General features: G+C 69.0%; 53 protein-coding genes, 1 tRNA gene and 3 pseudogenes (2 of these 57 only partly in view). 23 read left to right on the top strand and 34 right to left on the bottom strand.

The window, feature by feature from the left end; translation table 11 throughout:
* Together CES90_RS43505 and CES90_RS43500 are read left to right on the top strand one after the other, a co-directional pair.
* A pseudogene (locus CES90_RS43505) lies at positions 1–295 on the top strand (sensor histidine kinase); its annotated part reaches 445 nt to the left of the window's first position; the annotation flags it as partial.
* A gap of 426 nt (positions 296–721) precedes the next feature.
* Positions 722–1795: a lytic polysaccharide monooxygenase auxiliary activity family 9 protein gene (locus CES90_RS43500; protein WP_189780512.1), complete on the top strand. Its 1074-nt coding sequence runs from the start codon at positions 722–724 to the stop codon at positions 1793–1795.
* A gap of 263 nt (positions 1796–2058) precedes the next feature.
* Here CES90_RS43500 and CES90_RS43495 read toward each other — a convergent pair whose 3' ends face one another.
* Positions 2059–5877, bottom strand: coding sequence for a GH92 family glycosyl hydrolase (locus tag CES90_RS43495; protein WP_189780511.1), 3819 nt, complete (start codon positions 5875–5877; stop codon positions 2059–2061).
* A 439-nt stretch (positions 5878–6316) separates the two neighbouring features.
* On the opposite strand from CES90_RS43495, the gene ngcE reads away from it, so the two are divergent.
* From ngcE to CES90_RS43460, 7 genes are all read left to right on the top strand, one after another.
* Positions 6317–7783 carry an N-acetylglucosamine/diacetylchitobiose ABC transporter substrate-binding protein gene (gene ngcE / locus CES90_RS43490; protein WP_189780510.1) on the top strand — a complete coding sequence of 489 codons (1467 nt, stop codon included), beginning with the start codon at positions 6317–6319 and terminating at the stop codon, positions 7781–7783.
* 92 nt (positions 7784–7875) lie between these two features.
* Positions 7876–8805: a carbohydrate ABC transporter permease gene (locus CES90_RS43485; RefSeq protein ID WP_189780509.1), complete on the top strand. Its 930-nt coding sequence runs from the start codon at positions 7876–7878 to the stop codon at positions 8803–8805.
* A gap of 312 nt (positions 8806–9117) precedes the next feature.
* The gene (locus tag CES90_RS43480) at positions 9118–9264 is read left to right on the top strand and encodes a hypothetical protein (RefSeq protein ID WP_232791375.1); all 147 of its coding nucleotides are present in this window, start codon (positions 9118–9120) and stop codon (positions 9262–9264) included.
* Between the two features lie 136 nt (positions 9265–9400).
* The gene (locus CES90_RS43475; RefSeq protein WP_229914528.1) at positions 9401–9763 is read left to right on the top strand and encodes a hypothetical protein; all 363 of its coding nucleotides are present in this window, start codon (positions 9401–9403) and stop codon (positions 9761–9763) included.
* A gap of 166 nt (positions 9764–9929) precedes the next feature.
* Positions 9930–10178, top strand: coding sequence for a hypothetical protein (locus tag CES90_RS43470; RefSeq protein WP_189788524.1), 249 nt, complete (start codon positions 9930–9932; stop codon positions 10176–10178).
* 809 nt (positions 10179–10987) lie between these two features.
* Complete coding sequence (locus tag CES90_RS43465; protein ID WP_208921586.1) at positions 10988–12898, top strand: midas domain-containing protein; 1911 nt, start codon at positions 10988–10990, stop codon at positions 12896–12898.
* A gap of 273 nt (positions 12899–13171) precedes the next feature.
* The gene (locus CES90_RS43460; protein ID WP_189788522.1) at positions 13172–14497 is read left to right on the top strand and encodes a glycoside hydrolase family 26 protein; all 1326 of its coding nucleotides are present in this window, start codon (positions 13172–13174) and stop codon (positions 14495–14497) included.
* Between the two features lie 30 nt (positions 14498–14527).
* Here CES90_RS43460 and CES90_RS43455 read toward each other — a convergent pair whose 3' ends face one another.
* Genes CES90_RS43455 through CES90_RS43420 form a run of 8 tightly spaced genes read right to left on the bottom strand, consistent with a single transcriptional unit; the run spans position 14528 to position 24109 of the window.
* Positions 14528–15658 carry a GNAT family N-acetyltransferase gene (locus CES90_RS43455; protein WP_208921585.1) on the bottom strand — a complete coding sequence of 377 codons (1131 nt, stop codon included), beginning with the start codon at positions 15656–15658 and terminating at the stop codon, positions 14528–14530.
* On the bottom strand, positions 15655–16317 hold the full coding sequence (locus CES90_RS43450) for a YveK family protein (protein ID WP_189788520.1): 663 nt from the start codon (positions 16315–16317) through the stop codon (positions 15655–15657). Before CES90_RS43450 ends, CES90_RS43455 begins: the two co-directional genes overlap by 4 nt.
* Before the next feature lie 13 nt (positions 16318–16330).
* Positions 16331–17506 (bottom strand): glycosyltransferase, encoded by a 1176-nt coding sequence (locus tag CES90_RS43445; RefSeq protein WP_373313638.1) that lies wholly within the window; start codon positions 17504–17506, stop codon positions 16331–16333.
* An 8-nt stretch (positions 17507–17514) separates the two neighbouring features.
* Positions 17515–18282 (bottom strand): polysaccharide deacetylase family protein, encoded by a 768-nt coding sequence (locus CES90_RS43440; protein WP_189788519.1) that lies wholly within the window; start codon positions 18280–18282, stop codon positions 17515–17517.
* The gene (murJ, locus tag CES90_RS43435) at positions 18266–19999 is read right to left on the bottom strand and encodes a murein biosynthesis integral membrane protein MurJ (RefSeq protein ID WP_189788518.1); all 1734 of its coding nucleotides are present in this window, start codon (positions 19997–19999) and stop codon (positions 18266–18268) included. Before murJ ends, CES90_RS43440 begins: the two co-directional genes overlap by 17 nt.
* A complete protein-coding gene (locus CES90_RS43430; protein WP_189788517.1) occupies positions 19996–21324 on the bottom strand; it encodes an O-antigen ligase family protein in 1329 nt (442 codons plus the stop codon). Before CES90_RS43430 ends, murJ begins: the two co-directional genes overlap by 4 nt.
* Positions 21325–21329: 5 nt before the next feature.
* A complete protein-coding gene (locus CES90_RS43425; RefSeq protein ID WP_229914527.1) occupies positions 21330–22799 on the bottom strand; it encodes an exopolysaccharide biosynthesis polyprenyl glycosylphosphotransferase in 1470 nt (489 codons plus the stop codon).
* On the bottom strand, positions 22796–24109 hold the full coding sequence (locus CES90_RS43420) for a glycosyltransferase (RefSeq protein ID WP_189788528.1): 1314 nt from the start codon (positions 24107–24109) through the stop codon (positions 22796–22798). Before CES90_RS43420 ends, CES90_RS43425 begins: the two co-directional genes overlap by 4 nt.
* Positions 24110–24603: 494 nt before the next feature.
* Here CES90_RS43420 and CES90_RS43415 point away from each other — a divergent pair, with 494 nt between their 5' ends.
* The 4 genes from CES90_RS43415 to CES90_RS43400 all read left to right on the top strand — a co-directional run bounded on the left by CES90_RS43415 (position 24604) and on the right by CES90_RS43400 (position 27316).
* Positions 24604–25284, top strand: coding sequence for a hypothetical protein (locus tag CES90_RS43415; protein ID WP_189788515.1), 681 nt, complete (start codon positions 24604–24606; stop codon positions 25282–25284).
* Between the two features lie 271 nt (positions 25285–25555).
* Complete coding sequence (locus CES90_RS43410) at positions 25556–25798, top strand: hypothetical protein (RefSeq protein WP_189788514.1); 243 nt, start codon at positions 25556–25558, stop codon at positions 25796–25798.
* Positions 25799–25995: 197 nt separating this feature from the next.
* A complete protein-coding gene (locus tag CES90_RS43405; RefSeq protein ID WP_373313637.1) occupies positions 25996–26466 on the top strand; it encodes a tyrosinase family oxidase copper chaperone in 471 nt (156 codons plus the stop codon).
* On the top strand, positions 26450–27316 hold the full coding sequence (locus CES90_RS43400; RefSeq protein ID WP_189788513.1) for a tyrosinase family protein: 867 nt from the start codon (positions 26450–26452) through the stop codon (positions 27314–27316). Before CES90_RS43405 ends, CES90_RS43400 begins: the two co-directional genes overlap by 17 nt.
* Before the next feature lie 106 nt (positions 27317–27422).
* Here CES90_RS43400 and CES90_RS43395 read toward each other — a convergent pair.
* The 3 genes from CES90_RS43395 to CES90_RS43385 all read right to left on the bottom strand — a co-directional run bounded on the left by CES90_RS43395 (position 27423) and on the right by CES90_RS43385 (position 28233).
* A tRNA-Gly gene (locus CES90_RS43395) sits at positions 27423–27503 on the bottom strand.
* A gap of 166 nt (positions 27504–27669) precedes the next feature.
* Positions 27670–27840, bottom strand: a complete 171-nt coding sequence (locus tag CES90_RS43390; protein ID WP_189788512.1) for a hypothetical protein — start codon at positions 27838–27840, stop codon at positions 27670–27672.
* 36 nt (positions 27841–27876) lie between these two features.
* The gene (locus CES90_RS43385) at positions 27877–28233 is read right to left on the bottom strand and encodes a PRC-barrel domain-containing protein (protein WP_189788511.1); all 357 of its coding nucleotides are present in this window, start codon (positions 28231–28233) and stop codon (positions 27877–27879) included.
* Positions 28234–28392: 159 nt separating this feature from the next.
* On the opposite strand from CES90_RS43385, the gene CES90_RS43380 reads away from it, so the two are divergent.
* Positions 28393–29226, top strand: coding sequence for a YhjD/YihY/BrkB family envelope integrity protein (locus tag CES90_RS43380; protein ID WP_189788510.1), 834 nt, complete (start codon positions 28393–28395; stop codon positions 29224–29226).
* 362 nt (positions 29227–29588) lie between these two features.
* Positions 29589–29972 carry a DUF6262 family protein gene (locus CES90_RS43375; RefSeq protein WP_189788509.1) on the top strand — a complete coding sequence of 128 codons (384 nt, stop codon included), beginning with the start codon at positions 29589–29591 and terminating at the stop codon, positions 29970–29972.
* Between the two features lie 79 nt (positions 29973–30051).
* Here CES90_RS43375 and CES90_RS43370 read toward each other — a convergent pair whose 3' ends face one another.
* Positions 30052–30591: a DUF2087 domain-containing protein gene (locus tag CES90_RS43370; RefSeq protein WP_189788508.1), complete on the bottom strand. Its 540-nt coding sequence runs from the start codon at positions 30589–30591 to the stop codon at positions 30052–30054.
* A 179-nt stretch (positions 30592–30770) separates the two neighbouring features.
* Positions 30771–32201 carry an amidase gene (locus CES90_RS43365; RefSeq protein WP_189788507.1) on the bottom strand — a complete coding sequence of 477 codons (1431 nt, stop codon included), beginning with the start codon at positions 32199–32201 and terminating at the stop codon, positions 30771–30773.
* Between the two features lie 125 nt (positions 32202–32326).
* Between CES90_RS43365 and CES90_RS43360 the strand changes: the two genes are divergently transcribed.
* The gene (locus tag CES90_RS43360) at positions 32327–32920 is read left to right on the top strand and encodes a TetR/AcrR family transcriptional regulator (protein ID WP_189788506.1); all 594 of its coding nucleotides are present in this window, start codon (positions 32327–32329) and stop codon (positions 32918–32920) included.
* A gap of 307 nt (positions 32921–33227) precedes the next feature.
* Here the strand turns inward: CES90_RS43360 and CES90_RS43355 are convergent, their stop codons facing one another.
* The 13 genes from CES90_RS43355 to shiA all read right to left on the bottom strand — a co-directional run bounded on the left by CES90_RS43355 (position 33228) and on the right by shiA (position 45233).
* A complete protein-coding gene (locus CES90_RS43355; RefSeq protein WP_189788505.1) occupies positions 33228–33944 on the bottom strand; it encodes a GAF and ANTAR domain-containing protein in 717 nt (238 codons plus the stop codon).
* A 79-nt stretch (positions 33945–34023) separates the two neighbouring features.
* Entirely contained in the window at positions 34024–34686 is a 663-nt protein-coding gene (locus CES90_RS43350) for a GAF and ANTAR domain-containing protein (RefSeq protein ID WP_229914526.1), read from the bottom strand.
* A 91-nt stretch (positions 34687–34777) separates the two neighbouring features.
* On the bottom strand, positions 34778–35449 hold the full coding sequence (locus CES90_RS43345) for a hypothetical protein (RefSeq protein WP_229914525.1): 672 nt from the start codon (positions 35447–35449) through the stop codon (positions 34778–34780).
* Complete coding sequence (locus CES90_RS43340; RefSeq protein ID WP_189788502.1) at positions 35446–35871, bottom strand: STAS domain-containing protein; 426 nt, start codon at positions 35869–35871, stop codon at positions 35446–35448. Before CES90_RS43340 ends, CES90_RS43345 begins: the two co-directional genes overlap by 4 nt.
* A 461-nt stretch (positions 35872–36332) precedes the next feature.
* A complete protein-coding gene (locus CES90_RS43335; RefSeq protein ID WP_189788501.1) occupies positions 36333–37574 on the bottom strand; it encodes a PP2C family protein-serine/threonine phosphatase in 1242 nt (413 codons plus the stop codon).
* Between the two features lie 274 nt (positions 37575–37848).
* Complete coding sequence (locus CES90_RS43330) at positions 37849–38196, bottom strand: STAS domain-containing protein (protein WP_229914524.1); 348 nt, start codon at positions 38194–38196, stop codon at positions 37849–37851.
* Between the two features lie 53 nt (positions 38197–38249).
* A complete protein-coding gene (locus CES90_RS43325; protein ID WP_189788500.1) occupies positions 38250–38525 on the bottom strand; it encodes a hypothetical protein in 276 nt (91 codons plus the stop codon).
* 10 nt (positions 38526–38535) lie between these two features.
* Positions 38536–38979 (bottom strand): DUF5994 family protein, encoded by a 444-nt coding sequence (locus tag CES90_RS52250; RefSeq protein ID WP_373313639.1) that lies wholly within the window; start codon positions 38977–38979, stop codon positions 38536–38538.
* Positions 38980–39295: 316 nt separating this feature from the next.
* Entirely contained in the window at positions 39296–39460 is a 165-nt protein-coding gene (locus tag CES90_RS43315; RefSeq protein ID WP_189788499.1) for a hypothetical protein, read from the bottom strand.
* A 128-nt stretch (positions 39461–39588) separates the two neighbouring features.
* On the bottom strand, positions 39589–40653 hold the full coding sequence (locus CES90_RS43310) for an ATP-binding protein (protein ID WP_189788475.1): 1065 nt from the start codon (positions 40651–40653) through the stop codon (positions 39589–39591).
* 199 nt (positions 40654–40852) lie between these two features.
* Positions 40853–42649 (bottom strand): bifunctional sugar phosphate isomerase/epimerase/4-hydroxyphenylpyruvate dioxygenase family protein, encoded by a 1797-nt coding sequence (locus tag CES90_RS43305; RefSeq protein ID WP_189788476.1) that lies wholly within the window; start codon positions 42647–42649, stop codon positions 40853–40855.
* Positions 42642–43631: a zinc-dependent alcohol dehydrogenase gene (locus CES90_RS43300; protein WP_189788477.1), complete on the bottom strand. Its 990-nt coding sequence runs from the start codon at positions 43629–43631 to the stop codon at positions 42642–42644. Before CES90_RS43300 ends, CES90_RS43305 begins: the two co-directional genes overlap by 8 nt.
* A gap of 234 nt (positions 43632–43865) precedes the next feature.
* Positions 43866–45233 carry a shikimate transporter gene (shiA, locus tag CES90_RS43295; protein ID WP_189788478.1) on the bottom strand — a complete coding sequence of 456 codons (1368 nt, stop codon included), beginning with the start codon at positions 45231–45233 and terminating at the stop codon, positions 43866–43868.
* A 420-nt stretch (positions 45234–45653) separates the two neighbouring features.
* Between shiA and CES90_RS43290 the strand changes: the two genes are divergently transcribed.
* Entirely contained in the window at positions 45654–46448 is a 795-nt protein-coding gene (locus tag CES90_RS43290; RefSeq protein WP_189788479.1) for an IclR family transcriptional regulator, read from the top strand.
* A 111-nt stretch (positions 46449–46559) separates the two neighbouring features.
* Positions 46560–47027 (top strand): hypothetical protein, encoded by a 468-nt coding sequence (locus tag CES90_RS43285; RefSeq protein ID WP_189788480.1) that lies wholly within the window; start codon positions 46560–46562, stop codon positions 47025–47027.
* On the opposite strand, the gene CES90_RS43280 is transcribed toward CES90_RS43285, so the two are convergent.
* Positions 47011–48248, bottom strand: a protein-coding gene (locus CES90_RS43280; RefSeq protein ID WP_189788481.1) for an IS3 family transposase whose coding sequence is annotated in 2 segments (ribosomal slippage) — positions 47011–47922 and positions 47925–48248 — 1236 coding nt in all. Because the reading frame shifts where the segments join, the coding sequence is not laid out codon by codon here. The two genes, CES90_RS43285 and CES90_RS43280, sit on opposite strands and share 17 nt — an antisense overlap.
* A 336-nt stretch (positions 48249–48584) precedes the next feature.
* Here CES90_RS43280 and CES90_RS50730 point away from each other — a divergent pair.
* On the top strand, positions 48585–48800 hold the full coding sequence (locus tag CES90_RS50730; protein WP_229914518.1) for a hypothetical protein: 216 nt from the start codon (positions 48585–48587) through the stop codon (positions 48798–48800).
* A gap of 71 nt (positions 48801–48871) precedes the next feature.
* Here CES90_RS50730 and CES90_RS43270 read toward each other — a convergent pair whose 3' ends face one another.
* A complete protein-coding gene (locus CES90_RS43270; protein ID WP_189788482.1) occupies positions 48872–49237 on the bottom strand; it encodes a YybH family protein in 366 nt (121 codons plus the stop codon).
* A 98-nt stretch (positions 49238–49335) separates the two neighbouring features.
* Here CES90_RS43270 and CES90_RS43265 point away from each other — a divergent pair, with 98 nt between their 5' ends.
* The 3 genes and pseudogenes from CES90_RS43265 (at position 49336) to CES90_RS43255 (ending at position 52577) form a co-directional block, all read left to right on the top strand.
* Positions 49336–50277 (top strand): LysR family transcriptional regulator, encoded by a 942-nt coding sequence (locus CES90_RS43265; protein WP_189788483.1) that lies wholly within the window; start codon positions 49336–49338, stop codon positions 50275–50277.
* Positions 50278–50449: 172 nt separating this feature from the next.
* A pseudogene (locus CES90_RS43260) lies at positions 50450–51949 on the top strand (DUF4158 domain-containing protein); the annotation flags it as partial.
* A gap of 208 nt (positions 51950–52157) precedes the next feature.
* Positions 52158–52577, top strand: coding sequence for a hypothetical protein (locus tag CES90_RS43255; RefSeq protein WP_189788484.1), 420 nt, complete (start codon positions 52158–52160; stop codon positions 52575–52577).
* A gap of 1218 nt (positions 52578–53795) precedes the next feature.
* On the opposite strand, the gene CES90_RS52245 is transcribed toward CES90_RS43255, so the two are convergent.
* On the bottom strand, positions 53796–54041 hold the full coding sequence (locus CES90_RS52245) for a hypothetical protein (protein WP_208921583.1): 246 nt from the start codon (positions 54039–54041) through the stop codon (positions 53796–53798).
* Positions 54042–54212: 171 nt separating this feature from the next.
* Here CES90_RS52245 and CES90_RS43245 point away from each other — a divergent pair, with 171 nt between their 5' ends.
* Complete coding sequence (locus CES90_RS43245) at positions 54213–54461, top strand: hypothetical protein (protein WP_229914520.1); 249 nt, start codon at positions 54213–54215, stop codon at positions 54459–54461.
* A 45-nt stretch (positions 54462–54506) separates the two neighbouring features.
* On the opposite strand, the gene CES90_RS43240 is transcribed toward CES90_RS43245, so the two are convergent.
* From CES90_RS43240 to CES90_RS43225, 4 genes and pseudogenes are all read right to left on the bottom strand, one after another.
* Positions 54507–54911 carry a DesA/ISL3 alpha bundle tail domain-containing protein gene (locus CES90_RS43240; protein ID WP_189788485.1) on the bottom strand — a complete coding sequence of 135 codons (405 nt, stop codon included), beginning with the start codon at positions 54909–54911 and terminating at the stop codon, positions 54507–54509.
* A 92-nt stretch (positions 54912–55003) separates the two neighbouring features.
* A pseudogene (locus tag CES90_RS43235) lies at positions 55004–55236 on the bottom strand (helix-turn-helix domain-containing protein); the annotation flags it as partial.
* A gap of 82 nt (positions 55237–55318) precedes the next feature.
* On the bottom strand, positions 55319–55633 hold the full coding sequence (locus tag CES90_RS43230; RefSeq protein ID WP_189788486.1) for a hypothetical protein: 315 nt from the start codon (positions 55631–55633) through the stop codon (positions 55319–55321).
* A gap of 103 nt (positions 55634–55736) precedes the next feature.
* Positions 55737–56064: the end of a hypothetical protein gene (locus tag CES90_RS43225; protein ID WP_189788487.1), read on the bottom strand. The gene runs 344 nt beyond the window's last position; 328 of the gene's 672 nt are visible here — the last part of the coding sequence; its start codon lies off the right edge, out of view; it ends in the stop codon at positions 55737–55739.

The raw sequence follows: 56064 nt of genomic DNA, 5'->3' as shown, positions 1-56064 counted from the left end.
CACGACGGTCACGGCCTCGGTCGAATCCACCGCCGACCGCTGCATGATCCGCGTACACGACGACGGCACCGGCATCCCGCCCGCTCTTCTCCCTTCGGTCTTCGAACACTTCACCCGAGCCGACGCCTCCCGCTCCCGCACCGGCCCTCATCAGGGCGGCTCCGGCCTCGGCCTCGCCATCGTCGCCGCGATCGTCTCCGCCCACGGCGGCCGCCTCGATGCGAGCGCCGACTCACCGCCGTCGTCGACGTCGAACACGGCACGGAGCGCCGCTACCTCATGGGGATCCGCGTGATCGATGTCCATACGGTCATGAATAGCACCCACCGCTGACAACGCCCGCGCTGTTCAGTTTCGCCTCAGCCTCCGCCCCCGGAGTCGTCGGCAACGACTGCGGAAAGGAGCTCCTTCGACAACACCTCCTGACGTCGCCTCACCACTGGCGAGCCATCGGGGAGTTGACGACCACACCGTTCTCCGTCATCGCGAGGGCCGCATCCACCCCGGTGCGGCTCTTGTGCGTCAAGGGTTGCGCAAGACGTTTACAAGCGCGGTGCTCCGCGCTAGCTTCCGAAGCAGGTGGGGGTGGGAGCGCTCCCATAAGAGCGGTGGACCGGAACCCGCCGCCCCGGACTCGCTTCCACCCCGCACCACTCATCCACACACATACACATGCACACGCGCACGTTCCTCAAGGCCGTACACCCAAGGAGCGTTTGTCATGCACGTGACAACAATACGATTAGGGCTGCCCAAACGCCACCGTGCCCTCCTCCTCGTCCTGCTCGCCCTCGTGACGACGATCCCGGCGCTCGGCCTGGTCGTCACCGCCGGCAGTGGCAAGGCGGAGGCGCACGGCACCCCGATGAAGCCCGGCAGCCGTACATTCCTGTGCTGGCAGGACGGGCTGACCGACACCGGGGAGATCAAACCGGTCAACCCGGCCTGCAGAGCCGCACAGCAGGTGAGCGGGACGACCCCGTTCTACAACTGGTTCTCGGTGCTCCGTTCGGACGGCGCCGGTCGCACCCGGGGATTCGTCCCGGACGGCCAGCTGTGCAGCGGCGGCAACACCAACTTCACCGGGTTCAACACCCCCAGCGCCGACTGGCCGTTGACCCATCTCACCTCCGGCGCGACCGTCGACTTCTCGTACAACGCGTGGGCGGCGCACCCGGGCTGGTTCTACGTCTACATCACCAAGGACGGCTTCGACCCGACCAAGACGCTCACCTGGAACGACATGGAGGAGCAGCCGTTCCTGAGCGTCGACCACCCGCCGCTGAACGGGAGCCCGGGCACGGTCGAGGCCAACTACTCCTGGCGCGGGCAGCTGCCCGCCAACAAGTCGGGCCGCCACCTCATCTACATGGTCTGGCAGCGCTCCGACAGCCAGGAGACCTTCTACTCCTGCTCCGACGTCGTCTTCGACGGCGGCAACGGCGAGGTGACCGGCATCAAGGAACCGGGCAACCCCACCGACCCGGTACCGGGTGAGTGCTCCGCGACGCGCCGTACGACGGGCAGTTGGGCCGGCGGCTACCAGTCCGAGGCCGTCGTCACCAACACCGGTGACGTGCCGATGCTCGGCTGGATGGTCAACTGGACGCTGCCGACCGGACAGAAGGTCGACAGCCTCTGGAGCGGCAACGCCACTTACACCGGACAGGACGTGATGGTCCACAACGCCAACTGGAACGGGGCGTTGGATCCTGGCGAGACCGCCACGTTCGGATACGTCGTGCAGGGATCGGGAGGTGATCCCGCGACGACCTTGCCCTGCCGGGTGGGCTGAAAGGCTCGGTGGACCGGGTGGGCGGACGGTGCGTGCCCACCCGGTCCGTGAGCCGCTGCCGGTACGGGGGAAACCGGCAGTGGAGGGGGAGTGGTTCGAGAAGACCGGGCGACGACGAGACAACGTTGTCGAGTGATCTATACAAGACTCTACCGCCTCAACGGACGGCAAAGTCAAACCAGTTGGGGAGTTGAGGGCCGTCGGAGCCTTTGTGTTCATACTGTTCTCGGCTCCGGACGAGTGCCGGGTCGCTCGCGTCGGCCTCAGGCCAGTAGCTCCACCTCCGCCAGAGTCGCCGTCTCGTCGAGAACCAGGCGGTAGTGGCGGTACGCGCTCGGGGCCGGGATCGAGAAGGCCCGGGTCTGGCGGTCCCAGGTGAACGACTCGCCGGTACGTCGGTCGAGGGGCTTCCAGGTGGTGCCGTCGGTCGAGGCCTGGAGGGTCCAGCCGGTCGGCGCCTCGGCGCGGTCGGACGAGGTCAGCGTGTACTGAACCGCCTTGGTGGCAGCGGCAATCGGGAAACCGACCGTCTTCACCGACGCCTTCGTCGACGACGTGTTGTCGAACAGCTCCCCGTCGGGCTCCCCGCCGCCCTCGACGGCGTCCGAGCGCGGTGACGGCACTTTGTCGTTCTTCGTGATCGACACGGGGGCCGCGCTCTCGCCCGTGCCCCAGCGCGAGGGCTTCGGGCCCATGTCGAACTCCAGCACACCGCCCTTCGCGATCAGCGCGTGCGGCAGTGAAGTCGACTTCCACGCCTTGCCGTTGACCCTGAGCCCCTGCACGTACACGTTCTTCGCACTGTTCTCGGGCGCTCGGATCACGAGGTCCCTGCCGTTCTCCAGGTGGACGGTCGCTTTCGTGAACAGCGGGGAGCCGATGGCGTATTCGCCGCTGCCCATCACCAGCGGGTAGAAGCCGAGCGCGGAGAACAGATACCAGGCGGACTGCTCGCCGTTGTCCTCGTCGCCGTGGTAGCCCTGGCCGATGTCGCTGCCGACGTAGAGGCGGGAGAGGACCTCGCGGACCTTCGCCTGGGCCTTCCAGGGCTGACCGGCGGCGTCGTACATGTAGATCGCGTGATGGGCGACCTGGTTGGAGTGACCGTACATGCCCATCCGTACGTCACGCGCCTCGGTCATCTCGTGGATGACTCCGCCGTAGGAGCCGACGAACTCGGGCGAGGCCGTCTCCGGGGTGGAGAAGTAGGTGTCGAGCTTCTGCGCCAGGCCGCCGCGGCCGCCGTACAGGTTGGCCAGGCCCTTGCTGTCCTGCGGGGTGCTGAAGGCGTAACCCCAGCCGTTGGTCTCGGTGTAGTCGTGGCCCCAGACGCGGGGGTCGTACTTCGCGGAGTCGAGCCGCCAGGCGCCGTTGCCGTCCCGGCCCTGGAAGAAGCCGGCCGTGGAGTCGAACAACTGCACATAGTCCTGCGCCCGGTCGAGGAAGTAGGCGGCCTCTTCCTTGTAGCGCTTCTCACCCGTCTTCTTGTACAGGGCCTGGCCCATGCGGGCGATGCCGTAGTCGTTGAGGTAGCCCTCCAGTGCCCAGGAGAGGCCCTCGTGGGTGTCGGTGCTCGTGTAGCCGAGGAAGGGCGAGGTGGTCATGCCCTTACGGCCGACGCCGGAGGACGGCGGGACGACCGTGGCGTTCTTGACGGCCGCCTCGTACGCCGCCTTCGCGTCGAAGTCGACGCCCTTGACGTACGCGTCCGCGAACGCCACGTCCGACGACGTGCCCGTCATGAGGTCCGCGTAGCCGGGGGAGGACCAGCGGGAGGTCCAGCCGCCGTCCTTGTACTGCTGCACGAAACCGTCGACCATCTTGCCCGCCTGAGCAGGCGTCAGGAGCGAGTACGCCGGCCATGTCGTCCTGTACGTGTCCCAGAAGCCGTTGTTGACGTAGACCTTGCCGTCGACGATCTTCGCGCCCGTGCGCGTCGGGGTGTCAGGTCCCGTCATGGGCGAGAAGGGTGAGGCGTACTGGTACGTCGAACCGACCTTCTCGAAGCCCGAGTTGGGATACAGGTACAGCCGGTACAGGTTGGAGTACAACGTCGTGAGCTGGTCCGGGGTGGCGCCCTCGACCTCCACCTTCCCGAGGACGCGGTCCCACTGCGCCCGAGCCCGGTCCCGTACCGTCTCGAACCCCGTGCCCTCCGGGATCTCCTGGCGCAGGTTGTCCTTCGCCTGGTCGACGCTGATGAGAGAGGTGGCGAGGCGCAGCGTCACCGCGCGGTCCGTGCCCGCGTCGAAGCGGAGGTGGCCCTTCACCCCGGCCGAGTCGCCGCCCGTCACCGGCGCGTCGAACACCCCGTAGAGGAAGAGGCGGGTCGCCCCGGTCGAGAGGCCGGACTTCACGTCCGAGTACCCGGTCACCACCCCGGCGTCCTTGTCCAGGGTCAGCCCCCCTTCGTCCGTGACGTTGTCGAAGAGCACGCTCGCGTCGTCGCCCGGGTAGGTGAAGCGCAGCGCCGCCGCGTGGTCGGTCGGGGCCATCTCCGCTTTGACGCCGTTCTCGAAGCGCACCCCGTAGTAGTACGGCCGGGCCGTCTCGTTCTCGTGCCGGAAGGGCAGCGCCCGCGCGGTGCGGCCGGTGTCGGGGGTGCCGGACGCGGCAGACGGCATCACCTGGAAGGTCTGGCGGTCGCCCATCCAGGGGCTCGGCTCATGGCTGGCGCTGAACGCCTGGATGGTCGGCAGGTTGTCCGCGTTGTTGGCCCGCGCGTAGTCGTACAGCCAGCTGAGAGAGCCCGCGTTGGTCACCGGAGTCCAGAAGTTGAAGCCGTGCGGCACGGCCGTCGCGGGGAAGTTGTTGCCCCGGGAGAAGCCGCCGCTGGAGTTGGTGCCACGGGTGGTGACCGCGTAGTCGGAGAGGTGCGCCTTCGGCCGTTCGGGGGCCCGGACCCGCAGCGTCACATCGTCGAGCCAGCCGCGGAACCTCGCCGGACCCCTGGGGGAGTCGTACGCCACCAGAATGCGGTCCACGGTCTTCCCGGCGGCGACCGAGCCGATCCGGGAGACCACGTCGTTCCACTGGTTGACGTACAGCACCTTCGCCGCGCCCTGTCCACGCGGCGTCAGCGGGAATCCGTGCTGGTCGACGGCGCGCAGCCCGCTCAGCGAGGTGCCGTCCGTGAAGACCAGGTCCACGGCCGCGTGGGTGGCGTCGTAGTCCAGATCGCCGTCCGCCATCGACGGGAAGATCCGGTACGCCAGCTCGGTGTCCCGCTCGACGGTCACGTCCACGTCGAAGACCTTGTTGTACGAGTACGCCCGGCCGTCCGCCGTGTGCCGGCCCGCGTACCTGAGGGCCCGCTTGCCGGTGAAGCCCATGCCCGCCTTCGCGGTCGCCGAGCCGCTCGGACCCCGGTCGACGTGCGAGCGCATCTCCTTCGGCGCGGGCGCCTCGCCGCCGCCCGTGGAGAACTGCACGTCGGCGAGCTGGGTGATGGTGGCGGCGCCGTTGTTCCTGGTGATGTCGAGGCGGAAGTGGCGGTACTCGGCCGCAGCGTCGGCGGGGATGCCGTACGACCTGGTCTGGAACCGCTCCTCGAATCTCTCGCCCGATCTGGTGTCGAGGGTGCGCCAGTCCTTGCCGTCGGTGGAGCCCCGGAGGGTCCAGTCCTTCGGGTCGCGCGTCTCGAAGTCGTTCGCCGAGGTCAGCGCGTACGTGACCACCTTGGCCGGCTGGTCGAGATCGAACTCGGCCCAGCCCGTGGGCTGGAAGGTGAGCCACTTGGTGCCGGGCTCGCCGTCGACGAGGTTCTCCTTTACCTCGCCGCCGCCCGTGTTCTCGCCGCTCGCCCGGACGTCCGTGACGCGGTCGGTGATGCCGCCGGGGATGCCGGTGGTGTAGCCGCCGTCGACGCCGGACGCGCGTGGGGAGCCGTCGGGTGCCGTGTCGACGGTGTTCAGCCAGTCCGGTGCCGGATCACCTGACTCGAACGAGGAAGCGAACTGCCGGTCCGCCGCCGGGCGGTCCGGTAACGCGAGGGCCGCCCCCTGTGCGGCCACCACCAGAGCGAAAGCGGCAGCCCCCGGAGCCGCCGTGGAAATCCATCCGTCCCACCACCCGAGCCGCATGCGCGAGCACCCTCCCTGAACGACTTAGACAACGTTGTCGACCGCGTAACGCAGGGACCAGTAGTGGTTCAAGTGGCGAGTGATGTCAAGGGTGTTGTGTGAGCCATCCGGGGTGAATGGCGGAGATTTTCTGGTCAGGTGACGCAAGGGCGCTCATATTTCCGAGAGGTCTCAACTCGGAAAAGACCAATGGCCAACCTTGCATTCGATCTTGCCCCCCTGCCGGGAAGTGGACTATACCTGTCGGCGTCCGCATAGTGGGCACACAGGTGTGGGCAGGCACGACCCGGGGGGAATTACCGGTGATCGCGGACGTGTCACGCCGCGGACCGCCGTCCTGCCGCTGTTGAATCCTCACGCACGACCCAGCTTGAACCGACCGCGGTGCCGGGAGGATCCGGTTCACCGCCTGAGTCCTGGAGAAGGCGAGGACTTGAGCATGGGATCCACTACCGCTGAGAACACCGGGTACGACAACGGCTCCGCAGGTGTCGGCCGCCGCGATCTGATCAAGCGCTCCGTCGCGCTGGGCCTGATCTCCGTCCCCACGATGAGCTTCCTGTCCGCCTGTGCCAGCGGCGGTGACGGCGACAGTGGCGAGAAGGTGGAGAAGGGCGAGAAGACGGCGGAGAACCCGCTCGCCGTCAATGAGAGCGCGCCGCTGGAGATCGTCATCTTCGACGGCGGCTTCGGCACGAAGTACGCCGAGGACGCCAAGGCCGTCTACGAGAAGAAGTTTCCCGACGCGAAGGTCAAGTTCTCCTCGACCCAGAAGATCCAGTCGGTCCTCCAGCCGCGCTTCAACCAGGGCACGCCGCCGGATCTGATCGACAACTCGGGTGCCGAGCAGATGGACATGGGCGTCCTCGTGGGCCAGAAGCAACTCGCCGACCTCACCCCGCTGCTGGACGCGCCGTCCGTCGACGACCCGAACAAGAAGGTCCGGGACACCCTGCGCCCCGGCATTGTCGAGATGGGCCAGTTCGACGGCGACCCGGTCTGGATCATGTACTACGCGTACACCGTCTACGGTGTGTGGTACTCCCAGAAGGCGCTGGACTCGCTCGACGCCGCCTACCCGGAGACCTGGGACGACATGCTCGCGGTCTGTGAGAAGGCGAAGAAGAAGGGCATGGCGGGCTGGACGTACGCGGGCAAGCACCCGTACTACATCCCCTTCTCGCTCTACCCGATGATCGCCAAGGTCGGCGGCGCCGAGGTCCTGGACGCGATCGACAACCTGGAGCCCAACGCCTGGAAGCACCCTGCGGTCAAGACCTGCTTCGAGGCCTACTACGAGCTCTACAAGAAGGGCTACATCCTCGACGGCACCCCCGGCCTGGACCACATCCAGTCACAGACTGCCTGGACCGAGGGCAAGGCACTCTTCATCCCGAACGGCTCCTGGGTGGAGAACGAGGCGGCGAAGACCATGCCGGCGGACTTCGACCTCGCCGTGTCCGCGCCGTCCGGCATCGACAGCTCGGACAAGATGCCCTTCGGCACCATCTGGGCGTCCGGCGGCGAGCCCTTCGTCGTCCCCGCCAAGGCCAAGAACCCCGACGGTGGCATGGAGCAGCTGCGCATCATGCTCGGCGAGGACTCGTCGAAGAACTTCACCTCGTCGGTGAAGTCGCTGACCGCCTTCAACGGCGGCACCGACGGCATCGAGTTGACCCCCGGCCTGAAGTCCGGAGTCGCCGCCCTGGAGAAGGCCGGCGACAACGTGGTCAACCCGCGTATCCAGGACTGGTACGTGGCCCTGCAGAAGGAGAAGATCGGCGTCGGCGGCCTCGGCGAGATGATGGCGGGCCGCCTCACCCCGGCCGAGGCCATCAAGAAGATCCAGGGGTACGCCGATGAAGCGGCCAAGGACGACTCCATCAAGCACTACAAGCACCAGTGAGCGCGGCCGGGGATTTCCGACGGTGACGGGAATCCCCGGCTCTTGATGGTGACGTCGGCGGCGGTGCTCGTGGGAAGATCGGGTCGGTAGGAATGCAGCACGGCAAGTACCGTTTCATCGTGGGGTTCTTGGCGGCCCCCCTGACCATTTACGGCCTCTTCGTGGTCTGGCCGTTCATCCAGTCCATCTACTATTCGTTCACGGACTGGAGCGGCCTGAGCCCCGAGTTCAAGATGGTGGGGTTCAAGAACTTCACGAGAATGCTCGACGACGAGGTCTTCTGGAAGTCCTTTCAGCACAGCGTGCTGTTCGTGGTGCTGCTTCCGCTGGTCACGCTCACTCTCGCCCTGTTCTTCGCCTTCATGCTCAACGTCGGCGGCAGGCGCCGGAAGAGCGCCGCGATCGCGGGCGTACGCGGCTCCTCTTTCTACAAGGTCGTCTATTTCTTCCCGCAGGTGCTGTCGATCGCGATCGTCGCCCTGCTGTTCCAGTTCGCCTACAACCCCAACAGCGGCGCGCTCAACTCCGGTCTGAAGCTCATCGGTCTCGACAATGTCCAGCCCGACTGGCTCGGCGATCCTGATCTCGCCCTGTGGTGTGTCTTCGCGGTCCTCGTCTGGAGCACCGTCGGATTCTTCGTCGTGCTCTTCTCCGCCGGAATGGCCTCCATTCCCCGGGACTACTACGAGGCCGCGCTGCTGGACGGGGCGAACCGCATCACCACGTTCTTCAGGATCACCCTGCCGCTGCTCTGGGACACCGTGCAGTCGGGCTGGGCCTACATGGGCATCCTCGCGCTGGGCGCCGAGTCCTTCGCGGTCGTACAGATCATGACCGTGGGCCCCAACGGCGGCGGCCCCGACTATTCGACGACGGTCCTGCCGCTGTACGTCTACCAGAAGGCGTTCCGCGACGGCCAGGCCGCGTACGCGACGACGATCGGCGTCGCCCTGCTCGTCGTCACGCTGCTCTTCGTCGCGATCGTGATGAAGCTCGGCCGACGCGAGCGGCTGGAGTACTGATGGGGACCGAGCCGACTCGGCCGACCGGACTGACCGGGTCGCTGACCTGGCCGACCGTGCCGATGGAGCTGACCGTGCCGACCTGGCCGACCGTGCCGATGGAGCTGACCGTGCCGACCTGGCCGACCGTGCCGATGGAGCTGACCGTGCCGACCTGGCCGACAGTGCCGCTGACCGCGCTGACCGCGCTGACCGCGCTGACCGCGCTGACCGCGCTGACCGCGCTGACCGCGCTGACCGCGCTGACCGCGGGGCGGCATCGGCCTTGTCGGCGGCGGGATTGCCCACGCCGGCGACGGCCCGTACCCGGACGTGGCGATCGAGAACCTGCAGGCCGTGGACTGCGACCAGACGTTCGAGCCCGACACCTCCGCGATCACCGGTGGTGCCGCCACTGGCGGCGACGGGGAGACGAGCGCGGGTAACTTCTGCACGGTCATCGGTGAAGTCGAGGACTGATCGCAGGGCGTCATGAAGGGCTGGGTCTCGCACCGTAGGTGCGGGACCCGCTCCTTTGTCTGTGGGGACTTCGCTGACCCGAAAGCCCCCAGGGGTGCGGATATGGGGCAATGCTCTTATTCAGGGAGTGTCGGGAATGGTTGTAAATAGAGTGTATGTTAACGTCTGCTGTGAGTCGGATGCGATCCGTGAGGAGGGTCGTCTGCGTGAGATCGGAGATGCAATGCAGAGCCTGAGGAAAGCTGCGGCTGTGGTGGTCGCGGTCGGTGGTCTCGGCCTTGTTGGCAGCGGAATTGCCAGTGCCGCCGGTGGTCACAGCTACGACGACCCGTTCCCGTACGACGCGCCCATCGAGAACCTGCAGGCGGTCGAGTGTGAGCAGTCTTTCGAGGTTGGTTCTGGCATCCCCACCGAGCCTCCCGTCCCTGGCGTGGCTGGTGGTGACAACGAGACGAACGTGGGCAACTTCTGCACGGTGATCGGGTCTGTAGGGGACTGATTGCAGGATGGCATGAAGAGGGGCTGTGAATGTGTGAGACCCGCTCCTCGGTCCAGCAACTCGCACAAGAGGGGATGTCGGAGTGGTAAGAGTTCGACATCCCCTTTCCGCGTAGTTGAGGCCATGACGTTTCGTGGTGGCCGCGAGTCAACACATGGAGATATGTATGCTCAGGTTCAAGAAGGTTGTGCTGGTCACCGCCATCGTCGGCAGCGTCGGCCTGACGGGTACCGGGACCGCGCAGGCCGCCGATTCTGGTGACCAGCCGGACGTGACCGCTCGGGACGCGCAGGTTCTGGAGTGTGAGCAAGCATTCCGCTCCTCCGTGGTCACGATCGCCCCGACGGTCAATGTTCTCGGCGAGAGCATCACGAACGTCGGCAACTTCTGCACGGCGGCCGCCCCGCGCGGCTGATCGAGTCGATTCCGGGACGGATCTGCCTTCCGCGGGGACGCGGAGTCCAACCTCATAACGGCAGCGGTCATCTATCCAGGTGGCCGCTGCCTCTTTTTTGCGATCGGTGAGCTCGGCGAACCATTGTTCGGCCCGCCCGGTAGGTGGCGTAGGTTGCGAGTTCGACTCGGATATCGTCCGATGGGTGCAATTCATATCAGTCGCCAAACGGGGCCGTTCGGATGAAATTCAGTGAATGCTGGCCCGTGATGATGTCACCTGCTTGGCGGAGGATTTCCTGCCGATGCAGTATCGAATCCATCATTCTCTGCAGTTGAATGCGTGTCGAATCCTGCTTTGGGGAGAATATGAGTGATACGATCATCTTGCCGCGTTGTCCGGAGAGCGGGAAAGCATCGTTCCGCACTGAATCCGAGGCGAGGGTCTGGCTGGTCAGGCAGCCGTTGCTGGAGAAAATCCCCGACCGTATCTACCGATGCTCGGACTGTCGGTACTGGCACTTCACCGGGTCCCATCACTGGACCAGCCAGAAGATCAAGCTGAGGCGAAATTACGGGAGGCGGGAAGCCGTCTCGGGACACAGCCGCAAGAAGAGGAGGAAGCGCTGACGCGGGAGATCCAGTCCTCCCGCCATCCCGCAGGACAGGGAAACATCCTGCAGGGCTCGTTCTGACTGGCTTCGATGCCGCGTCGCGACTTGTTGCGCGCGCTCCCACTTGATTCCGGCCTGTGGCGCGGGCCGGCCCGAGGACGTTCCTTGGGCCCGGGACCGGATTTTCCCCATTTCTTCGCACAGGGAGACGACGAGATTGCGAAAGAAGCTGAGCAGGGCCATGTTCGTGGCGGCAGCCGCGACAAGCATCCTGCCGATGTACGGAATCACGGCATCCGCGGATTCGCACTCCGAGGTGTCCGCCAGCGCCCACGTCAGCGGTCAGAACGCGGATGGATCGTCCAGCGCCCCCCAGGAATCCGAGCCCGGCGAGGACCAGGAGGCCAGCGACCACGGCGACGACAGCGGTTACGGCGACGACCCCGATTACGGCGAGGAGGCTGATGCCAAGCACGACGCCGACCATGGCGAGGAGGCCCATGCCGAGGATGACGCCGACCATGGCGAGGAGGCCCATGCCGAGGATGACGCCGACCATGGCGAGGAGGCCGATGCCAAGGGCGACGACGGCCATGGTGAGCATGCCGATGCTGAGGACGAGAGTGGTTACGGCGACGACCCTGGTTACGGCGAGGAGGCGCATCCCGAGGGTGACAGCGTCCATGACGAGGATGCTGATGCCAAGCACGATGTCCACCATGGCGAGGATGCAGATCCCGAGGGTGACGACGGCCATGGCGAGGATGCAGATCCCGAGGGTGACGCCGGCCATGGCGAGGAGGGTGATGCCAAGGGCGACTCCGGCCATGGTGAGCATGCCGATGCCGCCGAGGACGAGAGTGGTTACGGCGACGACCCTGGTTACGGCGAGGAGGCGCATCCCGAGGGTGACAGCGTCCATGACGAGGATGCTGATGCCAAGCACGATGTCCACCATGGCGAGGAGGCCCATCCCGAGGGTGACAGCGTCCATGACGAGGATGCCGATGCCAAGCACGACGCCGACCATGGTGAGGAGGCCGATCCCAAGGACGGCGCCAACTATGGTGAGGAGGCCGGTGCCGAGGGCGAGAACGGTTACGGCGAGGATGCCGGTGCCGAGCACGACGCCGACCATGGTGAGGAGGCCCATCCCGAGGGTGACGCCGGCCATGGTGAGGACGCTGATGCCAAGCACGACAGCGGCCATGGCGAGGAGGCCAGTGCCGAGGGCGAGAGCGGTTACGGCGAGGATGCCGGTGCCGAGCACGACGCCGGCCATGGTGAGGAGGCCGGTGCCGAGGGCGAGAGCGGTTACGGCGAGGATGCCGGTGCCGAGCACGACGCCGACCATGGCGAGGATGCCGGTGCCAAGGACGGCAACGGCCATGGTGAGCATGCTGAGCACGACAGCGGCCATGGCGAGGAGGCCAGTGCCGAGGGCGAGAGCGGTTACGGCGAGGATGCCGGTGCCGAGCACGACGCCGACCATGGCGAGGATGCCGGTGCCGAGCACGACGCCGACCATGGCGAGGATGCCGGTGCCGAGCACGACGCCGACCATGGCGAGGATGCCGGTGCCAAGGACGATGTCGGCCGTAGTGAGCATGACGGTGCCAAGGACGACAACGGCCATGACGACGACCCCGGTTACGGCGAGGACGTCAACGGCAAGGACGATGCCGACCACGGCAAGGATGCCCATGCCGGCGACGACCCCGGTTACGGCGAGGATGCCGATGCCAAGGACGAGACCGACCATGGCGACGACCCTGGCTACGGTGATGATTCGGACTCGCCCGAGGGTCATGGCCACGACTCTGGCTACGGTGATGATTCCGACTCGCCGGGAGGCCATGACGACGACTCCGGCTACGGCCACGATGGTGGTGACGACCACGAGGACGGCCACGACGACGAGGGCGGCTACGGGGACGACTCCGACACGCCGTCGGTGAAGCCGCCCACGCATGACCGGCCGTGGGACAAGTCGCCCGACTCGCCGAAGAAGCCGTCCCTCGCCGACACGGGCGTCGGCGCGGAGGTGATCGCGGCCTCGGGCGCCGCGCTGCTGCTTGCGGGCGGCGTCATCGTGTACCGGCGAGCCCGAGCGGCGTCCCGTCGGTAGTGGTAGTGCTCTGCTCCGGGTGTCGGACGTGTCACGTCCGACACCCGAGTGCGTTTCCGGCCTCCAATTCCGTGACGGAAGGGGTGGGCGCGGCGAATTCATTTGATTTTCCTCGGCCATGGCTCACTCGTGTGGGTGGTCAGAGTGGGCAAAAGCGGAGAAGCAGGTTGGTAGGGCGGGCATACATATGACTGATCGCCGGAGTGTATTCGGATAAACGGGTGGCAGTGCGCGCGATACGGCTGCTGCCGATCAGCGGAGAAAGGGGCAGTCATGGCCACTCAGAAACGCCGCCGGAAAAGATGGCCTGTATACATCGCGGCCGGTTTTCTCGCTTCGGCCGTCTTGGTGCCGGGGCTGGGACACGCCGCGGGCGCCACCGAGACCGAAGAGATCGCCCGGCCACCTGCGCCGACGGTGCCCGTGCCGACGACGCCCGCGCCGTCGGCGTCAGCGTCAGCATCAGCGTCCGCGCCGTCAACGCCTCTGCCGCTGGCGCCCGTCCCGGCAGTTCCTTCGTCAACGCCCGCCGTCGTACCGCCGGTACCGCCGGCACCATCCGTACCGCCCGCCCTGGCCGCCCCCCGGCCCGCCTTCGGCGCCTACCTCCATTACAGCGCCCAGGGCGTGGCCCGTATGGCCCGCTTCAGCCAGTGGTTGAACGGGGCTCAAGTGCGCGTGGGGCACACCTATCTGCCGGGCGACCGCTGGAGCAACATCGAGGGAAGCCCCTCCTTCCTCGACACCTGGGCGGCCTGGCGCCGGGGCAGTCAGGAACGGATGTTCGTGCTCAACGTGCCCATGCTGGAGCGCAACGAGGAGGGCGTGTCCGACGCCGAGGTCCGTGCCCTTCTGCGCCGGGGCGCGGCCGGTGAGTTCGACGTGCACTACCGCCGGTTGGCCGAGCGGCTGGTCGAGTTGAAGGTGCCCGACACCATTCTCGTGCTCGGCTGGGAAATGAACGGTTCGACGTACACCCATCGGTGTGGGCCGGACCCGGAGGCCTGGAAGACGTACTGGAACAGGATCGTCACGGTGATGCGTTCCGTGGCCGGTCAGCAATTCCGCTTCGACTTCACGCCGAGCCGCGGGCTTGACGCCGTTCCCTGGACGAATTGCTATCCCGGGGACAGCACGGTCGACATCATCGGCATGGACACGTACGACCAGCCGCGAGGGCTGTCCTTCGACGGACAGGTGACCGAACCGTACGGACTGCAGCACCACGTGGACTTCGCGAAGGCGCACGGCAAGCCCATCTCGTACCCGGAGTGGGGACTGTTCCGCAACGGTGACAACGCGGAGTACATGCGGCGCATGCTCGCCTGGATCGACGCGCACAAGCCGCTGTACCACACGATCACGGACTACTGCCCGCACGGTACGTGGCAGTGCCGGCGGAACCCGCGGGCCGCCCAGGTGTACCGGGCCGCGCTGTCCAACCCCGCCTGGCCCACGCCGGTGTCGACGCCGCCCCTGCTCCCGACGGTGCCTCTGCCCGGCCGTGAGTGTTCGCCGTTGGCCCTGGGTGACTGGGTGGAGTACTGGCTCGGCGGAAAGGTCTGTGTCCGCTTCGACTGGTGGTCGCGCCTGTGGTGACCCTGCTCGGTCCGAGGGGCGGCGGGAGGTTCACCTCCCGCCGCCCCTCCGTTCGTTCCACCGGCGCAGGAGTTCCTTGACCCGGCTGCGTGCGGCGACCTTGCCGATGACCGCCGACATCAGGAGGGCGGTGCTCCGCCGGGCCAGCAGCAGTCGCTGGTTGACCACGGGCTCGGGGCGCCAGCGGTACTTGTACGGTTCGTCACCGCGCAGCAGGTTGAGGGTCCTTCGCCCACCGGCGGCGTACCCGGTACTGGCGTCCAGCAGCATCACGGCGATGTCCGCCTTCCGCTCGCGCAGCCGCGGATGGGCGCCGTACAGGTAGCAGCCCGCCATACGCGGCGACAGGAGTGTCAGGTCGACGGCCACGACCTCGCCGTCCAGTAGGAACTCGGTGACCACGGCGTCGCCGGAACGCACCAACGGGCCGACCGCGCGCACGAGGTGGTCGGCGAACCGCTCATGGAGGTGCTCCGGCGTCACCCCGCGGCCCTGCCACTGCAGCCGGTGCAGCGCGAGGAGCCGCCGCATCGCCGCGTCCACCTCCCCGGAGGGCGTGACCAGGCGCGTTACACCCAGTTTGGCCAGCCTGCGCCGCTTGGCCCGCACCTGCCGGACCTTCTCCGCGGGCAGCCGGGCCATGAGCTCGTCCATCGACAGGCCGGGCAGCTCCAGGCAGAGCGAGTCGGGCACCCGGCGGCGCGGTCCGCGCCAGTGCTCGTACACACGCTCGGCCGCGCTGCCCGGCCGTACCTCACGGAAGTCGATCAGCGCGGTACGGGCGGCCTCGGACAGCGCCTCGGCGAGTGTGGCCGCCGCCCGGTCGGCATGCTCGTCGTCGAGAAGCACGTCCCCGAAGTCGGAGATCGCCCCTCCCAGCGGGACGAGCCGGGGCAGCGGACCCCCCGCCCTCATCAGCGGTGCGACCGCGCGGAGTTCGCCGTGTTCGTCGGCGTCGCGCACCAGCACCAACCGCAGTCGGCCCGGCGTGCCGTACGAGGTCCACCACGAGTGCAGCCAGGCGTGGCTCTGGAACGGGGTCGCCGCACCACAGCTGCGGTACAGCCGCCCCCAGGCCGGGCCCAGCGCGGTGAACTCCCGGTCGTCGGTGCACAGTTCGACCCGCAGGGCGCCGACGTCGGCGCGCAGTACGCCGCTCACAGCTGTCCCTGTGCGTCGATGGCGGTGGCGGGGCCGGGCACGCTGGCCGTGCGGGGCCCTTGGGCCGTGGGCCGCGGGCGGGCCAGCAGCGCGAGACCGCCCAGCAGGCCGCCGGCGCTGGCGCCCACCAGGCCGGTCAGCGCCGGGGACGCCGAGGACGGCTCGGTGGGCTTCACGGCCCGGGAGAACCGCAGGAGCTGGACGTGCGTGGAGTTCTTGGTGTTGTTGGCGTGCCGGGTCAGCGAGCGGGAGACCGCGTTGGCCATGTCGGCGGCGAGGTCGGGGCGCGCGGACGTGGCCGTCACGGCGATCATCGGCGCGTCCGGCGAGGTCGCCGACTGCACGCTCTCGCGCAGCGTCCGTACCGGCACGCCCGCCCACACCTGGGCGTCCCCGAGCACCGCGAGCTGGGTGGCGACCCGGCCGTACGCCTGGGCGAAGCCGAGCGCGGCCTGCGGGTCCGACTTCGCGGTCGGTACGGCGACGACGTATGCCGTGGCCGAGTAGGCGGGCGGCATGAGGGTGCCGTACACGCCGCCGGCCAGGGCACCGGCGGCGGCGCCGATCGCGAGCAGGGACCACGGCGGCAGCGTCCGCGGACGGCGGTGCGGGGTCGCCGCAGTGGCCGAGGTGGCCGGGGATTCGGTCTTGGAGGTCATCAGGGGGTCACTCCTAGGGGTGACGGGGGTGACGGGGGTGACGGGACGAGCAGGAGACGGCTGCCGCGTACACGTCCATGAGTCGTGCGGCAGTGCGCGTGATGCAGTAGTGGCGAGCGGCGGCGGGGGGCCGGCGGTCGGTCGGGCGCGACAGTCCGGCCCCGCTCAGGGCGCGGGTCTCGGCCAGGGCGCGGGCGTAAGCGTCCGCGCCGCCCCGCACCTGGTGGGCCCCGGCGGCGAGACGCGGCGGGAGGTCCTCGACGGCCGGGCAGGAGGCGTACAGCACCGGCAGCCCCGCTGCCAGGCCCTCCACGACGGCCAGCCCGAAGGACTCCTCCGGGCTCGGCGAGGCGAGCACATCCATCGCCGAGGCCAGCGAGGGCAGATCCAGGTCGCGGGTGCCGTCGGGCTCGTAGGGCCGTTCACCCGTGAACAGCACCCGGCCGGACACCCCGGCGCGCTGGGCGGCGTGCCGCAGCGCGCTCTCCTCGGGGCCACTGCCGACGAGCAACAGCCAGTAGTCGCGGGGGAGTCGAGCCAGGGCGTCGATCAGGACGCCGAACCGCTTGCCCGCGGTCAGCCGGCCGATGCCGCCGACGACGTACGCGTCCTCCGGCAGCCCGAGCAGGTGACGGGTGCGTTCACGGACGGCCGGGTCGAAGCGGAAGCGGGCCACATCGATGCCGTTGGGCACGATCTCGATGCGCGGCTCGGGCACACCCCAGCCGCGGAGCCGGTCGGCGACCGTGGGCGAGACCGCGACCGTGGCCCGGCCGAGTTGCTCGCTGGCCAGGTACAGCGCGCGCACACCGGGGGTCAGGGCGCGGCCCTCCAACTGGGTGCCGCCGAGGGAGTGTTCGGTGGCCACCACGGCCTTCACGCCCGCCATGCGTGCGGCGATCCTGCCGTACACGCAGGCCCGGTAGAGGTGGGTGTGCACGAGGTCGTAGCCGCCGTCCCGGATCAGGCGGACCAGGCGGGGCAGGGCGGACAGGTCCCGGTTGCCGGACATGCCGAGGTGGACGACGCGGACGCCGTCCGCCGTCAGCCCCTCGGCGACCGGGCCGGGGTTGGTGAGCGTCACGACGTCGCAGTCGACGGGCAGATGGCGCAGCAGCAGCCGGAGTTGCTGCTCCGCGCCGCCGACGCCGAGGCCGGTGATGATGTGCAGGGCCTTCAACCCGGGCATCGCGGTGCTCACACCCCTTCGACGGGGCGGCGCCGCAGCCGGAGCTTGAGGCGCAGCCGCCAGGCTCTGTCCTGCTCGCCGACATGGACGCGGGGCAGGGCGAGCGAGCAGGCCAGGTCATCGGGATCGGTGGCGCAGGCGTAGCTGTAGCCCGCTTCCCGTACGGCGTCCACGACGCGGCGGTCGACCTTCCCGTACGGGTAGCAGAAGCCGTGGACGTGAGCACCGGTCAGGTCGTGGAGCAGTGCTCTGCTGTCCCTCACCTCGGCACGGAGCAGCGCGTCGTCGGCCCGGGTCAGGTCCAGGTGCGTCAGGCCGTGCGAGCCGATCTCGACGCCCTCGGCGGCGGCGTGCCGGATACCCTCCGCCGACAGCAGCGGCTTGCGCGGGCCGCTCGGGTCCCAGGCGTTGTCGCCGCCCAGCCTGCCCGGCAGCACGAACAGGGTGGCACCGCAGCCATGACGGTGCAGCAGCGGCAGGGCATGCGTGACGAAGTCGGCGTACCCGTCGTCGAAGGTCAGCCCCACCAGGTCCTGTCCCTTCCCCTGGGCGCGCGCGGCGAGGAGCTCACGCACACCGACGCCGCGCAGACCCCGGCGGCGTAGCCAGCCGAGCTGCCGGTCCAGGCGCCGGGGCGAGACGGTGACGCGGTAGGGGTCGTGGGAGCAGTCGTCCACGGAGTGGTACATCGCCACCCACGGGGGCGGACCGGGTCTGTGCCGGGGCATGTCGGGTCGGGGCGCGGCGGAAGGGCCGCGGTCAGCGGAAACGGGCATGCGGAAGCCTCCGGGTGACGGTGCGGAGTGCGGGTGTGAGGCCCTGCCCGCCCGGCGTCCCGGCGAGCAGGAGGAAGAGGACGGTCACGGCCGTGCCGCCGACCGTGAGCCCCAGGGCGGGGGAGTCGACGAGGCTCGCGGCGAACGCGCCGGCCCCGCAGGCGGCCACCGCGGCGCGCAGTGGTCTGCCCATCGCGGCCAGCAGCGACCGGGTGCGGATCGGCACACCGCGTGTTCCCATGCCGTGCAGCAGGATCAGGGCGGTGAGGGTGATGCCGGCCGCGTTGGCCGCGGCGATGCCGAGCACGCCCCACGAGCCGACCGTCCACGCGCCGAGGCAGGCCGTGGCGACGATACCGGCGGTCATGGCGGCCACCGGGTACCAGGTGGGCCGCCCCGCCGAGAAGTACGACCGGACGAGCGCGCCCACCAGTGCGTGGCCGAGCAGGCCAAGGGCGTACACGCGCATGACAGCGGCTGTGGCCGCGGTGTCCTGCGCGGTGAACGCGCCCCGCTGGAACAGGACGTGGACGAGTTGCGGAGCACAGGCGACGACGGCGGCGGTGCCGAGCAGTACGACGCACGACACCGCCCTCAGATCGCGCTCGACACGGTCGCGGGCCCGCTCGGTGTCGCCCTCGGCCAGCGCCTGCGACACGACGGGGAAGGTGACGGTGCACAGCATCAGGGCGAGCACCATCGGCATCTGGGCCACCTTCTGGGCGTAGTTGAGGTGGGAGATGGCTCCGGCGGGGAGTGTGGAGGCGAGGAAGCGCTCGATGAGGACCTGGGACTGGCGGCACAGGGCGAAGAGCAGGACCGTGAGGAGGAGGGCGAGGTTCATCGCGTGCCGGCCCGCCGCCGGGTCCCCGGCCGGATCCCCGGGATCCAGCGCCTCCGTCGTGTCCGTCGTGTCCGTCGTGGCTGCCTCGGCTGCCTCGGCTGCCTCGGGGGCTGTCGCCGCCTTTCGGCGTCGCAACTGTCGTACCACGGAGGGCAGTTGCGCCACGACCATGAGCGCCCCGCCCACCGCGACGCCGATCGCCGCCGCGCGTACGCCCCAGCGTCCGCCGAGGACGAACATCGCCGTGATGAGGGCGGTGTTGTAAGCGACGTAGATGGCCGCGGGCGCGACGAACCGGCGGTGCGCGCGAAGGACCGCGCTGCAGTAGCCGGCGAGGCCGAAGGTCAGGACGCAGGTGCCGGTCAGCCGGGTGCAGTCGATCGCCAGCCGGGGATCGGGGAGTCCCGGCGCCAGCACCTCGACCAGGTACGGCGCCCCCCAGACGAGCAGCGCCGACGCCACGGAGAACGCCAGCACCAACTGGGGCAGCGTGCCGCGGACCAGGGCGCGCACCGGATCGCCCGGGTCGCCCGTGTCGCCGTGGGCGCGGCGGGCCACGACCGCGCTGAACGCCGGTACCAGCGCGAAGGCCAGCCCGTCCTCGATCAGCAGTGTCGCCGCGAACTCCGGCACGGTCCAGGCGACCAGGAAGGCATCCGTCTCGCGCCCGGCCCCGAAGAGGTGCGCCAGCGCCTGGTCCCGGCCGAGGCCCAGCACGGCACCGGCCAGGGAGAGAACGACGGTGACGAACGCGGCCCTGGCGAGGAAGCCGCGCGAGACGAACGTGGTCCTGCCGCCGGGGTCCGGGGCGTCCGAGCGGGAGGGTGCCGGGGTGGCTGTGGTGTGCTCGGCCCGCGGAGGGGTGACGGTCATCGTGGAACAGCCTCCTCGGAGGGCTGGGAGACGGCCGGTCCGTAACCGGCCAGCGCCCACCACGCCGTCAACCCGAGGCAGACGGCGGTGAGGACGGTCGAGGGCCCGCCGATGTCGGAGTACGCGAAGTTGACCAGCTGCCAGACCATCAGTCCGCAGGCGACGAGCCCGCAGTCGAGGCCGGGGTCCCGCGCTCCGCGGGCGCGGACCAGCCTCCGCAGCCCCAGCACCAGGAGCGCGAGCCAGCTTCCCGCCAGCGCCATCAGCCCGGTCAGTCCCTGCTCGCTGAGCACCAGCAGGTACATGTTGTGCGGCGACAGCAGTGGCTGCTTCCGGTACGCCGCGCCCGCGCCCTCGATGTCGCTGCCCGAGGACAGCGCCAGCGAGGCATGGCCGTCGCGGTGCTCGGGGAAGTCCTTGAGGCCGACGCCCGTGAGGGGCCGCTCACGCCACATGCCGGCCGCCGCCGCCCACATCGTGTACCGGTCGGTGACCGACTGGTCCGGCGCGTCGCCGACCTGGCCGATGCTGCTGACCCGCTCCTGCAGCAGCGTGGAGCCGACGCCGAACCCGCCGACGAGGATCACGGTGACGGCGGCCACGACCGCGCCCACCGTCACCGCCCGCCGCAGGCCCGCCAGCGCCAGTTGCGCCCCGCAGGCGACGACCGTCGCGATCCACGCACCCCGGCTGAAGGACACGGCCAGCGGTACGAGGAGCAGCAGCCCGCACCCCATGGCCCACCACCGCTGTCGTACGGACTCGGGTGCGAGCGCCAGGCCCACCGCGCACACCAGCCCGAACGCCACCACGGTCGCCATCCCCATGACGTCCGCCGCCCCGAAGGTGCCGACCGCCCGGATCTCCTGGCCCTGGTACGAGGCGCCGGTCCCCGTCGCGTACTGGTGCACCCCGACGGCCCCCTGCCACATCGCGAGTGCCACCATCGACCAGGCCAGCAGCCGTACGTCGCGCCGGTCGCGGACGAGCAGCAGGACAGCGGCCGGGACGAGCACGAAGATCTGCAGACCGCGCCCGAAGCCGGTGAGCGCCGCGCCCGGTTCGGAGGCTCCCACCGCCGCGACCGCGAACCCGGCCACGGGCAGGCCCAGCACCACCGCGGCGGTACGGGACAGGGGGCGCCGCCGCTGCCGCAGCAGACGGATCGCGCATGCCAGGACTACGACACCGGAGGCGGCGTCGACGGGTGTCGCGCCGCCCTCGCCGCCCGCCGCGACGGGCAGCGCGACCAGGGCGATCACCGCGACCACCGGCAGGACGGGCGTCAGCCCGCGCGCGGCGGGCGGGGCGCATGCGTGGCTCACCGCGTTCAGCTCCCCGTCGGGCGCAGCAGCGCGGCGGCCGTACGCAGGAGGATGCAGACGTCCTGCCACGGCGACCAGTCGTCGATGTACGCGTTGTCGAAGCGGGCGCGGTCCTCGATGGAGGTGTCACCGCGCAGCCCGTTGACCTGGGCGAGCCCGGTGATGCCGGTCGGCATGCGGTGGCGGGCGGCATATCCGGGATGGGCCTGGCTGAAGGTGGCGACGAAGTAGGGGCGTTCCGGGCGGGGCCCGACGAGGCTCATGTCGCCCCGGAAGACGTTCCACAGCTGGGGCAGTTCGTCGAGCGAGGACCGGCGCAGGAAGCGGCAGAACCGGCTCATGTCCCGCTCGTCCACGACACTCCAGCGGGTCGCGGCCTCGTGCGCGTCGGCCGGGCGGTGGCTGCGGAACTTCAGCAGTGTGAAGGGGAGGCCGTCCTTGCCGACGCGCTCCTGGCGGAAGATGACTCCGGGCCCCTCGCTGACCCGCAGCACGACCGCGCAGGCCAGCAGCACCGGGGCGGCGAGCAGGAGCAGCACCCCGGAGACCAGTACGTCGACGACGCGCTTGGCAGATCCCACGGGGTGTCGGCCGGTGTCCAGGCGTCGGCAGGAGAAGCCGGCGATCCGCTCGCGCGGGCCACGGCGCCGGGCCGCGGGCTCGGTTGACAGGTCGTCAACGGGGTGGCCGGCCTCCTCGTACGAGGGTACGTGCGTGTCGACCTCCCACAGTGCGCAGCCCGCCTCGGACAACTCCCTTACCAGCGGGCCGTGTTCACCTGCGGGGCCGACGAGGAGCATGGCCCGCACACCGTTCTGGACGACGGCGCGCCGCACCTCCTCGTCCGTGCTGAGCACGGGCAGCCCGGCACCGCCGGTCATGTCGTCGGCGAGGACACCCACCGGTCTGAGGCCGCACCCCGGGTGGCGCAGGAAGGCGGCGGCCACGCGCTGGGCGGTGGCCGCCGGGCCCACGACGAGGGCCGCCGCGGGGCTGCGGAGCAGCTCCCGGCGGCGGCGCCAGTGCACCACGCCGCGTCCGGCGCAGCTCGCCGCCGTCTGCACGGCGCAGCATGTCAGCAGCGTACGGGCGGACAGGGCGTGGGCCGGGGAGAGCGCCGCGACCAGTGCCGCTACGGCGCACCAGCTCACCGCGATCCGGGCGCAGACGGCGGGGAGTTCGTCCAGCACGGCGGGCACGGCGGCAGGGCGGTACAGCGCCGCCCGCGCGTTCAGCCAGAGGACGGCTAGCAGCAGTGGTGCGGCCAGCAGGGGGTGGGGGAGGGTCGGAACGGCGGTGAGCGCGGCCGTCGCGTCCATGACGAGCAGAGACAGCGCCGGGGCACGCCGCGCCCGCTGCCTCGCGGGGGACCCGAAACCCTCGCGGACCCCGCGCGGGGGGAGGACCGGGACGGACAGGAATCCCTGGTCGGGCTGCTGGGCCGCGGGCGGAGAGACGGTGCGTTTGACGGTCACGAGCGGATGGACTCCCTGCACTCGATGTGTTCCTGGGTCACCGTGCGCCCGGAGTCGAGGAGTTCGCGGTAGAGGGCCGCGACCGCCTCGGCGGAATGCCGCACGTCGTGCGTGGTCAGTACGTGGCGGCGCCCCTGGTGGCCGAGAGACTCGCGCAGCGGCGGATCGAGCAGCGCCCCGGTGAGCGCGTCGGCCAGCGGGCCCGGCCGACCGGGGGGTACCAGACAGTGCGTCCGGTGACCGGGCGGCAGACTCTCGCGCGCCCCGGCCACGTCCGTGACCACCACGGGCCGCCCGCACGCCATCGCCTCCAGCGGCGCCAGCGCCATGCCCTCCCAGCGGGACGGCAGCACCACCAGGTCCGCGGCCTGGTACCAGGGCACGGTGTCGGTGACGGCTCCGGCGAACAGCACGCCCTCGGGCGCGCGTTGCCGCAGTCGCTCCTCCTCCGGCCCGTCCCCGACGAGCACCAGCCTGGCGCCGGGCACCCGCCGCAGCACCGAGGGCCACGCCTGGAGCAGCACGTCCTGCCCCTTCTGCCGGCACAGGCGTCCCACGCAGACCACCAGCAGGGCGGCCGGATCGAGGCCGGCGAGCGGGGCGAGGGCAGTTCGTACGGCGGTGGTGCCGGTTGGGCCGGTGGTGCCGGCTTGTACGACCGTGGCGACTTGTACAGCGGTGTCGGCTTGTACGGGGGTGTCGGCTTGTGCGGGTGTGTTGGTTTGTACGGGGGCGGCGGGGCGGTAACGCTCCGGGTCGACACCGTTGGGGATCACTCGCCAGTGGGCGTGCACTCCGGCGCGTACGCCCCTCGCGTGCTCAGCTTCGCTGACGCACACCACCCGGGCGGTCCATCGCGCCGCCCACCGCTCCCACGCCGTGGCGGCCACCGCCGTGACTCCGCCGACCGCCTCGAACGACCAGGCGTGCGGCTGGAACACCGTCGGGATCCGCCCCCTGACCGCCAGTCGGGCGGCGAGCCCGGCCTTGGCGCTGTGCGCGTGCAGTACCTCGGGCCGCACCTCGTCGATGACACGCGCGAGCCGACGGACCTCATCGGGCAGCGACCGCCCCGGCGCGCGGGTGGCGTGCCAGGGCCGTACGTCCGCGCCGAGTTCCCGCATCGTCCGGGCGAAGTGGCTGTCGGGACACGCGACCGTGACGTCGAAACCGTCCGCGCGCTGCGCACGCACCAGCTCGGTGACGACGTGAGTGACGCCGCCGTCCACCGGCTGGGTGACGTGGAGGACGCGCGGTGCAGTGCCCCGCCGCGTCCCGCTGCGCGACGATCCGATGGGTCGGCTGACCATCACCGTGCGAGTCGATCCGAAGGGCGACCGTCCCGGCCTGACGGGCCGTCGGACAGGCCGTCGGACGGGCGGAGCCCCGTGCGTGTCGCAGTGGAAAGACCCCGGGCGTGACGCATGACTGGCGTTGCCCTTTCGCGAGGAACGTCAAGTGTTCGGCTGACTTACGACGCGTCACCCTATCTCGGAATACCTCGCATTTCGGGCAAGAGTGATGAAGTGTTCAAATCCCTCCTCTCGTGTCGACGGTCCCGCACGGTCGCCGTCGCATCCGGGCCGGCTCGTGTCCGCGCTTCCGCCCGTGCGTCGCGCTCCCGCTTGAGCGCTGCGCCGAACGGGACGGAGCGGTCGGAGGGTTCGACAGGGTCGCCCACCAGCGGCGACGCCGTGCCGTAAAGGGTCGGACAGTCACACTGTGCGCTTGTCCGGTTGCAAGGTGTGGTCACCGATTCAAAGGTGGCTACAGGACCCCACGCACCCTTGCGAAAGGAACTTCCATGCGTACTTTCACGGCACGGCGCATCGCGACCTCGGCCCTGTGCGCCACGTTTCTGATCGGTGTCACGGCACCCACCGCCCTCGCGGCCGACACGGCACGGGACCGTACCCGTGAGTCGGCTCCCGTCTCCGAGGCGGAAACCCTCCAGGGGCAGGTAGCGCACCTGGGCTCCATCGGCATCGTGGTCCCCCCGGTCACCACTCTGATGGACACCGTGCTCAAGGCGCCGAACCACCGGCTGTCCGAAGCGGATGCGCAGAGACTCGGCGACGCCGCCAAGGCTGCCATCGCCAAGGTTGCCGCGACCGCGGTGACTCCCGCGAACCCCGCGAACCCCGCGAACCCCGCGAACCCCGCGAACCCGGCGACTCCGGGGATGACGACCCCCGCCGCGCCGACCGTTCCGAACGTGTCGGCGAACCCGGCGTTCGTACCGCAGTTGGCGGAGAACGAGGCACGTGACGAGACGGCGCCCGCCGACACCCTGACGGATGCGATCGCCGAGCTGCAGAAGGCCGTGGATCAGTTGGTCACCGCCGCCAAGACCGGTGACGTGTCCGGCGCCCTCTCCGCGGTCACGGGCGTGTCGACGAAGCTCGCAAGCGTCGTCGTCGCCCTCCTGCTCGGTGCCGTGCCCAGCCTGCCCGGCCTGCCCGTGCCCCTGGAGCAGCCTTCCTGAGAAGGGGAGTTCGCTCGCTGTCCGATGAGGTGCGCCGGCTCGCGCGCGTCATCGGGCAGCGCCCGCGTCACGGGAGTCCGCGTTCATAGGAGTCCGCGTTCATAGGAGGATGGGAAACGCGGATAAGAAACGCTCCTCATTCATTCGGGTGACCTTCCTGCGGCGGGCCGGAATTTTCTGTGTTCGGGGTTTCCTCGGCGGCGGGGGCTCGTTGGTGTCGATGAAGTAATTCCCGCTGGCGACTTTCGGGTTGCCGAAGAAAGGAAATACGATGAAGTCTCTGAAGGCTGCCGCCATCGTTGCCGGGTCCCTGGTCGTGGCCGGTTTCGCCACTCCCGCTCTCGCCCTGGACGCCCCGGGGAGCCAGTCCGGCGGCCTCGGTCAGGCGGTGACCGGCATCACTGACGGTGTCCAGCTGAACGGGAAGAAGGTGCTCGACCCGAGGCAGGGTTTGGCGGGCACCCTCCAGGGGGCGACGGGCGGACTCGGCAACGGTGGCAAGCTGGCGGGCTGAGAACTTTTGCAGAACTGAGCGGTTCGGACGCTTGTGACGTCCCTGGGCCGATTCCGCCGAATGCGGGATCGGCCCTTTGATTATGTTGCGCACAGGGATTCTGTGTGAAGGCTCTTCTTGAGGATTCCAGAAAAGGCTCCTTGTAAGGATTCCGTGTATGGGCGGGTCCGTTTCCATGACGAGGAGGAGACAGAACGTTGGCGACCAGCAGATTCTTTGGGAATGGGGAGACCACGGGGCGACGGCGAGTGTTGCGGGGAGCGTTCGTGGCGGCGCTCGGGATCACGCCCGCGCCCTTCCTGGTGGCGTCGAGATCGGCCGGAACGGAGGAAACGCGGTTCGACGAGACGTATCGCGGCCGCCGAATCGTCGGCGTCAGGCACGAAGACGGGCCGTCCGGGGGCGGTACCCCCGGCACGTGGCACGTCACGGTGGACGGCCGGCCGCTGCATCTGATGCGCCGGGCGGACGGTAGCTGGATGAGCATGATCGACCACTACCAGTCGTACGAGACCCCGCTCGCCGCCGCCCGCGCGGCAGTCGACGAGCTCGGCCCCACCGCACGGCTGGGCGCGCCGGGTGACAGAAGCAGTCGTACGGACGGCAGCCGCACGCCGAGCGGGTGCGAGGGAGCCGAAAGGGATCACCGCCGTGGTGTACACGCGTAAGGACGTCAGTGCGCTGACCCGGTCCGAGCGGCACCGGTTCGTCAACGCGCTGCTGGAGGTGAAACGCCGTGGCGAGTACGACGAGTTCGTGCGCACACACATCGAGTACTACCGCTCCGACGGCGAAGCCGGGCTGCGTGTCGCCCACATGGCCCCCACCTTCCTGCCCTGGCACCGCAAGTTCCTGCTGGACCTGGAGGAGGCGCTGCGCCGCGTGGACGACAGGGTGACCGTGCCGTACTGGGACTGGACACGCAACCGCGGCACGACGGCCGTACCGTGGACCGCGGACCTGCTCGGCGGCACCGGGCGGCGGTCCGACCGGCAGGTGATGACCGGCCCGTTCGCCTACCGCAACGGCCAGTGGACCATCGAGGTGGGGATCACCGACACGGAGTTCCTCACGCGCGACCTGGGGCGCTCGCGGGACCCGATCGCGCTGCCCAGGGCCGGGGATCTGGAACGGGCCCTCGCTGATCCCGTTTACGACGCGGCCCCCTGGAACTCCACGTCCGCCAAGGGGTTCCGCAACAGGCTGGAAGGGTGGGGGTCGGGGCGGGGCGTAGTTTCGTGGCTCACCCACAACCGGGTCCACCGTTGGGTCGGCGGCCACATGGTCGGCGGCGCCTCCGTCAACGACCCCGTCTTCTGGATGCACCACGCCTTCGTCGACCTCCTCTGGTCCCGCTGGCAGCGACGGCACCCGAACGCCCGCTATCTCCCCGCCGAGCAGCCGGCCCTGGGCAGCGGACAGCGCGGCCGGGTCGTCGCGCGGCACGAGCCGATGCCGCCCTGGGACGTGACGCCGGACTCCCTGGAGGACCTCAGCGGGATCTACCGGTACGCGTAGCCCGTACGGGGAGGGTATGCGTGAGGGGGGAAGGGGGGCGGGAACGTGTGCGCGGGCGGTGACGACGAGGTCGTGAAAAGGCCCTCCGCGAAGGGAGGGCTTTCCGTGGCGCCCCCGGCAGGACTCGAACCTGCGGCCAAGCGCTTGGAAGGCGCCTGGCCGGGCGCGTCTGCTGTGCCTCTGACCTGCTCTTACGCGTTGTCCTGACCGGCTGGCAAGGGCATTTTCCGGCATTCTCGGGAACGGTCCTACCGGCCTCGACTACTGCTGGGTGCGTGACGGTCCAGCGAGCGGCCCTGCTCCCGAACGGCTCCCAACGGCTGGGCCTCCACGGAGTAACAGGGTGCCGTTCGTTATCGGAGGGGGCGGCGACCGGTGCGCTGGGACCAGCGGACGGCGATGAGGCCCAGCGCGGCCACAAGGATCACGATGCCGATGATCAGTAGGTAGCCCACCCCTTCTGCGGCCACTCCGATGATTCCCAGCACGACGGCGAGCAGAACGAGAAATAGCAAGAGGGCCATGACGCGTCCACCTCCCTTGGGTGGCTGAGCGGGCGATCAGCGGCGCGCGAGTTGCCGCTCGCCGCCTGCGCCCGTTTGGTAGGGCATGTCGTAGTGCTGGAAGATTGCTTCCTCCGACTCGGCGGGCAGGATGTCGTCCATGCCGACCCAGGGTGCCTTTTTCACCAGCGTCTTGGTGTAGGAGACCTTGACATAGTCCGGTCCGAGGGTCGCCTCGTCGAGGGGGACGAAGGCCAGGTGGTGGCGGATGGGGAGTCCGGTGCGGACTGTGGCCATGGCCGGTTCGTCGGTGGTGGTGTCGACGTAGACCGCTTCGAGTACGCCGATCTTGTGGCCCTTCGGGTCGACGACGCTGCGGTTGCGCCACTCGCGGATATCGGCTGAATGGATCATGGTCTGCCTCCTGAGCCGTTGATCCGAGCCGGTACGCGCCGCCCCCTCGGGCAGTGGCAGCCCGCTGAGCCCGGTAGCCCTTTGTTCTTCCAGGTTATCCGGGTATCTCTGCTTCGTGCCCTCACGCGGCAGGGGTTCCGAACGTGGTAGTCGACAGGCATGCCGATGAAGCCTTCCGGTGCCGCGGACCGTTCCTCTCGGTTCGGGCCGCTGCACCGCCTGATCAGCCATTCGCCAGTCGGGCGCGGATGGCGGCGGAGCAGGGAAATTGAGCTGTGGTCGCGCTCGCTGGGTTTCGCGGCGCTGGGATTGCTCACGCTGGTGCCGCTGCTGATCATTGTCTCCTCTGCCGATCCCGAGCACGGGCGGGGGTTCGCGCAGTGGCTGGGAGAAGGGCTCGGAGTGTCGACGGCCTCCATGCGGCAGGTCGAGCAGTTGTTCACCGGGCCCGGCCAGGCACTGCGGACCACGACCGCGTTCGGTATCGCCGCCCTTGCCGTGTTCGGTCTGACCTTCGGGGCGGCGGTGCAGACCGGCTATGAGAAGGTCTGGGGCCTGTCGCCGGCCCGCTGGTGGGCCAGGTGGCGGCATGTGATGTGGCTCGGCGTCCTCACCGGATATCTCTACGTCTCCGCCACCACCGCGCTGCGGCGTGAACCCCTGGCAGGTGGGGCCGTCGTGTCGCTGAGTGCCGTCCTGTTGCTGTGGTGGTCCCAGCGCCTGCTGCTCGGCGGGAGGATCCGCTGGCGTGCCCTGTTTCCCGGCGCCGTGGCCACCGTGATCGGGCTGCTCGGCCTGAGGGTCTTCTCCAGGCTCGTCTTCTCGCCGTTGATCGCCTCCAACACCGTCACCTACGGCCCCATGGGAACCGTCCTCGTCATCCAGTCCTGGCTGGTCGGCGTGGGTATCGTCGTCTTCGGCGGTGCGCTGGTCGGCCGACTGCTCCACGAGGAACTCCCGCGCATGGCACACGCACGGAAACGGCGCAGATGAAATGCCTCCCTGCAACTGGTCATTTCGCTTGGGCCGCGAGTTCGTCATCGCTGCCGGGCCTGGTTCCTCTTCGGATCCGCGGGCCTCTACAAGGTGCGAGGTCGGCTCCTGGGCCAACGGCAGCGCCCTCCACCACGCTCTGCCCTGACCATGCTGGTGGGCATGTACTTGGGCATCGCCATCCTCATGGGACACCGGCACTCGTTCCGCCGCAGACCACACCGTCGAGCCAGTGAGGGCCGTACGTCATCACGGGCCGATTCCCTTCGCGTGGCGCCGGGCCCCTGCCCACAGTGCGTGGCCTTGGTCGGCGGGCGACGGTGGGTGGGGCCGGGACGGGTCGGTCGCCTGGTCGGTGACCAGTGCTTCGAAGAGGCTTCGGGCTTCGACCCCCCCGACGCCGCAGCCGGCGTGCCCGAACCAACGCCGAGAAGGCCATCTCAGCGGCCCAGCGCACCGGCAGCCACACCAGCTTCGCGGCGATCGCGAAGGAAGCGGGTGTTTCAAGGTCCTGGCTCTACACGCAACAAGATCTCCTCACGGCCATCCGACAGTTGCAGAACCGGCGGCCCTCCAGCCAGCGGACCGGCTTGCAACCCGCCTCGGCCACGTCCATCCAGCGACGTCTGGAGATCGCGCTCACGCGCATCAACCATCTGCGGGCCGAGAACAGCGAACTCACCCGACGACTGGAGACCGCATACGGCGAGGTCCGCAGGCTGCGCAGCGAACGGCCGTTGCCTTGATCGGTCGAAGCGCGTTGCAGGTCGGCGCGGTGGCATCCTCGGGTGTGCGGGCGTCGCCGGCCAATACTCGCACCATCCGTCAGACGCGCTCGTAGGTGGTGCCGGACTCGTTTCTGCGCAACAGACCCTCGTCCACGAGGGCACGGCGCAGGCTCACCCAGTCGTCGAACCATTCGCCGCAGATCGCGTTGACCTTGGCCTCGGAGTAAGTCACGCCGGGCTCGAACGAGTCCTTCACAACGGCCAGAACACGGCTGCGTACCTCCGCCTTGCCCGGAATGGACGTGAGCCGACCACGGCGGAAGTAGGAGCCCGCCCCGTCTCCGCTGCCCCGGCCGGAGACGCTGACCTCGGCCTGGACTGCGAGCCGAAAAGTGTCGTCGAGCAGCGTGTACGTGCGCTTTTCGCTGTCGAAGGCGGCGATCCGGCCGTCCGTCAGCTTCTGCAGAGCCGCGGCAGCGGCCGGTGGGCGGAGCTTGGTCAGTTCGGCGACCTCCGCCACGGAGGTCGCGCCGAGGGCGAGGGCCGCGTAGGCGGCGCGCCGGTCGGTCTGGGCGAGGAGACCGACCAAGTCGCGGCAGGAGGGCGAATAGTCCTCGGCGGGGTTCATGGTGTCCATTCCGGTTGTTGTTTCGGGTGCCGATCGTCGTTGGAGCCTCGGGCGTCTCTACAAGTACCGTGATCTCGGGCTGCCGTTGAGAGCGGTTCGTCGTGAACGGGTGCGTTTCAGCCAGGCCGCCGGGACGGGGGCGTGAGGGGTACGGGGGCCGCCGCGCGCGCCCTCTATGGCCCAAGGGCTCAATAAGCCCGGCTTCCCACACGCGGGTCGAGCGGTGTGAGAACTCCGAGCCGGTCCTCGATCGCCTGGGCCGCGCCCAGGCACAGGTCCTCCCGAAACGCGCGCCCGACGATCTGTACTCCGCAGGGGAGCCCGTCGACCATCCCGGTCGGTATGGCCACACCGGGTACGCCCACGAAACTGGTCACGGTGCACAGGCGCATTCCCGACCCGACACGGTCCCTACCTGACCTGTCACGCGACTCCAGCCCCGGCTCGACCGGTGGCTCGGTGAAGACTGGGCCGAGCAACAGCGGGTATTCGTTGAGGAATTCGGCCCATGAGCGGCGGATGTTCATCCAGGTGCCCATCAACTTCATGAACTCCTCCGCGCTTACGGGCGGGGTCTGCTCCATCGCCATCTCGATATAGCGGTCCCCGCCCTTGCCGAGCAGCCTGCGCACCACCGGCCAGGTCGGGGCGAACTCGGTCACAGTGATCCGGCCGTACGCCTCAAGGGCCTCGTCCATCCGCGGTACGTCCTGCTCCTCGCGCACGTCGTATCCAGCGTCGCGGAGCGCGTCGGCCGCGGACGCGATGGCTCCGCGAACCGTGGGGTGGACGCCGTGCCCGCCAGGGTCCGCCACGACCGCGACCTTCACGCGTCCGGGGAGCGGTTCGCCGTAGGCGGGTACCGGCACGGCCCGCGGGTCTCGCGGATCGGTCCCAGCCAGCGCCTCGAAAGCCAGCCGTAGGTCGCCCACGCTCCGGGCCAGCGGGCCGTCGGTGACCAGCATCTGGGACGCCGGGCCCGGGTCGTCCGGGCCGAGAACGCGGTGGTCGGCGGGGAACCGGCCCGTGGACGGCTTCAGCCCGGCCACACCGCAGAACTGGGCCGGGATGCGCACTGACCCGCCAGAGTCATTGCCGAGCCCGAGCGCTGCCATGCCCGTGGCAACGGCCACCGCGTCGCCTCCGCTGGAGCCGCCCGGGGTCCGGCTGCTGTCCCACGGGTTGACCGTGTCGCCGAACAGCTCGCTGCGCGTGTGCATCCCCGCCAGGATCAGGGTGGGGATGTTGCTGTGCCCGATGGGGATGGCTCCGGCTGCGCGCAGCCGTGCCACCGGGAGTGCGTCGGCCGACGCCACCAGATCGTGGAAGCGCTGCGTGCCGAACGTGGTCGGCACGCCTTCGACGGCGGTGCTCTCCTTCACCGTGAAGGGCACCCCCGCGAGGGGCCCCAGCGCTTCACCGGCGGCCCGCCGACGGTCCGTCTGTGCCGCGGCCTCACGTGCCCGCTCCGCCAGGAGCTGCGTGACCGCGTTCACCTGCGGGTTGACCTCGGCGATGCGATCCAGGTGACTGTCGACCAGTTCGACGGCCGAGACCTCTGCGCTGCGTACAGCCTCCGCCTGCGCGGCGGCCGGCATCTTCCACAGGGCGTCCTGCATGGCTTCACCTTCCTCATCCACGTACCAATGCGCTTGCATCGGAACCGTACCCGGGAACCGATACGTGCGCATCGCATAAACTGCGCTGCGAAGCGGAGCGCTGTGAAACTGAGAGGCGATCGGACATGCCCAGGCAGGTGGATCACGTGAGCCGACGCCGTCTCATCGCCGAGGCCGTATGCCACCTCGCCGACGAAGGCGGACTGGAGGGCGTGACCCTTCGCGATGTCGCCGCCCGCGCGCAGGTGTCGATGGGCGCAGTTCAGCGGTGCTTCCGCACCAAGGAAGAGATGCTGGTGTTCGCTCTCGGTCACATCAGCGAGCGGATCAGCGAGCGTGTACAGGCCCGACTCCTCAGGACCCCAGCCCAGTCGGCCGGCACCGCCCTGGGCCACGCGGCCACCGAGATCTCACTGCTCCGGGAAGAGCACCGCGCCGAGGCCAGGGTCTGGCTCGCCTTCGTCGCGCAGGCGGCTGTGAACAAGGCGCTCGCCAGGACGCTGACGGCGAACTACGCAACCCTGCAGGAGGCGTTCACCCGCCTCATCTCGGAAGCCGGCGAGGGTGCCGACCGCGCCGTGCGCCTCGATCCGCAGCTCGAGGCCCGCACCCTCCTCGCCCTCGCGGACGGCCTCACCGCGCACGTCCTCATCGGCCACCTCACCCCGCACGAAGCACACGACGTCCTCCACACGCACCTGGCCCGCCTCTGGGAGTAACCGGTCACGCGCACCCCCTCCCCGGACTCCCCACTTCCATGAACCGGACCAAGTGAGGCGGGAGCGACAGGCGAATCGAGCCGCCTACGATCAGCGTCGGCTGTCACCGGGGGCGGACAGCACCGACGCCTGGCGGAAGTCCAGGTCGTCACCGCAGAAGCGCCCCACAGCAGTTCCAGGGCAGCCTGCCGATCTCGTTGTCCGCGACCGAGGCCAGCGGCCGGCCTAACCCGTCACGGACATGCCTGCCACGCAAAGCGTCAGATCAGAACCCATGACGAGCCACCGAGCCATCCATGAAGGTCGGTCAGGACCCCAGGCCGGCGAGGGGTTCGGAGCTGTCGATGAGGGCGCGGGCCACATCGGCCAGGCGCCGGTTGTGGGCGCGGGCGTAACCGCGCAGCGCGGTGAACGCCTGCTCCATGTCGATGCCCTGGCGTTCGGCGAGCTTCCCCTTGGCCTGTTCGATCAGTACCCGGCTGTTCAGCGCCGTCTGCAGCTGCTCGTTGAGTACCGTGCTGCGCTGAGCGGTGCGTTGTTGCAGCAGGCTGATGGTGGCGACGTCTGCCAGCGCCTGGGCGATGAGTGTGGCGGCCGGGTCGAAGGGTCCGGGGGCGGCGCGGAAGAGGTTCAGGGCGCCCACGGTCTCGTCCCGCAGGCGCATGGGCAGGGCCTGGACGGCTCCGAATCCGATGCGGTGGGCCACCGTGACGAAACGCGGCCAGCGGTCGACCTCCCGGGTCAGGTCGTGGATGATCACCGGTGCGCCGGTGCGGAAGCACTCGAGGCAGGGGCCTTCGTCGTTTTGGAGCTGGAAGAGCTCCAGCAGGCGCACCTGTTCGTCGGAGGCGGCCATGACGCGGAGCTTGCCGTCCCGGTCGGCGAGCAGCACCCCGGCGGCGCTCGCGTCGAGCATGCCGACGCAGCGGTCGGTCAGCAGGCGCAGGAAATCGATGAGGTCGAAGTCGGCGACCAGATTGTCGGCCAGCTCGACGAAGGTCTTGGCCAGTAGCTGTTGGTCCATCGTGGGCACCCTCGATTGAGACTTGTCCCTGCCCGAAGGGGCGGGAAGTACGGCACGTTCCTCGGCCGGCACCGATGCGTCAGGTTTCCTCCTCGTCCTGGTCCGGCTCCGCGTCCGGGGAGAAACGAAGCCGTCGGGCCACCACGTCGGCGGCCACGTCCGCGAGCCGGCGGCCCTGCACATAGGCATAGGCGCGGAGCCGGACGAAGGCTTCTTCGATGCCGACTCCTAGCTGAACCGTGAGTATCCCGCTGGCCTGGTCGATCTCCGCTCGGTATGCGCCAAGGTCCTCGAAGCCGCGGTCCGGCATCGGCCCGCCGGTCGGCGCGCCCGCCTCGTCGATCCTCGTGTCGAGCAGGAGCAGCGTCGCGAGATCGGCGAACGCCAGTGCATCGGCCAGTTCCTCCGCGTCCAGTACGGTCGGAATGTCGGCGTACAGGTCCAGAACTCCCGGGCTGATCGCCCCCTTCTGCAGGGGGAGCGAGAACACCGCGCGGGCTCCGGCTTCCAAGGCCGCCTCGGCGAACACGGCCCACTGATCCTGAAGTTCAGTGGTGAGCAGATCGGGTGTCAGGACGGCCGAGCCGCGTACAAAGGCGTCCATGCAGGGCCCCTCGCCCAGCGTGAGCTGGAGCTCTTCCAGCTGCTCGCTGATGTCGTCGGTGCTGCACAGCGGATGGCTGGCCGCAGCGGTCCGGGACATCGCCGACAGCCCGGCCCCGCCGACCGGCAGCGCGGCCACGGCCGCGGTGCACACGTCCACCACACTCACCGGGGCACCTCGTCGCACCGCCTGCTCGGCCACCAGCATCCGAATGCGGGTCGACCGCCTGTCAGGCCTCACTGGGGCCGCCGCCTCCAGGCACCGTGACAAGGCCCTCCAGCCTCGCCGTGGTGCGTTCCCCGAGGGGAAGTACCAGCGCGCGGAACGTGGTGGCGCCCAGTGGCCTGCGAAGCTCTCCGATGTCCAGCCACCCCCAGGAGCGGAGCGTAGTGAGGGTTGGGTGATCGGTCCGGTCCACCAGGGTGGCGCCGAGTGATGCCTGGTGGTCGGTCAGCAGCCGCTCCTGCACACGACGGGCGAGTTCCCGGTCCTGCGGGTGTGGCCGGATCAGGATGGCGGCGAACGCGAAGACGTTGCCGGACGCTGTGAGTTGCTCGATGCTGCGCGGCAATGCTCCGTCGAAGCCGAGCCACCAGGAGCCGTCGCCACCTACGGGGAATCCGAAGGCGCATCCCATCAGGCTGTCCGCCTCGGCGATCACCATGGCGAATCCCGGTCGGCGCATGTCCACAGTGAGACGGTTGAGGAAGTTCTGGCGGCTGGGACGGCGGTATGGATCACCCGGCGGCGTTGCGCGGGACTCCACATACAGCCCCGACAGCTCCTCACGCAGGTCCTCCACCAGCCTACGGTTCAGTCGACGCAACCGCACCGGAGCCAGGTCGGACGGCTCGCCGTCCCCCGACTTCCGTGACTGTCCGCGCCCGGGTTCGGCCGTCATCGCACATCGCCTGAGGGAACAGGCGCAGCCGGGACGGACCTGTGCGGCGGGGCTGGACGGGGCGCGGCCGGGGTGTCGCCGAGAGGTGGTGACAGGTGGCCGAACGGAAGGCCGAGGAGCAGGAACTCGCAGCCGGCGAGGTCGAGAATCCGAGCCAGCGTCGTCGGCGGATGGTGCAGTCGCAGGGTCCCACCGGCCATGGTGGTCTGCTGCGCGGCGTGGAGGAACGCGTTGAGCCCGCTGCAGTCGCAGAAGGTGACGGGGGTGAGGTCGACGTCGATGGTGCGGATACCGTCCCGCAGGCACCGCTCCAGGGACTCGCGCACCAACGGCGCGGATTCGAGGTCGATGTCACCGGACAGGGTGATCAGCGCCTGTTTCCTTTGGTCATGGCGGTGGACCGTGAGCTGTGAGAGGGGCATGACGCCTCGGTTCGGAAGACGATCCGGCAGCGGCACGGTGAGCCGGAGTTCCGGCACCCTGGGCGCGCCCCCGGCAGGGGCGTACTTTCGGCGGAGGCAGAGCAACGGCCGGTCCGACAGCCTGCGCAGCAGGACAGAGGACCCACCCAGTTCCCTCCAGGGAAGCGCCGGGTGACGGACGAAGAGTCCGCACCCCGCAGCCATCTGTGTTCAGCAACAGCATGCCGCCGGGGTCTGGGACGTCTACACGGCAGCGTAGTCCCTGTGTCGTGTGACGGACGGTCCGAAGCAGCCCAATCCCAGGATATGGACGGTGCAAAACACGCGGTGGCTCGCGCATGTCCGAGGCATCGCAACAGCAGTTGGACGGAAGGCACTCATGACGGCCGGCAGAGTACGGCACCTGGTGCACCGCCCCAGGAGGTGGCTCGCATGACGGAGCCGGTCGTGCGGTTGTCGGCTCACTCCAGGAGCGCGAGGTGGTCGGCGGTGCCCCCTCGCCATTCGATCAGGAAGAGGGTCGCGTCGTCGGTGGTGCGGCCGCCCCGTTGCTGCTTCAGGGCGTGGGAGAGTGAACGCACCACCGCTCGTACTCCCTTCTCCGTGTGTTCGATGCGGTTGACCCAGTGGATGAGTTGTTCTTCGCCGAATTGTTCTTCGCCGGTTTCGTGCTCCTCGATCAGGCCGTCGGTGAAGCACAGCACTCGGTCGCCGCGTTGGAGCGTCTGCCGGCTGATCCGGGGCTCTTCACCGCCGAAGCCGACGGGCAAGGTGGTCGGGCCTCCCAGTTGCCGGACGACCTGGTGGTCACGGATCAGCAGCGGTGCGGGGTGGCCCGCGTTGACCCACTGCAGGTGGCCCGTCTTGATGTTCAGACGCATCATCTGGGCGGTGACGAAGTGGTCGGGCCCGAACTGCTCGGCGATGGCCCGGTCCATGAACGTGTAGATCTCCGACAGGCCGATGTCGGCACGTCTGGCGTGCCGGTAGGCCCCGACGGCGACGGTCGCCATCGTGGCGGCGTCCAGGCCGTGGCCCATCGCATCGACCATGGCCACGTGCAGGATGTCCTCGTTGAGGGCGTAGTCGAAGCTGTCGCCTGCGACGTCGTAGGCGGGCTCCAGGATTCCGGCAACCGCGACCTGCGGGACGGACATCGCCAGCGGCGGCAGCAGGGACCACTGGATCTCCGCGGCCACGCTCATCGGTTCGCGGCGCCGGGCGAGGAAGAACTGATCGGTGTAGCTGTGCTTGGTGACCAGCATGTCGGCGACCAGGCCGGCGAGCCTGCGCAGCAGCCGCCGGTCGTCGGCATCGACGGTGTCCAGGGTGAGGGCCATCACGCCCACCTGGTCGCTGCCGTCCAGCAAGGGCAGGTACATCCGGATGCCGTCGGCCCTCGGCACCTCGACAGTGGTCGCGTGCAGAAAGGCCGTGCCGGCGGGAGAGTCACCGATCGGCTCGGGCTCGCCGACCATCAGGCGCCGACCCGGCAAGGGCACCAACACCAGTTGGCCATAGTCCTGCAGCAGGATCGAGACGTCGCGGCCACCGACCCTGGCCACCTCTTCCGCGATCAGCGGGGCGATCAGCTGCGGCGGCATCTCGTGGGCCCGGTCCAGCAGCACCCCCAGCAGCCGCTCACCGAACCCTTCCGACCGGTCCAGTACGCCCTCGTCGGGTCGGCGCTCACCTTCCGCCATAACCGCACTCCCGCACCGGCGTCGTCGAAGATTCAGCCGCCGTGTCCATGCTCACCTCGTACCGCGAGTCCAGCGCCCGCACCGACACGCGCGGTCCGTCCTGCGGTTACGGCGGATGCGCTCGACCCGCTCACGTGATCTGTACACACGGGCTCCTGACACGACCGCGATCAACCCGCACAGAGTGACGCGGTGGGCCACGCCGAACAGCCCATTACGCCAGAGGCGGCATGTCACACACGACCGGAACAGATGGCTCTCCGTCCCGTGTGCACTACATCTCTCCAGGAGCCCTCACAGGAGCAGAAGATCGGAGCCGCTGTCCGTGAGGAGCCGTGCGGTCTGCGGGGACGGGTGGCGCAGCCGCAGGGACGCGTGGGCCTCGGCGGCGCGCCGCCGAGGCATCGAGGAAGGCACCCGGGCCGCTGCTGTCGCAGCGGCCGACGGTGGTCAGATCCACGTCGATGGTGGTGATGCCGTCACTCAGGCACCGCTCCAGAGCGGTCCGCACCTGGGGCGTGGTGGCCGGGCCGATCTCACCGGCCAGGGTGATCAGTGCTCGCCTGCCCCGGTCGTGCCGGTAGATGTTCAGCTGCGGAAGAGTCATGACGCCTCGGTTCATGGGACCCGGCCGCTCCTCGCACAGTCACTGGCCCGGCGACGGAAACCGCCTGGTCACCTGTGGTGAGTGGTACGGCTGCGGCGGCGGCGCGGCCGGAAGCGGCCGCGTCCCCCGTCGCGGTGGTCCCGCCGTTCGCCGGTGGTCGGTGACTCGGACCGGTCCGGTCCCACCGGGGGCTGCGGCGTGCCGCCGCCGCGGCGGCCGGGCAGGGGGGCGCCGTACCGGCGCACGGCGATTCTGTCGGCGTGCTGGATGTTGAGCCGGTGGATCACGTATGCGCCCGCTGCGATGAGAACCATGAAGGCAGCGGCTGTCAGGAAGGCGTTCATGGCGGCCACCTCACATACCGATGATCAGTCGGCTGGTCCGGCCGGGCGGACCGGTCTGGTGGGGAACGGCCGCGGACACCGCGGAGGCGCCGCCCTCGTACTCCCATGCCTCGTCCGGGTCCGGTGGCTGGTCGGCCGCCAAGACGCCGTGCCGGGCCTCGTCCGCGGCGATGAGCGCGCTCGCGGTCAGGGGCGGGCCGTCGTAGTCGGACGCGGCAGCCATCAGCCGGGCCGCCGACGCCGCGCCGGTCTCGGGCGGGATGATCAGCAGGTCCCAACGGCCGGTGCCGTAGGAGAGCAGCAGCAGCTTGTGCGGGTCGATTTCCGGGGTGAACCAGCCGACCTTGACGATGTGGCCGTCCACAGGAATCTGGCGGGGGATGACCGGCCAGTGCTCCGGGTTGACGGCGATATGGGTGATCCGTCCCCACAGCGGATCCAGTACGTCCGCCAGAGCGGAGAGTTCGTGTGTCAGGTCACGTGACCGAGGCCACCAGGCACCGTCCAGCCCGACGTGCCCTGGTGAAGGAACTCACGGGTTTCAGCGCGAGGCGCGCGGTCGGGGCCCTGAAGGGAACGGCCCGTAGCGGGGGAGGAGAGGTGGTCGCGGACATCGCGCGAACCCGTCTCCGGACCTCTGCGCGAGCGCAACTGCCCGGTGTCGTTGCTCACTGGGAACGACACCGGCATCGGAGCCGGTGTGCGAAGTGCTCCCGATGAATTCACGCTACTTCCCGAAGGGGCCGAACGGACCGCTCCTGGACGTCGGCTCACTTCCGTCGGCGGTGGTCCTCCGAGGAACAGTTGGTCTCACCGCCGCCGGTTGCCGTGCTCGCGGGTGTGGAATAGGTCGCCGAGTTCCCCTCACCGTCGGCGAACCGTCCGGCGAAACCCAGCGCCATCCCGGTGAACAGGCCAACCGCGGCCATACCCATCGCGCGCTCCTTGCTCGATTCGGCTCCGGCAAGCGATTACTCGAGCCGCCGCTCTGGTTGTTCCTCCTCCTCGTCGAACAAATACACATCCTGTGGAGAGGAGTCCAGCTCCAGGTCTTGAGTAGGGGTCACCCGTCACCGCGCACTGCTATTAGGTCTTGAGCATTGCTCGGTCTCATGAGGTCACGCTTCATCACCTGGTGCAGAGCCTCTACGACCTCACTGACAGGTACTGCGGTGATGGCGCCGAGCATCTCGGGGGTGGCGTGGTCGCCGAGGACCGCGGTCGCGCCGAGGATCCGCCGCTCCAGCGGTTCGAGCGACGGCAGTTCGTCGAGCAGCAGGGCTTCGAGCCCCGTGCGCGGACCGCTTCCTGTCGGGCCCTCGGCAGGAGCGGACAGCGGCGGCGAAGGCATCAGGGGCGGACGAGACCCTCGATGGGCCTGGAGGAGGGTCAGGAAGTACAGCGGGTTGCCCTCACTCGCGGCGTAGATCTCGGCAGCGCGCCGCGGAGGCAGGTCGCGGGCGAGTTCTTCGACGCAGTCGCGCTCGCCAAGCGGCCCCAGGGCGATCCGCAGAACCGCGCCGGTGTCGACCCCACGGGTCAGAGCGGTGGTGAGCACCATCGGCGTCTGACGGTCACGCCGCGCGACGACCAGGAGCACAGGGGCCCGCAGTGGATGCCGGATGAGGTAGTCGAGCAGTTCCAGCGACGCCGGGTCCGCCCAGTGCAGGTCGTCGAGGAGCACGGCAAGGCCGGTCCCGCGAACACGGCCAAGGACGGCCGCCGTCTCCTGGTAGAGGCCGAAGCGGTCGCCGGTCCACCGGCCACTGCTCGCCTCCTCGAAACTGCCGCGCAGCATCGCGGGAAGTTCCCGCAACTCCGGAACCGCCTCCAGATCCCGCCGGCCGACCCAGGCGAAGGCATCGGCGAACGGCTGGAACGGGCTGTGCCGCTCGTACTCCGCGGCCTGGCCCCGCAGCACGGTCATCCCACGGCGCCGGGCCCGCACGCCGAACTCGGTCAGCAGCCGGCTCTTGCCGATGCCGGCCTCACCGGTGATGTCGACGACCGAGGGCCCGCCGTCCGCCAGGCGTTCCAGGACGGCGTCGAGCCGGTCCACCTCCGCCGATCTGCTGACGAAGGGCTCACTGTCCGCGCGGACAGCCGGTGCGTCGTACGCCACAGACATCACAAATCCCTTCTGCAGTCCGTGAGTTGACACGTTCACGAGTTCTTCGCGCGCAGAACACGGAGGAGGTGGCCATGAGTGTTATCTGACTTCTGCTGCTTTTGCTGATTGCGTTCAAAAGGTTCATGACCCGTGGGTAACTTCTGGCGACGGAGCCACAACGAACCCGCAGGTCACGAACCGCCCTCCCGGCGGAGCGCTATCGCCGCTGTGCGGCCAGGCGCACGGAGGCGTTGACTGCGCCATAGCCGCGATAGCCACCGGTGCGCTGGACAAGCTCGAAGAAGACGCGGCCGACGGTGGCCGTATACAGATGCCGGAACTCGCCGCCGTGCTCGTCGCGGTCGTAGAGGATGCCCAGCGCCCGGTAGGTGTCCAGCTCACCAGGGGCGAACTCGTAACGGGCGTCGAGATCGTCGTAGTAGTTGGCGGGGATCTCGAGCAACCCCGCGCCGGCCGTGAGGAGTCGGAGCCCGGTGGCGATGATGTCGTCGGTGGCGAGCGCGATGTGCTGAGCCCGCGTCCCGTCCTGAGCCTCCGGATCGGGCGCGAGGTTGAGGACGAGCCGCAGCCCGGCGGTGTCATCGGACAGGGCGCGGCTGCGCAGCAGCCCGTACGGGTCGGCCAGGTCGACGCTTTCGTGCGGCCGCAGCTCCAGCACGGCGCGGTGGAAGAGAACCGCTTCGTCGAAGTGGTGCCAGGGCTGAGTCAGAGCCACGTGGTCGATGCCGGTGATGGTCCCCCTGGTCGCGGTCTCGGCCTGTGCGGGCTGGGCGCAGGGCGGGAAGTCCTCGGTCCAGTCGGGGTGTTCGGGGCGTCGGGTGGCGCAGAAGAACATCTCGGTGCCGTCGGGGGCGGCTATCGCGTCGAGTGGGGTGTCCTGGGCGTCGCGGCGACGCGGAAGTACGGGCGCAAGGAGGGACTCGGCGCGCCGGGCCGCGGCGCCGGGATCGGGGGACTCCAGGCCGAGGGCCGCCAGCGCTGTGCCCTCACGCCGGGTGGTGCCGGCGTGGTTCAGCACGATTCGGGCTTCGCCCTGCTCCCACAGCTCCACCGGTTTCGCGGCGTGCCGTCCGGTCCGCCGGAAGCCGAGCGCGCCCAGCAGTTCGGTCACGGGCTGCGGGTCCGCGGTGGCTAGTTCCGCGAAGGCGACGCCGTACGGCACTACCGGCGCCGGAAGCGGCGAGATCCCGGCGCTCTCCTCCAGCGCTATCAGCGAGCGCAACGCGTCGACAGCGGTACTTGCCGCGCCCGCCTGGCGGAACACGTCGTTGAAGACCTCCAGGGAGAGCGGTCCCCGGTATCCGGCGTTGACGACGTGGCGGACGAGGGAGGTCACGTCCAGGCCGCCCTGCCCGGGGAAGCAGCGGTGGTGGCGGCTCCACTGGAGTACGTCCATCGCCGGCAGCGAGGCGTCGGCGAGCTGCAGGAAGAAGATCTTCTCGCCGGGGATGTCCTCGATGCCTTTGGGATCCGAGCCCCGGGAAAGGATGTGGAAGCTGTCCAGGCAGACGCCGAGCGAGGGGTGGCCGGCCTGTTCGACGATGCGCCAGGCATGGCCGTACGTACTCACGTACCGTCCCCACGCGAGCGCCTCGTACGCGATCCGGATGCCGAAGTCCCTTGCCACGTCCGCCAGTTGACTCAGCTGCCCGGCGGCGAGCGCGTCGTCGTCCACGGCGTACGGGGAGACGCTGGAGCACACCAGAAGCGTGTCCGTCCCCAGCCTGCGCATGACGTCGAACTTGCGCCGCGCCCGGCGCAGCGTGCGTACGAACTGCTCCTCGGGAACGGCCTCGACATCCCGCATCGGCTGGTAGAGATCGATGCTGAGCCCGAGGTCGGCGGCGCGGGAGCGGATCTCCTCCGGCGGCAGGGGGCTCGCGAGGAGGTCGTTCTCGAAGAGTTCGACGCCGTCGAAGCCGGCTCGGGCGGCGGCGGTCAGCTTCTCGGTGAGGGAGCCGCTGAGGCAGACGGTGGCGATGGACTTACGCATGGCGGCCCGCCTCGGTGTCATGGATGCTGATCCAGGTCTTTCCGGCGCGTTCGGCGGCGCCGGTGAAGGCCTGTTGGGCCTCGTGCAGGGGGAAGCGCGCATCGATGACGGCTCCGGGCCGGGCGTCGGGCAGTTCGGCGATGGCGGCGGTGAAGTCGCCCGGGTGGTCGTAGATCATCGATCCGTGGATCACCAGCTGCCGGCGGACCACGTCGTCGGTGGTGAACGGCAGACGGTCGGGGTTGAGGCCGATCAGGACGACGGTGGCGCCGGGGGCGGCGCGGTCCACGGCCGGGTGCAGCGCCGACGCGTGGCCCGAGGTCTCGAAGACGTACGTGAATCCGGTGCGGCCGTCGTCGGGTATCGCGCCCGACTGCTCCGCTTTGGCGAGCCGGAGGGGGTGGGGCTCGGTGACGACCGGCTGGACACCGAGGCGGGCCAGGATGAGGCAGACGAGCAGCCCCTGGGCCCCGGCGCCGACGACCAGACAGCGGTCGGCGGCCGTGACGCCGCTGCGCCGTACGGCGGCCCGGGCCACGGTGTACGGCTCGGTGGCGGCGAGGTCGGCGCCGGTGAGGCCGTCCGGGACCGGGTGGGCGAAGTGCGCGGGGAGAGCGACGCGTTCGGCCAGTACACCCGGGGCGTTCAGGCCCACGATGGCACGGTGCGGGCAGGCGGAGGTCAGGCCGGTGAGGCAGTCGGTGCACTTCAGGCAGGCGTAGTTGGGTTCGATGACGACGCGTTGGCCCACCTGGCGGTCCCGTACGTCGCTGCCGACGGCGGCGACGCGTCCGAAGCCCTCATGGCCCATGACCCAGTCAGTCGCGGGCACCAGGCGTCTGCCATGGAAGACGGCGAGGTCGCTGCCGCACAGGCCGACGCCGTCCATCTCCACGATGACATCACGCGGGCCGCAGACGGGCTCCGGCCAGTCGTCGACGATGTTGATCCTGCCAGGCCCGGTGAGGACGGCTGCTTTCACTGGAACTCCAAGCGGTCCACTAGATGGATCGTTCGATCCGCTGTGTGGTCAGAATAGAGCGCGCGGAGACCCTCAACAACGGGTCCGGTCTCAACCAGAGATGCGTTCGACCGAGGTGACAGAACGTCTGCGGCTTCCGACAGCCCGGCCGCCGTACTCCGAGGTGCGGAGTACGGCGGCCGGGAACGTGCTGCTTACTGGCCGGAAGGCATCCGCGATACGACCGCCAGGCGGTCAGACCACCGCATCCTCGGTCGCGGCACGCTGCCGTACGACCTTCTTGGCCTCGGGCTGGTCTTCGTTCCGTATGGACAGCGCGACCACGAAGGAGATCGCGCAGCCGAGGGCGATGTAGGCCGCGACCAGGCTCCAGCTGCCGTTCGCCCAGATCACCAGGGAGGCGGCGATGAGCGGGGTGAAGCCGCCGCCGACGGCGCTGGCGAGCTGGTAGCCGACGCCGGCGCCGCTGTAGCGGTACTCGGGGCCGAACATGTCGGTGAACAGGGACTGCTGGACGGCGACCGCCATGTCGTGCGCGACGTTCACCAGCAGCACGGCGCAGGCGATGATCAGCACCAGCGAGCCGGATTCCATGGCCCAGAAGTACGGCACCGCGCTCGCGGCGCCGATGACGGCGCCCCAGAGGTAGATCCGTCGGCGGCCGAACCGGTCGGCGAGGTAGGCGAAGACAGGGATGGTGAGGATGGCGAGTCCGCCGACGGCCAGGTTGACCTTGAGCAGGCTGTCGCGGTTCAGGCCGAGCTCGTCGGTGCCGTAGGCGAGGCCGAAGGTCGTCACGCCGTAGAAGGTGAACAGTTCCACGAAGCGCAGGCCGATGATGGCGAAGAAGCCCTTGGGGTTGGACTTCACGGCGGCGATCAACGGCACCCGGGGCCTGGCGTCCGCCTTCTTCGCGGCGACCTCCTTGGTGAAGACCTCCGACTCCTCGACCCTGGCCCGGATGACCAGGCCGACGATCACCAGGAACGCGCTGATCAGGAACGGAATCCGCCAGCCCCAGGCACGGAAGGCCGCGTCCGACGTCGCGCCCGACATGACCTTGGTGATCAGGGTGGCGAGCAGCAGACCGACCGAGGCGCCGACCTGGACGCCGCTGCTGTAGAGGGAGCGCCACTTGCGCGGGGCGTTCTCCACCGCCATCAGCGCCGCGCCGCCCCACTCGCCGCCTACCGCGAAGCCCTGTGCGGCCCGCAGGACGACCAGCCCGATGGGCGCCCAGATCCCGGCCTGTGCGTAGGTCGGCAGTACGCCGATCAGCGTGCTGGCCACCCCCATGATCAGCATGGTGAGGACGAGCATCCGCTTGCGGCCGAGCCGGTCGCCGAAGTGCCCGAAGACGATGCCGCCCAGCGGACGGAAGAGGAAGCCGACGCCGAAGGTGGCCCAGGCGGCCAGGGTGCCCACGGCCGGGGAGGCGCCGGGGAAGAACAAGTCGCCGAAGAGAAGGCCGGCGACGATGCCGTAGAGGAAGAAGTCGTACCAGTCGACGACGGCTCCCATGAAGCTCGCGATCGCCGCTCTCTTGGCCACGCCGAGGGCTCCGGGGCTGCCGGACGTGGCAGGGGACTGCGTACTGCTCATCTCACACACTCCGTTGGATGCTGCTGAATGCTGCGACATTTCCGGCCCGGCCGTGCCGCACGAGCGGTACGCGGAAGGCAGGGAGGCGGGACATGGATGGCTGCGGTGGGGACAGGCGCTCTGGCAACGGCGGGCGCCCTGGGTGCGGGGCGGGCCGTCACTGGCGGACCGGGCCATCGCCACAGCGGTGGGGGCGGCGACCCTCAGGGCCAAGGTCCACTCAATGGACCGAGCGAACCGTTTGGCGGAAACCTACGCGGCCGGGTGGCGGTCATCAAGGGTTGCGGCAAGATTTCTACGACTTTACGGTTCCCATGGTCCGCCTGGTGGACTACCGTCGGGTTCACGGGAAGAGCGCGGCGGATAACCTGCGCCGCGCAGGCAACGACGTGCACTGGCTCGCATAGGGGAGGGATCCGCGTGGACGACAAGGCCACCCAGGCCGAGGCGGGGCGGGAACCGCACAGCAGCGGCGTACGCAGCGTGCGGCGCGCCCTGGACATCCTCAACCTGCTGAGCGAGGACCGGCCCGTCATCACCCTGCGCGAGATCACCGACGCCACCGGCCTGGCCAAGACGACGGCATTGCGCCTGATCCAGACCCTGGAGGAGAGCGGCCTGCTGTGGTCGGACCCGGCCGGCTACACGGCAGGACCCGGCCTGTGGCGATGGGCCTACCTGGCCCGCAGCCAGTGGGACGTGCCGCGCGAGACCCGCAAGGTGATGCGCGACCTCTCCGACCGGCTGGGCGAGACGGTCAACCTCTTCGTCGCCCGCGACCTCAACCGCGTCTGCGTCGCTCATGAGGAGAGCCCGCACCCGCTGCGCCATGTGGTCGACGTCGGCGACGAACAGCCCCTGTGGGCCGGCGCCTCCTCCAAGATCCTCCTCCGCAATGCCTCCGAGACCCAGCTGCGCCGCATCGCCGCTGCCTCCCCGCACGGCGAGGAGTACGCCGACCGGTTGCGCACCCGGGCGCAGGAGGCGGCCGAGCGCGGTTACGCGGTCAGCAGCAGCGAGTGGGACGACGGCCTGACCGCCGTCGCCGTGCCGATCACCGGCCGCTCGGGCACGGTCATCGCCTCCCTCTCACTCAGCGGGCCCAGCCAGCGCTTCCCGTACGAGGCCGTCGAACGGTTCGCCGCAGACCTCGCGGAAGCGGCCGCGCTCATCTCCGACCAGGGGTTCAGCCACCCGCTCAGCCACGGCCGCTGACCTCGGCGACCGGCTGTCGGCAGGCCGCCACTCGATGGATGGTCCGGGCGTGCCTTCCGCCCGGCAGGGCACGGGGTCGGCCCGCCCAGCGACGTCTTCTCCCTCGGCTGCGTGCTGGCGGAGGTCGCCGCTGACCCGGCGAGGGCACATCGGGCGCACGTGCTGGTGGCATTCGAGGCCTACCACGCCGGACCTCTGCTGGCGCAGGGCCTGGTGTCGGCCGGTGCGCCAGCCGGGGAGATCTGTGTGGCGGTGCGGCCGCAAGACGTGCCCCGCTACGAGAAACATCCGCCAGGCTGGGTGCCCGTCCCGGCGGACCGGCTGGAGCAGTTCCCGCTGCATGTCGGCCACGGGCGGTGCCGGTTCCTGCTGGCGCCCATGGCGCGCGTGGAGCGGGGCCTGAACATCGTCGACCAGGGCGGGCGGTCGCTTCTGCATGTGGCCTGCCTGGTGGTGCGGCCGGTGCTGGTGATGGAAGAACCGGCCGTGCTGCTGGCCATGGTCAACTCGCTCGCTTACCGCGATGGGCCTTCCCCCGTGAAGGTGGGCACGCGGTTATTGATCACGCGGCGAGCGTGAGTTTAGCGGTGTGGTGTCGGCGTTCGTATTCGTTGGGGCTGAGCTGGCCGTTGGCGGAGTGCCGACGGCGGGTGTTGTAGCGGGTCAGCCAGGCGAAGACGGTCCTGCGGCACGTGCCGGCATCGCCGTAGTCGTGGGTGCCCTGGAGGGTCTCGCGTTTCAGGGACGCGTGGAAGCTTTCGCAGGCCGCGTTGTCGGCGCTGGTGCCGACCGCGCCCATCGACCGGGTGACCCCGAGTTGGTCGCAGAGGCCGGCGAAGGCCCGGGAGCCATACTGGGCCCCGTGGCCGGAGTGGAATACAGCGCCGTCCAGGCGACCGCGGGTCGCGGCCGCCATCCGCAGTGCGTCGGCGACCAGGCCAGTGCGCATGTGGTCGGCGATGGACCAGCCGACGACCTCGCGGCTGAAGCAGTCCAGCACCGTCGCGAGATAGAGGAACTCCCCGTTCTCCAGGGGGAGATAGGTGATGTCACCCATGTATTTCAGGCCGGGTTCGGCGGCGGTGAAGTCCCGCTGGAACAGGTCCGCAACCGGTGAGGCTGCCGGGACCGGGACGGTGGTGCGCACGCGTCTGCTCAGACGGATGCCGGTGAAGGAGAACGTCCGCATGATCCGGGCAACCCGCTTCTCGTTGACCCGCCGCCCTTTCCCGCGGAGCTCGGCGGTCACTCGCGGGGAGCCGTAGGCGCCGCCGGACTCGCCGTGAACCTCGCGGATCTCCTCGGCCAGGACCCGGCCCTTGTGCTGCCGGGCGGCCCGGGCCTCGGCGCCGGCAAGCCACATGTAATAGCTGGACCGGTTCACGTCCAGGACCTGGCAGAGCCCCTTCACCTCGTAGGTGTCCCGGTGGCCGTCAACGAACTGGAAACGGCTGATCACCAGTTCGCCTCCCCGGCGAAATACTTGGCCGCCATACGGAGGATGTCCCGCTCGGTGGCGACCTTGCACTCACACGCCTCGAGCTCGGCCACCCTCGCCTCCAACTGCCGCACCCGCTCGTCCCGATCAGCGGACGGCACCGCCTCCCGAGACCGGACACCCGGCCTCGCAGCCACGGCGGTCACGCCACGGCGTTCACGGTCCCGCAGCACCCACTCCCACAGGGTCGCCCGGTTGACGCCCAGGTCAGCAGCGATGCTCTTGTAGATCGCCCCGGGTGCGGACTCATACAGGGCCACGGCACCGGCCCTGAACTCATCCGAGTAGTCCTTCATCGCCATCGGCCGTCTTCTCACTTCCTCCAGATCAAGCAAACCCAGTACCAGCGCGTCCACCACTCAAGGGGAAGCTTCACCGCCGACGTCCCCCAGCTCACCCTGCAACGACTCCTCGGCGCCCGGGCCGGCCCTCATGCTCGACGACGCCGACCTCGGCAACCGCCGGCTGACCATCACCGGACGCGTCCGCCCGCTCGACGGCCTCACATGAAGCTACTGCTGGACTGGCTGGAGCACCGACGCAGCCGATAGCCGAACACAGCGAACCTCCACCTGCAGATCAACGACCAGACCGCCAACACGACCGGCCGCGCCAGCAACCAGTGGATCAGCGTTCCGATGCGCGGACAGGACGCGGCCCTGGAGCGGCTCCGCGTCGACCGCCAACTCGAAGAGGCCATGGTCAAAGGCCCCGACCCTCTCAACCTCGCGGAGGTCTTCGGCCTCGACGAGCAGACTGCGATCCGCTACGCCAACTCCGCTCGCGCTCTCCTGGAACGGCCCCTGGAAATCGCCCCCGCAACTTCACCACGAACCCACTGGTCAGCTCCTTGACACTGGGGACACCGACCTCTCGGGGCCACGCCCAACAGCCTTCAGTTCCGCGAACTCACGGAGGCGAGGGGTCAGCGGGTGGGTGGGACGAACTCGGGCTGGTCGAGCAGGCGCAGCCAGCTTCCATCAGGCTGGCGCCGGACGACCTGTGCCCGGGCACCGGCCCCGTCCTTCGGAGGAGTCGAGGTAAGGGCGATGTCGTCACTGATCAGCGTCGGCAGCGGTTGTTCCTGCTCGAAACGGGGACGGTTGGCCAGCGCCTTCTCCCACAGCGCACGAATCGCCTCCCGGCCCACCGTCTGGTCGCCGGGTGGGTAGGCCATCACCGCACCCTCTTCGTAAAGTGCGGCGACCCCGGCCGCGTCGCCGGCGTTGGATCGTTCGACGAACAAGCGCGTGATGTCCTCGGGCCGCATGGCCTTCTCGTACTCCGGCATGAATTCCTCCTGACGTCGGGCTTCGACGCTTCCCAGCGTGGCCGCCGACTGGCCAGAATTCCAACAGATGAATCTTCTGGAAACTAGAATCTGCAGTCATGGAGCTGAGGCAGCTGGAATACTTCGTCGCAGTCGCCGAGGAGCAGAACTTCACCCGTGCAGCCGAGCGGGTGCACATCAGCCAGTCCGGCGTCAGCGCCCAGATCCGCCAGCTGGAACGGGAACTCGGAGCCGAGCTGTTCGACCGGTCGGCCCGCACTGTCACCCTCACCGTCGCAGGAAAGGCCGCACTCGAACACGCCCGCGCCGCACTCGCCGCCGCTGGGGCAGTCGGCCAGGCGGTGGGCGAGGTGACCGACCTGATCCGGGGGCACCTCACCGTCGGAATGGTCATCGGCTGCACCATCACCCCGCTGTTCGACGCCCTCGCCGCGTTCCACCAGGCACATCCCGGTGTGGAGATCTCGCTGCTGGAGGACAGCTCCGACCGGCTCATCGAGGGGGTGCGCACCGGCACCGTCGACCTGGCACTCATCGGGGCAGCAACCGCCACCCCCGACGGGCTGGACGCGCTGACCATCATCAGCGAGCGGCTCGTCGCGGCAGTCCCGGCCGGGCACCCCTTGGCGAAACAGCGGCGGGTCACCCTGCGCGACCTGATCGCCTACCCCATCGTGTGCATGCCGCCCGGCACCGGCCTGCGCACGGTATTCGACCAGGCCTGCGCCGCACAGAGCCTCCAACCCGCGATCCCTCTGCAGGCCAGCGCCGCGGACGCCATTGCCGACCTCGCCGCCCGCGGGCTCGCCGTCGCCGTCCTCAGCGACTCCATGGCCGCGAGCTACCGCGACCGGCTCACCGCCCGCACCATCGATGATGTCGATACACCCGCATTGCTCGCCCTGATCTGGAAGAACACGCACAGCCCGGGGATGCGTGAACTGCTCGTGCACAGCCGGCGAGCATTCACCAAGCCCGACCCCGCGACTTCACCGCGAATCCACGAGCCCACCCCTGACATCAGGGCGACAGACCCTTGAGTTCCCACCAAAGTGCCTTCAGTTTTCGCGAACTCGCAGGCCTCACGGGGGTTGAGGAACATCCATGTCAGATCGTGCGTTAAGCCCTCGCGGCCTCGATTGGCACTTTGACCTGGGCGGATCGTACGGCGCAGCCTTCGCGGGTCGATGTTGTCGATCTTCTGAGGACCTGGTGGCGGTCGAGTTCCTGTCGGATCAACAGGCAGCCCAGTACGCGGCGTTCAACGGAGCGCCGTCACATGGGGAGCCGGAGCGGTACTTCTTCCTGGATGACTCGGATCTGGAGAAAGCGCAGGCCAAACGGCATTCGCACAACCGGCTCGGCTTCGCGGTCCAGCTGATGAGCGTGCGCTACTTGGGCCGGTTCATGCCAGACCGCAGCAGGTGCCTGCGGAGGTGGCCGAGTACCGGGCCGAGCAGTTGGGCATCGCCGACCCGTCGTGCCTGAAGGAATATGGCGAGCGGGACGGGGACGACCCGTGCACACGCCGGGGGGATCCAGGAGGCGGGAGCTGGCGTGACTTCGCCGAGGTGCGGGACGAGCTGAGCGAGTGGCTGGACGCGCGGGCCTGGACGACTGGCGACGGGCCGAAGTCGCTGTTCGATGCGGCGGCTGGGTGGCTTCGCGAGCGCGGGGTGTTGCTGCCCGGGGCGGGTCGACTGGCCCGGTTGGTGGGCACCGTTCGGGAGGCGGCGAACAACCGGCTATGGGAGGCCCTGTACGGCCTGCTGAGCACCAGTCAGCGGGCGGTGCCGAACTCCTTGCTGACGGTGCCGCCGGGCGCCCGGGTGTCGGAGTTGGACCATCTGCGCCGGGGTCCGGTGCGGATCTCGGGGCCGCAGATGAAGTGGGCGCTGAAGCGTGCGGAGGAGATCGCCCCCTTCGGAATGGGTGAGGTGGACCTGTCCGCGATTCCGCCACGGCGGCTGGCGGAGCTGTCTCGGTACGGCATCGATGGCAAGGCGTCGCTGCTCAGGCAGCACGGCGACTGCCGGCGCCTGGCCACGCTGCTGGCCACCGCCGTCCACCTGACGCCCCGGGCAGTCGATGACGCCCTGAACCTCCTGGAGGTACTGATCGCGACAAAGCTGCTGGCCCGCGCGGAGCGGGAGACGGCGAAGGAGAAGCTGAAGACTCTGCCCGGGGTAGAGCGCGCGTCGGCGAAGCTGGCCGCCGCGTTCCAGATCGTGTTCAACACCACCAGCGAGCAGGTCGACACCGACACCGGGGAGATCAGTCCGCCCGAGGTGGAGACGCTGGAGGCGATGTGGGAGCGGATCGAGCAGGTGGTGCCCCGGCACGAGCTGGCGGCCGCGATCGCCGCGCTGTTCCGAGCTGACGCCGCCGCTCGACTCGGACGCAGACGAGGCATGGCGGTCCCAGCTGGTCACTCGGTTCGGCACCGTGCGGTCGTTCCTGAAGCTCCTGGTCACGGTGGTCGACTTCGGCGCTGCCCCGGAGGGCCTGCCGGTCCTGAAGGCGTTGAAGTCGCTGCCGCATCTGATGGGCCGTAAGAAGGTCGGGCCCGCCGAGATCGGCACCGTCCTGCTCACCGGCTCGTGGCGGCGGCTGGTGCTGTCCGCGCCGCACTTGGAGCCAGGCACGGTGGACTGGAAGGCGTACGCGTTTTGCGTGCTGGAGCAGTTGCACCGGATGCTGCGCCGGCGGGAGGGCGATGACCCGTAACTCCTTCGCGATCACCGATGGCGCTACCGCCCGCAGATCTTTCGACCGCGCCGTAGAATGTGCAAAGTGCCTCTTCCATGAGAGATCCTGATCGATCGACACCGAAAGTTCCCTTGCCGGAGATGAGCCTTCGCCCACCTACACGCCGATAACCGGCACATCCTGAAGATCACCATGAATCACCGAGGTTAACATGACTGACGGAGAAACATTTTTCAGCAGCATTGGCGAGATTCTTGGACGTCGACACCGAATTTCTGGCCTGAATTCCAAGTCTGGCACATTCGAACTGCATGATGCGGATCGAACGGTTCGTGTCACATTAGAGTTGGACCTTCTTGCGGAGTACTTCAATCAGCTAGATGAGCATGACATCCCTGGCCTTTCCCACTCGCCGCAGGATGCGCAGGATCGAGTCCGGGTGAAGCGCATCGCCATGTGGATTGAGGAAATCTTCGAATCAGACATCTCGTTGTCGCTTCTCGAGATCCGGCTCGGCCGGTCAGCTGATGGTCGGATTTGTCTTGTCGATCGACGCGGCCCCGCACGGAGATCATTCCCTCCTGCAAACACGAACGGCGGCTATTGGTCGGCCGACCGGCCTGGCACCTGATCGGTACCTATTCAGCTCGAGAGAGCTGGTGGCGTCCACGGGCTGGTGGTGAACAACTGCTTGGGCACGGCGAGGGCGTCCACGTCGTGCTTGGCCGTGGTGCCCAGGTGCGAGCGGACGGTGGCGAAGGTGGGGCTAGGCCCAACGATGACTGCCGTCGTCTCCGATAGCCGTCCAGAGGGTGTGGCGATCAGGAAGCGAATACCGCCGCCCGCCTCATGCGTGGGCAATGCCGCCGCTGGCTACGCATCCCCGTCACCTGGCCCTCGCGCACCGGATCACCACCGCGTTCGGGCGGGGATGGCGGCCATCCCCGCCCTCGGTTGGCCAGCACAGCCGCCATCCCGACACGCAGAAGGACTCCAGGAGGCCACGCCCACCGCCGCGACAGGCGACCGACCACCACGCCCCGAATACACTGCATCGGCCACTAGGGAAGCCGCCGGGTGCCGGAGATCAGCGTCAGGCGCGAATCATCGAGGCTAGAGCGAGTTACCTCTTACAGATCGCGCTGCTGGGATACGTGGTGATAACGCGGCCATCGTAGGCGCTGTAGATCACCTTGAAGCGCTGCTGCCATACTAAGCGGCCATTACGGTCGTGAAGGTATAGCATCCGATCTCGGCAGCCATCAGTCCCCTCAACGATGACATGGTCGGGGTCTGTGGCGTTGTAGTGAATGGCCCAATGCACCAGATCGCTCCAGTTGAGCCCGCCCGCCCTGGCCAAGCCTTGGAACTCGTCGTAGTGCCTGTTTTTGATGTGACGGTAACCCCAGCTGGCGTTGCCACACTTCAATGGGAAGCTGCCAAATTGGTAGACTAGTTTTTGTTCACTAGTTGACACGCCGCACGCACCCCAGTTGGGCCTGGGCCCCAGCTTTGCTGCATGCGCAGGTGTCGCTACTGCCAGCCCAAAACCGAGGGAGAGAACGACAGCAAGCAGCCCACTGCGTAACTTCTTCAATTCGACATCCTTTGGGGGATGGAGCCAATCAAGCCCTACGACAAGATTGACTGAGATTAGAATTAGGCGTTGGGTTGGATGTACCCTTGGAATGGCTCACTCAGGGGGCGTTTCCTGGCCCTCCGGTCGCGAGCGATTGCCACCATCGCGCGTTTCACGCAATGTTTGCCAGAATGCGAACAAAGCACCTCCCCCGTGCTCGACGTACGCCACCCCAGTTGCCCCGCGCCGAAAATATCACTGGGACAAATGTCAGGCAAGGATTAGGACTGTAAAACGAGGCGTGCAACTCTCGATCACCGGCCTGGTCGAGATCGACGTGCCGCGTGACCGCGACGCGAGCTTCGAGCCCAAGATCGTGACGTCGAGCGCATCGCGCCGGACGAGTTGTGGGATCTGCACCAGCGAGCAGTTGCCGCCGATCTCTGGCCCGTCGGGGCCGAGCGCGCACCGGCCCTTCGCCGAGTGGAGTGCCGCCCGGGTCTGGGCGAAGTGCACCGCCTCATCCTCGACGAACGGGGTTGGGTGCCGCTTGCGTCAGCAGCGTCCACAGCGGCATACCGTAGCCCCGCCCGCTGACATCACCTCCAGCTCCGAATATCGCGTACTTGGAATGACGCTCCCCACCAGTCGGCGCCTCCGCCTGGACCGGGGCCGAACGCCAGGCCTATGCCAAAGACCTCGACGACCCCCGGCGCCCTGATCGCGGTCTCCGCAGCCAGCAAGCGGTCCAAAGCTGACCAGGGATCGGCCACCTGGCAGCCGCCCGCCGAAAACCACCGTTGCACGTACGCCACCGACTGGGTGACCGTCAGAACCCGCTGGAGCCTCGCCGTCGACCCAGCAGAACAGGCCTCGCTCAGCGAGGTCCTCGGCGGCTGCCCGAACACGGTCGTCGCCGTCACCCTCGCCCGCTGAGCCGGGGCCGGTCTGTTCGCCAAGTGGGTCACTTTCGATCCGCCGTCAGAGGTTCAGCGTCGGCCGCCGTCGAGAGGCGGGCCCCGACCGAGCCGCCGACCAGGTCGGTCCACCTCCGCTCGCGCGGAGAGCACCGTCGAGGTCCTGGCCGAGGCCGTTGACGAAGCCGCGCAGGGCGGGCAGATCGTCAGCCTGCACGCGCTTCATCCACTGACCGAGGTCCTGGCCCCGGCGGTTGTTCATCAACTCGGCGAAGGCGCGGACGTGTTCGGCAGATCGGTCGAGGGCCGGGCAGCGGGCGCGAATCGGCTTGAGCCGCTGGGCCTGGTCGTCGTCGAGGCGGTCGGGGTGGCGGGTGATCCAGCTGGTCACGTCCCGCACGGACGTGTGCTTGCGGGGTGGATCGTCGTGCGGGAAGGCTTCGCGGAGCCGTTGGACGTACTTCTTCACGACACTCTCGCCACCGGGATAGCCGCGCTCGCGGACTTCCTCGAACAGGCGGCGTGCGACGGTGCAGCCTTCCGTCCATCGCTGATGGAGGTAGGGTCCAGGCAGGCCAGGCCGATCTCGTTGAACCTGTGGATCACGCCCCGGACGGTGTCCTCGTCGGCCTGCACCAGCTGGGCGATCACCGGCACACGGTTCCCCCGGCCGAGGCCAGCAGCATCATCGCGCGTCGGTAGCGCATCGAGTTGGTGCTGCCCCGGCGCACGTTCTGCTGCAGCTTCTGCCCCTCCTGGTCGGTCAGTCTGCGCACACGGACAGGCTCGGCCACCGCGCCTCCAGCAGTCGGATCGGACGTCACCGCACATCCAACCGCCGGAGCGCCGTCCCGCCGACCGTTCCCGGTCAGAGCACTACTTCTCGCGCAGGTCCTCGACCTCGACGGCCAACACGGCCATCTTGCGCACGTGCGTGTAGTACCTGCTCGCGTACTCGTCGTCGATCACCGGGAGGACCTTGTCGAACACCGCCACCAGCCGCGTGAGGGCTGCGCGGTGCTGTTCGGTGAGAGGCCTTTTGAGAACGTTCGTCGCGTAGCCGTAGGCGTCCGCGTCGAGCATCACCATGTCCTGATCCTCGACGTCCAAGCCGCGGAAGCCGGGCGGGAACGGCATGGCCATGTGCTCGGCCGTCATCCGTGAGAGCGCATCCAACCTTTCTTCGAGCATGCCTGCGATCATGCCAGGCACACAAAGGCATCCAGGTGCGGTTCGCGTCACTGGATCGGACGTCACGGCACATCCGCACGCGCGCGGCCCCAACCCGGTGAACCTATGCGGTCACAGCACGCTGGCCCGCGGGCCAGTGTGGGTTCGGCGTGCCGTCATCGCTCATGTGCACCCGCTGCCAGATCTCGTTCCAGCCGTACGGGATTTCCGGCACGAGCCGGTGGCGCCGCCCGCACGGACACGGCGCCGGCGCCCACGCGCACCGGCCGCACAGCTCGACCCATCCGTGCCCGGTCGAGTGCGGCTCCAGCGGTCCCTCGTCCCCACATGCCGGGCAGCCGGGCAGCTCAGCGCCGTCCAGAAGCGTGTTCTGCCGCCGGACGTAGTCGGACAGTCGCAGCGCCGGGTGGCGGAACGGGGCGTCGTACCAG

The organism is Streptomyces capitiformicae (assembly GCF_002214185.1).
Classification (GTDB): Bacteria; Actinomycetota; Actinomycetes; order Streptomycetales; family Streptomycetaceae; genus Streptomyces; species Streptomyces capitiformicae.
This window is presented reverse-complemented; position numbering and strand designations above follow the sequence as displayed.

Excerpts from the sequence above, each read along its gene's own strand:
- CES90_RS43340 (WP_189788502.1), bottom strand. The coding sequence starts at position 35,871 with ATGCCCCTCTCACAGCTCACGGTCCACCGCCATGACCAAAGGAAACAG.
- CES90_RS43415 (WP_189788515.1), top strand. The coding sequence starts at position 24,604 with ATGCGTACTTTCACGGCACGGCGCATCGCGACCTCGGCCCTGTGCGCC.
- CES90_RS43500 (WP_189780512.1), top strand. The coding sequence starts at position 722 with ATGCACGTGACAACAATACGATTAGGGCTGCCCAAACGCCACCGTGCC.
- CES90_RS43390 (WP_189788512.1), bottom strand. The coding sequence starts at position 27,840 with ATGGCCCTCTTGCTATTTCTCGTTCTGCTCGCCGTCGTGCTGGGAATC.
- CES90_RS43445 (WP_373313638.1), bottom strand. The coding sequence starts at position 17,506 with ATGCCCGGGTTGAAGGCCCTGCACATCATCACCGGCCTCGGCGTCGGC.
- CES90_RS43385 (WP_189788511.1), bottom strand. The coding sequence starts at position 28,233 with ATGATCCATTCAGCCGATATCCGCGAGTGGCGCAACCGCAGCGTCGTC.
- CES90_RS50730 (WP_229914518.1), top strand. The coding sequence starts at position 48,585 with ATGCGCGGACAGGACGCGGCCCTGGAGCGGCTCCGCGTCGACCGCCAA.
- CES90_RS43440 (WP_189788519.1), bottom strand. The coding sequence starts at position 18,282 with ATGCCCGTTTCCGCTGACCGCGGCCCTTCCGCCGCGCCCCGACCCGAC.
- CES90_RS43270 (WP_189788482.1), bottom strand. The coding sequence starts at position 49,237 with ATGCCGGAGTACGAGAAGGCCATGCGGCCCGAGGACATCACGCGCTTG.
- shiA (WP_189788478.1), bottom strand. The coding sequence starts at position 45,233 with ATGAGCAGTACGCAGTCCCCTGCCACGTCCGGCAGCCCCGGAGCCCTC.
- CES90_RS43460 (WP_189788522.1), top strand. The coding sequence starts at position 13,172 with ATGGCCACTCAGAAACGCCGCCGGAAAAGATGGCCTGTATACATCGCG.
- CES90_RS43485 (WP_189780509.1), top strand. The coding sequence starts at position 7,876 with ATGCAGCACGGCAAGTACCGTTTCATCGTGGGGTTCTTGGCGGCCCCC.
- CES90_RS43370 (WP_189788508.1), bottom strand. The coding sequence starts at position 30,591 with ATGGACACCATGAACCCCGCCGAGGACTATTCGCCCTCCTGCCGCGAC.
- CES90_RS43305 (WP_189788476.1), bottom strand. The coding sequence starts at position 42,649 with ATGCGTAAGTCCATCGCCACCGTCTGCCTCAGCGGCTCCCTCACCGAG.
- CES90_RS43410 (WP_189788514.1), top strand. The coding sequence starts at position 25,556 with ATGAAGTCTCTGAAGGCTGCCGCCATCGTTGCCGGGTCCCTGGTCGTG.
- ngcE (WP_189780510.1), top strand. The coding sequence starts at position 6,317 with ATGGGATCCACTACCGCTGAGAACACCGGGTACGACAACGGCTCCGCA.
- CES90_RS43495 (WP_189780511.1), bottom strand. The coding sequence starts at position 5,877 with ATGCGGCTCGGGTGGTGGGACGGATGGATTTCCACGGCGGCTCCGGGG.
- CES90_RS43360 (WP_189788506.1), top strand. The coding sequence starts at position 32,327 with ATGCCCAGGCAGGTGGATCACGTGAGCCGACGCCGTCTCATCGCCGAG.
- CES90_RS43230 (WP_189788486.1), bottom strand. The coding sequence starts at position 55,633 with ATGCTCGAAGAAAGGTTGGATGCGCTCTCACGGATGACGGCCGAGCAC.
- CES90_RS43335 (WP_189788501.1), bottom strand. The coding sequence starts at position 37,574 with ATGGCGGAAGGTGAGCGCCGACCCGACGAGGGCGTACTGGACCGGTCG.
- CES90_RS43475 (WP_229914528.1), top strand. The coding sequence starts at position 9,401 with ATGGTTGTAAATAGAGTGTATGTTAACGTCTGCTGTGAGTCGGATGCG.
- CES90_RS43450 (WP_189788520.1), bottom strand. The coding sequence starts at position 16,317 with ATGACCTCCAAGACCGAATCCCCGGCCACCTCGGCCACTGCGGCGACC.
- CES90_RS43355 (WP_189788505.1), bottom strand. The coding sequence starts at position 33,944 with ATGGACCAACAGCTACTGGCCAAGACCTTCGTCGAGCTGGCCGACAAT.
- CES90_RS43345 (WP_229914525.1), bottom strand. The coding sequence starts at position 35,449 with ATGACGGCCGAACCCGGGCGCGGACAGTCACGGAAGTCGGGGGACGGC.
- CES90_RS43470 (WP_189788524.1), top strand. The coding sequence starts at position 9,930 with ATGCTCAGGTTCAAGAAGGTTGTGCTGGTCACCGCCATCGTCGGCAGC.
- CES90_RS43420 (WP_189788528.1), bottom strand. The coding sequence starts at position 24,109 with ATGGTCAGCCGACCCATCGGATCGTCGCGCAGCGGGACGCGGCGGGGC.
- CES90_RS43325 (WP_189788500.1), bottom strand. The coding sequence starts at position 38,525 with ATGAACGCCTTCCTGACAGCCGCTGCCTTCATGGTTCTCATCGCAGCG.
- CES90_RS43245 (WP_229914520.1), top strand. The coding sequence starts at position 54,213 with ATGCCAAAGACCTCGACGACCCCCGGCGCCCTGATCGCGGTCTCCGCA.
- CES90_RS43255 (WP_189788484.1), top strand. The coding sequence starts at position 52,158 with ATGACTGACGGAGAAACATTTTTCAGCAGCATTGGCGAGATTCTTGGA.
- CES90_RS43265 (WP_189788483.1), top strand. The coding sequence starts at position 49,336 with ATGGAGCTGAGGCAGCTGGAATACTTCGTCGCAGTCGCCGAGGAGCAG.
- CES90_RS43365 (WP_189788507.1), bottom strand. The coding sequence starts at position 32,201 with ATGCAGGACGCCCTGTGGAAGATGCCGGCCGCCGCGCAGGCGGAGGCT.
- murJ (WP_189788518.1), bottom strand. The coding sequence starts at position 19,999 with ATGACCGTCACCCCTCCGCGGGCCGAGCACACCACAGCCACCCCGGCA.
- CES90_RS43315 (WP_189788499.1), bottom strand. The coding sequence starts at position 39,460 with ATGGGTATGGCCGCGGTTGGCCTGTTCACCGGGATGGCGCTGGGTTTC.
- CES90_RS43330 (WP_229914524.1), bottom strand. The coding sequence starts at position 38,196 with ATGAACCGAGGCGTCATGACTCTTCCGCAGCTGAACATCTACCGGCAC.
- CES90_RS43310 (WP_189788475.1), bottom strand. The coding sequence starts at position 40,653 with ATGTCTGTGGCGTACGACGCACCGGCTGTCCGCGCGGACAGTGAGCCC.
- CES90_RS43380 (WP_189788510.1), top strand. The coding sequence starts at position 28,393 with ATGCCGATGAAGCCTTCCGGTGCCGCGGACCGTTCCTCTCGGTTCGGG.